Source organism: Paramixta manurensis (assembly GCF_013285385.1).
GTDB lineage: Bacteria > Pseudomonadota > Gammaproteobacteria > Enterobacterales > Enterobacteriaceae > Paramixta > Paramixta manurensis.
In genome coordinates, this window is record NZ_CP054212.1 from 2,866,450 (window position 1) to 2,924,120 (window position 57,671).

A 57,671-nucleotide genomic window follows, 5' to 3' on the forward strand; every position below is an offset into this window, starting at 1 on the left:
GTGACTGAGAATCAAAGCCAAACTTATCCCCTTGGTAAGGAGAGTGTTTAAGACTGTCATTCATATCTCTGGCCCACTGCCCAAGAATGCTCGTATGCTGCTCTAATAAATCCTGCTCCGCCTTCAGCATTTTTGGCTTTATCTTACTTACCTGAGATTTGAGTTTATCGTAATCAATCTTTTCCCGTGTTTTTATCTTGCCTTCACTATCAGTATACGATTCTGATATAACAAAACTCTTACCGCCGGATTTTTTATCACCATCTTCAAGCGGATAACGTCGCCATTTGCTGTCAATCTGATCTGAGCGAGCATAGATATAACGAACGCCTTTCATATTCCCGCGGACTTCGATTAGTTCCATCAAACCCACAGCACTTTTGCTGCTGTCAAGGAATGTGGCCTTCGGAAGTTCTTCTGTCGCTGAAAGTGTCGTCAATTTAACTTTCAATTTTTTATTCAGGTCATCAAGCCGCTGGGATTCCTGCTGTATCTGAGTTTGCAGCGCCTTTTGTTCCCCGACCTGCGTCCAGCTCAATTTAGTACATTGCAACGTCAAATCATCAATACGCATTTGCGTATCAACCTGAGCACCTAACAGCTTATTTAATGCATTACTTTCCTGCTCCAGCACATCACCGTCAACAGCCAGAAAGGTTTCGCTATCTGCATGAAAATATAAACGGGTACCAGAGACATGACTGGCTTTGATGCCATTCGCCTGCATCCCTGTTTTACCACTACCATGAACGGTTTCTGTCGTATTACCCATGGAGGCAACTCCTGTTAAATTTGTTCTGATATATTCCGGCTAACTATCCGAGTTCAATTTTTATCTTGTCTGATAATGCTGTGAATATTTCAGCGGTTTTGCCCTCAGAATCTGTCACCCCTGAATAAACCCCCCCCTTACCAGTCGTAATCCGATAGCGAGTGTTTGGTGTGATTTGTCCGGTTTTATCATCGTGCGCCACAAAAAACTCACTATACCCACCAGGAAAATCAGGTACGGAGGATGCATAGCTGGTTGCACTCATTTTCTGCACATTGGCACATTTCAACAGGATATTACCTTCACAGCCCAGAAGAATATTTTTCCCCTGCAACTGGATAAACGATCCATCCAGGTTTTTCAGCACGACATCTTTCGCCGCCGTAATTTCAACCCGTCCTTCCGTACTGGTCACGGTGACATCTTTTTTGGCAATTGCATCCAGCGCATCATCCTGCGCCTGGATTTCTACTTTGCCCTTAGCGGCAAAAAGTTTCATTCCGGCCTTACGCGCCAGCATGCTCACGGCTTCACCCGCCGCCACCGTAAAACGCTTCAGTGCACTGATGTCAGTGTTTTGTTGAGACATAATCCCGACACTGGCACTCCCCGAGGCTATTCGAACCGCCTGAGGGCTGGTGATGCTTACTCCTTCAGGTGCATTCAATACCATTCCTGGCTGGGCCAGGCCTTTAAGAGCCTCTGTCAGCTTCACCTGACTCTGGATATCAGAGGGTAGCGCCTGCGCCGTTTCAGCAGCATCAGACAAACTTCTGGCAATACTCAGGGCATTTTCCAGCTGGGCAATCGCCTCCTGCATGGATAACATCTTATCGCTGGCAAGCGCTTGCTTATCGGCGGTTATAAACACCCCGGCACCACCGCGAATAGAAACATGCCTGTCAGTGCGCAGTTCTGCACCTTCACCCCGCAGTTTACGAGAAACATCCACGTTGTGACCTAAATTCAGCTGCGTCTTGCCGCCGTACTCCGTACTGAGCTTGATATGCTCTTCACCGCGTTTGTCCTCCATCCGTAACTTGTTCAGGCCGGCGGTACGGATAACGTTGCGCGTGCTGTTGGCTTCAGTAACGTGGTCTACATGGCGCGAGTCGTGCAGGGCATGGGCGATATATGGACGATCTGGATCGCCTTCATGGAACGCAATCGCCACTTCAGTGCCCTGTATCAGCGGGAAGTGGAAGCCGTATTTGTCGCCGCCGTAGGGTTTGGCAAAACGCACTGGCATACTTTCCATGCCCTGACGCTTGTCGTCGCGGTCAGCATCGAATTTCACCCGGTACATCCCGGAGGCATCCTGCCAGGCGTAGATATCGTTATCTTTGGCACTGGTAACGCGGGCCATCAGAGTACCGCTGACCACCGGGCGCTTTTTCGCGGCAGGACGCCAGCAGCGGTTCTCGTAGTACGGCATTGCCGCCCATCCCACCTTCAGCGCGTTCTGACGGCTGGCCGAGTAACCAGCGCTGATGATGACGAGGCCATTTTCGGTTTCACGCGGTAGTGTCGGCGGGATAGCCGTTTCGGTGATGGTCAGCACTTGGGCCGGACCGAGGGTATGGTCGGTACTGCTGCCGGTCACTGTTGTCTGGCTGGACAGGAAGCGTTCATGTTCCAGACGTGCCCAGAAGTTACCGGTTTCTGCCGTCGGCGTGATTTTATCGCCACGTTCAAGGTGACGTGGGCGGTAGTGATACACATCCCCGTAGGTATTCCCCTCCCCGTCGCCGCGGGTCATGTCCGCCGGAACAGAGGTCAGGATATTCTGCGCTTCGCGGTGGTTATAGTCGCTGGCGGTGACAGAACGTTCCACCACGTTCTGTCGGACGTTAACCCCCCATACCGAGTCGGCCGCATTATCATTCATCCCCGACGGGCTGCTGAGCGGGAGCGACTTACCGAACGTCCAGGCACTTTGCTTGTCCGCGAAATTGACCACCTCAGTCTGGGTGTCCGGCTGGAGAGTGAAAAAGTAAAATATCCCCACTTCGGCCAGCAAGCGTTCAATGAACGCAAGGTCACTTTCCTGGTACTGGTTTATCTGTTCCCGTTTTGGGTAGGTTTGTTTAAGCTTGAATTCATATTCCCATCCCTTCAAACCATGCTCGCCAAGAATTTGCGCTACCACTTCCGGCACTGATTTGTTGACGAAGAAACGGTGAGTACGAAACTGCTTATCCAGTAAGGATATAAAAGGTTCCAGAATAATTTCATACGTGATCTGATCGCGTGAACCGGTCAGGCGTCGGAAATTTGTCACCACACCATGAACAATTTTACCGACAACAGAATTAAAGAGTTCCCCCACCCCCATGCTCAGAGTAGCGGTTTTACTTAACATCATTTCAGCCGTAAGGTCCGGGTGTGAACTGGTAAAACGAATGGTATAATGATAGAGAGTACTCATTTGTTCTAAACCATCAAAACGCTCCACATCCAATGGATAAGGACAGGAAGGAATATCTAGTTTATAGCGATTAAGGACACCCTCTTTCATTTTAAATATATTTTCCATTTATATAATCCCTATCCCTAGTCAGAATGATATTGAATAAAATTAAACTCAACAGATATGATAAAAAATATCTATAATGATCCCACTCATCATAAATATATTTCAGGGCGAATTTATAAAGCCCATAGCCTATGAGCAAGGCTACTATACCTGCCCCCCCCAGAATAAAGCGGTAAGGATTGGCAGAAAAGAAGAAGCAGTAGACAGAGTAAACCATACTGATAGTTCCTAGCATCATCCCGATACTGGCTACAATCCGTGAAACAATGATAAGTATAAAGTCTTTTGTGCTCATAACCATCCATTCAGCCACGTTGCAAGATGAGATTAATAGCGATCAGTCCATTTTTTATGGATCCTTGGGAACATATAACGATAGATTACATAGCCAATGAATGCAGCAACAAGAGAAATCCCCCCCCTATAGAAGCGTCCCTCTTGCTCTGATGCAAAAAAGAACCAACAGGCAAGAATAAGCCCTAAAAGCACCAGCGTCGCACCAACAGCACAAATAATATTGAAGGCCATAGAAATGCTAATTTTTTTCAAATTCATAACTCACCAAAGAAGTATTTACAAATCCTACCAAACTCTTCTGGATTGTGCTCACCAACACTACATGCAGTTTCAAAAGGCCTCACAGTATCTTCAACAAGGAAATATAATAAATCTAAATCACCCATATTTTTCAATTTATAATAAACATTAAAATTTCTTTCCCGCAAATATCGTGAAGTATAAATAGCACGTGACGCTTCTGCACCAATTGAAAGCAACGATCCAATAACTGTTCCCGCAAACAGTGCTGTTGTTGCTCGCTCTGAAATCACATACCCTAACTTTATACCTGTCAACTGTGAAAAAAGTGTTTTACCCGCAACACTGCCAGCAATTTGGAGTCCGACAGAAGGTATATCAACCCGAGAAACAAAATCATCAATAAATGGTTTAATGACCTTATAAATAGTTTCATCATTGAAAGTGACTTTTTTTATCAGCTTTGCCAGCCGAAATTTATCATCCAGATTTTCCCTACGGTGTTCAGTGTCCATAAAATCATACCCAAGATATGCCACGCTGACGGGAAATGAAATTACCCCTTTCGCCACCGCCCCTAAAAAGCCAGTTCCATCGACATTAATGGCCTCAAGCATATCTCTGGCAATCTCTTTTGCGCTGTCCATAATTGTTACCTTTAGATAAGCCTGTTAATCAAACGCCAGCCCTATGCCCTCTTCCTCACTCCATCCCAGAGTCAGGGAAGCGGGTTTCTGTTTTGCCGCCATAAGGACAGGAAGGAATATTTAGACTGTAGCGATTAAGCGCAGCACCTGTTATTTCAGATATACTATTCATTTTTTATCTTCTGTCAGGTTGAACAGTACGACTATTGAAGGATGGTTAATTCAAAAAAAGAATATTGCGTTCAGTAATAGTTATCCCATTTCCTTTGGATATGAGGGAATGCAAAGCGATAAATTAAGTAACCAATATAGATTATTAAAATACCACCTCCTCCCCAGTAAAATCTGTCATCATCACTTGAAACAAAAAATGACCATGCAGAAAAAAAATGCCAAACATCGCCAACGTGGATCCTGTTGCACAGATGATATAAGCTGACGTGACTATAAAAATTTTCTTCATATTCATAAGCCACCAAAGAAATACTCACAGATCTTATTAAACTCAGTAGATATAATGAATGGCTATCGATAAAGATCCTACTCATCATAAACGTATGTATATGCAAAACGATACATAAAATACCCGACTATATATTCGACTATGGAGAACATACCCCACAGATATTTTGACTCACTATTTGAAAGAAAAAAGAACCAGATAGAAAATGCAATACCTGAAGCCCCCAATCCCATCCCTGTACCACGTACCAATCGGGCAAGAATGATAAGCACTGTTCGTTTAATGCTCATAAACCACCAAAGAAATATTCACATATTTTATCAAATTCAGCAGGGTTTCTGTCACCAACATCACAAGCCGCTTCAAAGGGCCTGACGATATCTTCAACAAAAAAATACAGGAGATCCAAGTCCCCCATCCGCTGAAGCTTATCATGCAATGTAGGGTTTCTATTCTCCAGGGTTCTTGATGTGTATATCGCTCTGGACGCTTCAGCACCCACAGAAAGTAACAGTCCAGCCAGACTACCTGCAAAAAATGCAGTGGTACCTCTGGATGCAATGACCTCTCCGAGTTTCACACCAGTTAATTCAGTGAATGCCATTTTCCCTACCAATGAACCAGATATATTTTTTACCAGAGATACTGTTTTTTCAAAGTTAATACGAGAAGCAAAATCTTCTATTCCAGCTTTAATGATCTCTTCGATAATATCCCGCCGAAAGACACCTTTTTTCACCAGCTTTGCCAGCCGAAATTTATCATCCAGATTTTCCCTACGGTGTTCAGTGTCCATAAAATCATACCCAAGATATGCCACGCTGACGGGAAATGAAATTACCCCTTTCGCCACCGCCCCTAAAAAGCCAGTACCATCGACATTAATGGCCTCAAGCATATCTCTGGCAATCTCTTTTGCACTGTCCATAATTGTTACCTTTTAGATAAGCCTGTTAATCAAACGCCAGCCCTATGCCCTCTTCCTCACCCCATCCCAGAGTCAGGGAAGCGGGTTTCTGTTTCGCAGCCATATGGGTCAGCAACTGCTGGCTCAGCACCGGCAGAATTTGCTGATTCAGCAGGCTGTCAACGTTGCGCGCGCCGGTGTCCGGCAGCAGGCAGGCGCTGGTCAGTGCGTCATACAGACTTTCGTCGATATGGGTGGTCAGGCCGTAATGGCGATGCAGGCGCTGGCTGACCTGAGCAAGCTTCATTTCCACAATGGTGCGCATCGCACTTTCTGCCAGCGGGCGGTAGATGACAGTCTGGAAGCGGGCCAGCAGGGCTGGCTGGAAGTGGTCCCGCAGTATCGGGCGCAGCAGCTCGTGCAGGTCGCCGTCAGTGGCTTCTGGCTGCTCCTCCAGCAACTGCATAATGTGGTCGCTGCCGAGGTTGGAAGTCATCAGAATGACCGTGTTGCGGAAGTCGATTTCACGCCCTTCGCCGTCGCGCATAAAGCCGCGGTCGAACACCTGGTAGAACAGGTTCATCACATCGCGATGGGCTTTCTCCACTTCATCGAGCAGTACCACGCTGTACGGACGCTTACGCACGGCTTCGGTGAGGATACCGCCCTGGCCGTAACCGACGTAGCCCGGAGGCGAACCCTTCAGCTGGGAAACGGTGTGCGGCTCCTGGTATTCTGACAGGTTGATGGTAATCAGTGATTTCTCGCCGCCGTACATCACATCCGCCAGCGCCAGCGCGGTTTCGGTTTTCCCCACCCCGCTCGGGCCAACCAGCAGGAATACGCCCTGCGGGCCGTTTTCAGACGTCAGCCCGGTTTTCGCCGCACGCAGGCGCTGTGCGATGGCATTAAGCGAAACGTCCTGGCCCACCACCCGCCTGCCGATTTCATGCTCCAGGCTCAGCAGTTCGGTCTGCTCGTCTTTCATCAATGAGGAGAGCGGCACGCCGGTCCAGTCGGCAATCACGTTGGCAACGGTGCGCGTATCGACATCCACCTGAATCAGCGCATCGCCCTGCTGTTCACTTGCCAGTTGCTGTTGAAGCTTCAGAATTTCTGCCTGCTGACTGATATCCTGACGGCTGGCCATCAGCTGCTGCGCAATGTCCTTTTCAGCATCAAAACGGGTTTCCTGCTGTTGCAGGGTGGCTTCCAGTTCCGCACGCTGTTTTTCAATCACACTCAGGCGGTCACCGTGGCTGCAACTGCCGACCGCAATATCTTCCAGCAGCGCCTGTCCCTCCAGTTCCAGTGCGGTCAGTTGCGCTTTCAGACGCACAATTTGTTCAGGTACTGTATCGAGGCTCATACGCACACGCGCGGCAGCGGTATCCAGCAGGTCAACCGCTTTATCCGGTAACTGGCGGCCGGTAAGGTAGCGACGGGACAGCGTGACGGCAGCACGTACCGCATCGTCGGTGATGTGTACGCCATGGTGTTCCGCGTAGCGGGATTTCAGGCCACGTAACATCAGGCAGGCAGTGTCGTCGTCCGGCTCGTCCACTTTCACCATCTGGAAGCGGCGTTCCAGCGCGGCATCGCGTTCGAAGTACTGCTTGTATTCGGACCAGGTCGTCGCGGCAATTGTGCGCAGCTCGCCACGGGCGAGTGCGGGTTTCAGCAGGTTGGCCGCATCTGCGCCACCCGCCTGATTGCCCGCGCCAATGATGGTGTGCGCTTCGTCGATAAACAGCAGGATCGGAGTGGGTGACTGTTGCACGGCATCGATGACATTTTTCAGACGCTGCTCAAATTCGCCTTTCACGCCCGCGCCCGCCTGCAGCATGCCGAGGTCAAGCGTGCGCAAAATGACCGGTTTGAGGGATTCAGGGACGTTACCTTCAGCAATACGCAGCGCGAGGCCTTCAACCAGCGCCGTTTTGCCGACACCCGGCTCGCCGACCAGGATCGGGTTGTTCTTGCGTCGACGTGAAAGAATATCCACCATCTGGCGAATTTCCGTGTCACGGCCGAACACCGGATCAATCTTGCCCTCTTTGGCTTTGGCGGTGACATCGAGGGTAAATTTATCCAGCGCGTTCTGCAGAGCCGGATTGAGTTCACCTTCTTTTAGTACTTCCCCGACCGGGCGACCAACAAACTCCACCTCACCACCGTGGCTCTGCGCCAGTTCCGCTTCCTGCTGCATCTCCGGGCGTTCGTCCGACTGTGCATCGAGCAGTGGACGCAGACGTTCCAGCTGACTCTGGCCGAGGGTCAGCAGTGGCCACAGCCCGTCGCAACGCACCAAGTTCTGTTTTTCCACCAGTGCCATCAACAGGTGCTGGCTTCGAATTTGCTCTTCACCGTTAAGCGAGGCAATCAGCCAGGCTTCCTGCATCAGCGTCTGAATATTTTCCGAGAGCTGCGGTCGGTTGCGCACTGAGCGCGGTTGTTTGTCCAGCCAGCCGAGCAAATCCTGCCAGATGCTGTCCATATCCCATTCGTAGCGACGGGCCAGCACGGTGAGGTCACCCTCCCCTTGCTCCAGCAGTTTCAACAGCCAGTGCTCCGGCAGAATTTCTGCATGGGCGCGGGTCTGGCACAGAGAGGCAGCCCCTTCCATCGCGCGGGCGCAGTAAGGGTTAAGACGACGCAGCAGAATGGCTGGATTTTCCATGTTGTATTCTCTCCTGAATGGGGCCTGGACACGCTACCGCCCATCGCTGTTTCCTGTGGTACAGGAGACCAAAGCGCACAAGGTCGGGCCGGCAGATTGTGGGTTTCTTTGCTCAACGCCCGCCACGCAGACGTTCAGCAAAACAGCGGAAAGGTCATCCCCCCTCCGCTTAAAAACAAGGATTACGCGTAATCAGGCGGTAGCGCGTTCGTTCCAGCTATCGGAATGAATGATGTTGCCGTCTTTGTAAGTCCAGGTGATTTTCTCGTAGCGCAGCTCTACGCGCTCAAGGTGGTTGTGTTTCTCTTTCGACGGGTCTTTCACGTCATACATCTCAGGGTTAACCTTCACCACTTTTACGTTTTCCAGTTTGGTGTTGAAGTACTCCACTTCCTGGCCCGCGTCGTTGATTTTGTACCACTTGAATTCCGCAGATTTGAGCGTCTGGCCAGTCGTCACCGCTTTGTAGAGGTACGGGCTGGACGAGTCGATTTCCTTGGTGAACAGGAATGGCGTGTGGATACGGGTGCCGGTCAGCTTGCCGGTATTGTTGTCGGTCGGGATGTACAGGTTATGCTCCTGCGCCACCACTTCGATGCTGCCGTCACGATCCTGAACATCCACAGACCCTTTGATGTCCGCGCCGCCGTCGTCTTTCAGCCAAAGATAAACAGGTATTGCCATGAGAATTTCTCCATTTATACACTTCATCCTTCAGACTGCCTCTTTGTTGGCTGTCTTCATTCGCCCCGGTTACAGAGCCGTCTCTGCTCCCGGGACTCACTCAGTTGCCGCCGCAATGCGGCCCGAATGATTTTGTGTATCCTTTTTACGAAGCATCATCCTGCGATGACGCTGAGGGTTTGCCCGGTATCTGGCAGGCATTCGCCTGCGGTACCAGGCTGATTTCGACACGACGGTTGAGCGATCGCCCTTCCGGAGTGTCATTGGTTGCGATCGGGCGGCTTTCGCCATAGCCCTGCACCGCAAAACAGCTTTCCGGTACATCGCCGGTATCACGCATCCAGTCGCGTACTGCTTCAGCACGTTTTAGAGAAAGCGTCTGATTCAGTTTCGGGTTGCCGGTGTTGTCCGTGTGACCCGCCACCACGATCAGCCAGCCAGGCTTCGCTTTAATGCCCACCAGCGAGTTGACCAGCATTTTGGTGGAGCCCGCTTTCAGCTCAGATTTGCCCGAATCGAACAACGACATGCTGTCGAGGCGAATGGTTTTCGGACCCTGAACGATTTTCTTAATGACAGGTGGAGGCGGTGGCGGAGGGGCCCAGTCACTTATGGCGGCCTCAACGGGCGGCACCAGGCGCAGTCCCTGGTACAGACCCAGGCGATAGCGCAGTGGCTCCCCGCGACGCGCCCAGTCGTCCAGCAATGCGCCATCGGCCCGCAGGCGCTGCTGCGCCCGCAGTTTAGGCGCAACCGGCGTGCCGGTAAGAGCGTGGTACAGGGCAAGATGGTCGCCGACATTGCGGATGAGGCGCTGGTTATTCATCCAGGATGCCAGCATGGCGAGTGCCAGGAAAATCCCGCCCAGTAATCCGGCGTAACGCCAGAACACCATTCTGCGGCTCACGCCACGTCGGCGCGGTAACGCCGGCAGCAGCAGTTCAGGCAGCGGCAGTGACTCTGTCGTCACAACGGCATCCGGCGGCAGCGCAGTAACGGAAGCAATGTGCTGCTGCCAGAGATTGCCCGCGATACCGTTCACCGGCACCATGCACATGCCCTGCACGCAGGGCTTCATCCCCGGCAGCTCGCCCTGCCGCACCGACAGCAGGTCATTGACAGTGTTGTTCTGCCAGGCAAGCAGACTGTCCAGCCACAGGCCCTGACTCAGGCGCGAAAGACGCCCGTCTGAGCCGGTCCCCCGGGTCCACTCCATCAGTGACACATTGCCCTGACCAGGCTGATATACCTGAATACCGTCCCGTTGACCTGCAACGGTAAACCAGACCGGCTCCGCATCCGAGCAGGCAGTTGGCGGCGATACCCAGGTCACGGTCCACAGCGGGGGGAGCGTGCCAAATGCTGCACGGCACTGAACAACAGCCCGCTGCCAGCCGCGCAGAGATGGGGTAAAGTCATCACCGGAAGTGTGCTGCTCAGGCACCACCGCCAGCATGACGGAGATTTGCGACACCAGGGCCGGGCGCACCAGGCTCAGGTGCTGTGCAAAGAGTGGCAGCTGTTCCGCATCCTTCACCCACAGGTACCAGCCCTGCCGGGTTTCCCGGTGACAGGTCCCGGACACAAAGAGTGGGGCATTGTCGCCACACACCAGAATAACCGCCCCCTGGAAATCTTCCGGCGGCAGCTTTTCATCCACCATCTCTTGGACCGCAGTTATCCGTGCCTGAGAGGCCCGACGCTGACGCCAGAGCATCACCCCACACACCAGCATGACCAGTAGGCTGAGCGCCACACGGCTGCCCGTGGACAGCGGCCAGAAGCTCAGGATAAGCCACAGCGCCAAGACGCCCGTCAGGGCAGTTAACAGACTCCGGTAAACATCACGCATCCTTTACCCCGGTCTGACCGTCTGACTCACCAGTTCGGTGAGAGAGGAAGAGAGGAAGAACCAGAGCGCCGCCAGTACCGCCGCCCCGATAACCCAGGAGAGCCAGTACAGATGACGGCCGCTGCGCAGGCGGGTTGCCCTGACGACAATCGGCGCATCCTGGGCAAGCGTAAAGGCAGGCACCCGTTCACTCAGCGCACGCACCACGTCTTCACGGCGCTCGTCATCCTGCGCCCGGTACTGACCGACAAATCCCAGTTGCAGGGTCCGGTACATACAGGTCAGGACAGCGGCGTCAGGGGCGCTTTCTTTCAGCAGGCTGCGAATACGCTCCCACAGCGCCTCCCCCGCGTTCAGGGTACCGAAGAAATGGGCCTGAAGCGGGTCACGGCGCCAGGTCAGGTAACCCTCATCGGCGGTTCCCCGGTTCATCACGCTCTCATCAAGCAGGGCACACAGGGCATACACCATATGGTCACGACTGACGTCACTGTAACCGGCCTCCGTGAGCGCCGCTTTTGCCTCCTGCACCAGACGGCAGGCCCGGCGATAAAGCCCTTCCCCGTCACGGACTTCCTGTCCACCACGTAACTGACTGGCCATCAGCCAGCCCGGATAAAAAATCTGTTCTATCTGACTCAGCTCGGATGTATTCATGTGCGCAGCACCGCAAAGAGTTCAAGTTTCACCTCCCCCAGTGAGCGCGGGGTGTAGAAGGTGCAGCTCCCCATCTCAAGCATGGTCCGTGCCGCCTCCGTACTCAGATCCAGCGAGAAATACTGGTTCTCAAGACGTAACGGGATAGCGGCCGGAACATGGCTGACCGGTTTGATGGTCATCCCGCTCAGGGCAACATTCACCACCTCCGAGACATCCTCAAAGCTGCCCGCCTTGCACAACATCGGGAATTTCGTCTGAAGTTCATGGTTCGGCATGGAGGAGCGTACGGAAAGGTAGAAGTCCGCCCCTTCGCGCAGACGCGCATCGTGCAGGGCACCTTTCCAGATCTGAGCCTGATGATCCAGGTGGATACTCACCACCCGCGACGGCAGGCTCGCTTCCAGCAGCTTGTCGAGCAGTGCCAGCAGCGGCGGGAATACCCGCTCCGGTGCATCGTGCTGATAAGCAGGAATATCGCCGGCGTCATGCTCCAGTGAGAAGGTCAGCAGGCTGCCGGCCAGACGGGTCAGCTCGCGGTACAGCAGTTCCGGGTGACGATCAGGCGTCTGCAGCAGTTCCGTCAGCACCGGCTCGGCGCTGTTGAGGGCATTGAGCAGCCAGAACAGGGAGACATCCGCGACGGCAAAGTCGGCCATCCGCTCATTGCTCTCACGGCGCATCGCCATCAGGCGGCGGCGGCGGGCCTGCAGGCGTACCAGCAGGTCACCCAGCCCGGTGGTCAACAACGGGCTGGCAGAAAGGGAAAGCATCGGGGGAATAAAAGCCGGGTCACGGCTCCACTGCCCCTGAGCATTACGCACCAGGCGGGCCACCGGGCAGGTCAGGTACGCGGTATTTTCCTGCGTGGATAACCGCAGCGTCACGGCATGACGCAGAATAGCGAGTTCACCGCTTTCGTGCCCGGCCAGTTCCTGCACCACCACACGCTCAGCTTTCCAGCGACGCGGGCGCTCGCTGTCCTGCCCGTTATCGAGATTGCCACCACTCACGCTCAACAGCGGCAGCGCGGCAACCACCTCAACAACCTCGCTACCGGCAGCAGCAGACAAATCACAGACCGGCGGAAGATTATCTGCCCGGTCCGTATCGACAAGGGTGCCGTCCTGAAAACGCACCACCAGACGGGTGGCATTCAGGCGTGACAGCGCCAGCGCGGCATCATCAAACTCTGCCGCCATCACGCCCCAGGGATGAGAAACTCCCATCCGGGCGACCATGTCGGCAACGTGCTCACTCCAGCGGGCCTGCTGCTGGAACTGTTGCGGGGCCAGTGCGGCCCCGTCCTCCCAAAGTGGGCGGTAAATTTTCATCCCTGATTTCCCCTCGCCTTACGATTTGGCTTTCGGCATCCGGGAAACCAGTGACAGGTTGACGTCCATCCCTTCCACCTGGAAGTGCGGTACGGCATAGAGTTTCACGCGGAAGAAGCCCGGGTTGTCCTCGATATCTTCCACCACCACCTTCGCGTCGCGCAGCGGGTGGGAAGCCTGCAGCGAGTCGCCCGGGTCGGTCATCTCGGTCACCAGGCTCTTCACCCAGGTGTTAAGCTCCAGCTCCAGCAGACGGCGGTCTTTGGTGGTCCCGATGTTTTCACGCTGAATCAGCTTCAGGTAGTGCGCGATACGCGACAGCAGGAAGATATACGGCAGACGGGCGTTAATACGGCTGTTGGCCGTCGCATCTGCGGTGTCATACAGCGCCGGTTTCTGGGTGGAGTTGGCGGAGAAGAAGCAGGCATAATCGCGATTCTTGTAGTAACTCAGCGGAATGAAGCCCAGGTTGGCAAATTCAAATTCGCGGGTTTCCGGGATCATCACCTCAGATGGGATTTTCACCTGGTTGCCGGTGCCGAGGTCATACAGATGGATAGGCAGGTCCTGCACCGCGCCGCCCGCCTGCGGGCCACGGATTTGCACGCACCAGCCGTTGTTGATAAAGCTTTTCACCATGTTGGCAGCAAAGGCAAACGAGGCGTTGGTCCACAGGTACTTATCGTGGTCCGGGCCTTTCACCTCTTCCACGTAGTTGAAGCTGCGCACCGGGACAGTGTCCGGGCCGTACGGCAGGCGGCCCAGTACGCGCGGCATCACAAGACCCAGGTAACGCGAATCGTCGGTATCACGGAAGGATTTCCATTTGATGTATTCAGCGCGGTCAAAGTAGTTACCGATATCTTTAATCGCGGCCACCTCTTCCATGGAATCTTTCAGGAAGAACTGCGGGCCGGCAGAGCCGATAAACGGCATATGCGCCGCAGCGGAGACTTTAGAGATATTACGCATCAGCGCCACGTCCTGCGCGGACGCATCAAACTCGTACGCCGAAATCACCGCAGCAACAGGCTCTCCACCCGGGGTGTCGTATTCCGCAATATACGTCTGACGGTACAGCCCGCTCTGGATGATTTCCGGCGCATCTTCGAAATCCTGGCGTAAATCTTCTTTGGAGAGGTCCAGCAGCTCGATTTTCACGTTCTGGCGGAAATCGGTTTTATCCACTAACCCCTTCAGCCCCCGCCAGACGGATTCCACTTTCTGGAAGGCTTCATGGTGCATGATTTCGTCAAGCTGACGGCTAATCTGAAAATCCAGTTCAGCGATATGGTGATCCAGCAGATTTTTATCGAGCCTTTCCACTTTCTGCCCGGATTTTTGCAGGCACTGCATAAAAACCTGAACGGCGGCGGTCACGCGCGCACTCGCCGAAGTTTCGGCCATCACGGTATTATCTTCAAACCCGTTCAGGTCACCCATTTCCGCAACCGGGGCCAAATTAATTTTATCAAACAGTGAAGCATAGACCCCGCCCTGCGGCAGCGTTTTTTCAATAGTTGCGCCTGTGTTCTGACTCTGAGATTCATTATTGACTGACATGAGCATTTTCTCGATATTATTCCGTTAATACTTCCAGTAATTACCAGTTAGCTTCTGGTAATTACTCCCGAGACAGGGAAATCGCATTAAGTTCATTACGCAGTTCATCGCTTAACGCCGGGTCTTTGAGAATGTTTTCCAGCTCTTTCTTAAACGTGACGTTATCAAGGAGATTCGATTTGAGGTCGCGCAATAAATTACGCATGGCGAGCATCGCTTTCAGCTGTGGAATTTGACGAGCGACGGCTTCCGGCTCGAAATCTTTCATATCCTGGAAGCTCAGACGGACATTTTCTTCAGAGCCGTCATCGGCGAGGGTATTTTTTACAGTGAGATTGACTTCCGGGTTCAGTTCAGAGAGAACAGAATTAAAATTGCTCTTATTAACATTTACTTTACTTCTTTCGGACAGTGTACCGGTCGCCTTTCCATTACTGAAGTCACCAATACTCAGTAACTTAAGAGGAAGCTCCACCTTTTTTTGCGCGCCTCCCGTATGTAAATCTAACGAAATATTAACGCGCGCCTTCGGTATTTCATTTTGAAAACTCTGGGACATTCGCTCTCTCTCCATTTCATGTTTTATTAGGCATCCTGCCAATTCAGGGGCATGCATCAGATATAACGGCAGGCCGTTTATTATTGCGCCACTTATTCATGATGTAAACAGGATAATACCGATTTTTGTGCGTTGTTATATATTTCCTCAGGAAAACCGCACTATGTCCCATTTAAGTAAAAATTTTCCAAAAGATTCAGATTGATTTATTAAGACTTTTTGTATCAGTAACAGGAAATATCCTAAATGCAGCGCCAGACAGCTTGCCTTCAAAACAATTGCATCATTCCCGCCGTGCAAATATTTTGTGCGGTAATTACGTGTTTCGATAACTGAATTTAATTCAGCCACGTAATTATTAATTAAAAAATAATTATTCAGCCAGAGCTGATTATCATTTAATAGGTGTACTCGCAGTCCTTCTCAAGCATTGCCCTATAACCTGCAAGACCAAGCGGCCTACCGTTATGCTGAACCTTTTCATGCACGAATTGACCAAGGCGATCCCAATCGCGCCGGTTAAGACAGTCAATATAATCATGGTATATCGCTTCGATATTGGCTTCGTGAGTCATCGTTGCCCTTCGATTTTCAGTCTACGGTTGCGCTATAAGCATAGCGGCTTTTAGCACCGCACACTTTTTGAGACTTGCAGGCGGGAGTTGTCGGATGCTAGCTAACAAAACGCCCTGATTGTTATCAAAAATGGAATTATCAAATCTAAAAATGCCTCTTTATACGAATTCATAACAGATTACTATGAATGCTATACCGCCTTGATACGGGCAGAGACTAATCAGACAAGTGGAGAAAACCATGAGCGTAAACCATAAAACAGCCCTGGTGACCGGTGCCTCACGCGGGATTGGGCGCGCAATTGCCGAACGCCTGGCACAGGATGGATTCTCGGTCATTGTAAATTACGCCGGTAATGCCAGCGCGGCGCAAGAAACCGTACAGACCATCATCGCGAAAGGAGGTAAAGCCGTTGCCATTCAGGCGGACGTTGCCAGCGAAACCGATGTCAGCCGCCTATTCCGTGAAGCACAGGGTGTAACCGGCAGCCTGGATGTGGTGGTACATAGCGCCGGGATGATGCCGATGGCGAAAATCACCCCGGCGGGCCTAGCCGACTTCGATAAAGTGATTCACACCAACCTGCGCGGCGCATTCCTGGTGCTGGCGCATGCCGCAGAAACCGTCAATGAAGGCGGTCGCATCATTGCTCTCTCCACCAGCGTGATCGCGAAATCCTTCCCGGCATACGGCCCATATATTGCTTCCAAAGCGGGCGTGGAAGGCTTAGTGCACGTTCTGGCGAATGAACTGCGTGGCCGCAATATCACGGTAAATGCGGTCGCTCCGGGGCCAACCGGCACCGAGTTATTCTTCAACGGTAAGAATGAAGAACAAATCGCCACTATCGCTAAACTGGCGCCGCTGGAGCGTATTGGTAAACCGGAAGAGATAGCCAGCGCGGTAGCAACCTTAGCAGGCCCGGATGGTAGTTGGATTAACGCCCAGGTCATTCGCGTTAACGGGGGTTTCGCTTAACGTCAGCAGCACGCGGGTAGCCTCGCTATCCGCTCCACCACCCTATTTTTGGCCCGGCGGAAAAAACGCTAAGGAGAAGCCTGACCAATTCGGCCTGAAGCAGTGAGTATTTGGCGACACTTTTCCATATCGTTAATCCTGTACACGTTGGCATGCTTCTGAATATACCTCTCTTCAATTAACTGATTAATCACCCGGCGATAAGCCCGTTCTGAACAACCGAAACGCTCTGCTTCACGATACACCTGTGAGAAATCGACCAACGGCTTGCCTTGCAAATAGCGTTCATAAATATCGGCCAAAATAGTAAACAGCAGCGGCTGCAAAAAACGCTCCATGGTTTTTGACATACCGCGCTGGTAACTGATTGATAACAATTGACTTAGCCAAATACCGACTTCCGCATGACTCGCCAGAATCTCATCCATCATTGCCCGCGGAATAATGTTCACCGTCATACCGTCATGAGCAACCACTGAAAATTGGCTGGGTGTATTGGTCAGGTATTCAATCTCACCAATAAGGGTATCGCTAACAAAACGCTGCCCAAGGCTAAACACCTTCCCGTTTTCTGCGTGGTAATGCATGGTATATTCGCCGAGCGTGATCCAGTACAACGCCTTGATCTCCTCGCCCTGCCGAAGAATAAATTCGCCAGGGCCGATCTCTTTTTTTTTAACGACGCCGTAAGGACCGCTTCGCGGAGGATCTGGTATCCCTGCTGAGCGAGTTGCTGAAGAGTATTCATATCTGGCCGCCCTCCGACCGGTTTGATGGCGCATTAATGTGGTAACGCGTGATAATCATGGTCTCAAACGCCAGGATACGACCTGAGCCGCGTTAATAGCAAGCCTTGAAGGCTCTCCTTACCCACCGATACAGGAAAAATCCATTTTGTGATCGCCGTCGGTCAGGGGCGGACATTTGCCTTTTTCTTCGCGTAACGAACTTCCTATGGTGATGGCCTGAACGAAGCCACGAGGTCATCTAATGACGCCACATATTAATGCCAATCCGGGCGACTTTGCCGATACGGTGATTATGCCAGGCGATCCCCTGCGCGCGCAGTATCTTGCGCGTACCTATTTGACCAATGCCCAATGTGTCTGCGATACCCGCAATATGTTCGGTTTTACCGGTTATTACCAAGGCGAACGGTTATCCGTTATGGCTCACGGAATGGGGATCCCTTCCATCTCGATTTATGTCTATGAGCTGATTAATGCTTTCGCGGTGAAAAAACTCATCCGCATCGGTACCTGCGGCGCCGTTGATGAGCATTCCAGGCTGTACGAGGTGATCGTCGCGACCGGAGCCGGAACTTCCTCTTCGGTTAATCGAGACCGCTTTGGCGGCTACGATTACGCCGCCGTGCCGGATTTTGATCTGCTACGCCATTGCTGGACTGTGGCGCAACAGCGGCAAATCCCCACCCGATTCGGCAACACCTTTACCAATGACCTGCTGTATGACAAACCCGAAGGGCTACTGCCCGCGCTAAAAAAGATGAACATTCTGGCAGTAGAAATGGAAACCTCGGCGCTGTACACCCTTGCCGCTCAGTATCGCGCCAGCGCGTTGAGTTTGCTGACGCCTTGCGTTAATAGCAGCAACGGCGCAGAACCCGATGCAGAAGGATTACAAACCACGTTAGACCAGATGATTGAGCTCGCTTTAGAAACCGCCATTTTCAGCGATTAATCAACTTTACGAGAATTCTCCAATGAAAAACTCCACCCACCAGGCTGCATCCGGCGCGATAAAAGTTGAAGTAAATGGGGTCAACGCCGTCCCCGAATCAGAGCGTTATGGGAAACCCTCCGGATTATTTCCCATCTGGTTCTCCTGGAACGTCTCAATACTCGGCATCACTTACGGGATTTATGTTTACTCGTTAGGTTTGAATCTCTGGCAGTCGATTAGCGCTGGCATTATTGGCTACCTGCTGTCGTGTTTCCTGGTGGGCATACTCGCCGTCGGCGGCCCAAGAACCGGGTTACCGACATTGACTCAAACCCGCTTTTGTTTTGGCTATCAGGGCAATAAATTTCCCACGCTGTTTGCTTATATTTCCAATATGGGCTGGAAAATAACCCTGATTACTCTGGCTTCCACTACCGGCGCCGCTTTATTAGCCAAATTATGGCCTTCTGCATTTGCCCTTGCCAATGGCAACCCCACACTGATGTGTATTCTCGGCTGGTTTATTTTGAGCCTGGCGTTAACCATGTTGGTCGCGATTTATGGTCACCAGTTGATTATGAAAGTCGAAAAGTACATCGCCTGGTTAACCGGTTTTATGAGTATTATTTTTATCTTTCTGATGCTGCCGCATATTCACTGGGATCGCCTCGAACAAGGCGCTGCACACGGCGATTTATTTACCTATATCGGCGGCGTGGTAATGGCGATGACGATGGTGGGTTTGGGTTTCCTTAACTATGGCGGTGACTTCGCGCGTTATCTGCCCAAAAAGACTCCGGCTGTCGGCGTTGTCTTCTGGACCACTACCGGCATCGCATTACCGGTTAGCATTTTGCTCATTCTTGGCGTCTTCCTGGCTGACAGTAATCCGGACCTAAGCGCAGCGGCGGCGCAAGCGCCTATCGCCTCGCTCACTAATCTATTACCGCTGTGGTTCTATGTACCTTTCTCGATAGTGATTATTATTTCCCTGCTGGCGGCAGCGATCACCGGCGTTTACAGCTCTGGTCTGGCTCTGCTGGCATTGGGGATCCCCGCCAGTCGCGCCGCGACGACCACACTCAACGCCGTGCTGATTGGCTTTGGCGCCTTTTACCTGATGTTTATTTCCGATTCTTTTCTGGCGACCTTCCAATCATTTTTGGCGTCAATTTCAGTGGTGATTGGCTCTGCCGGGGCGATAGAACTGATTGATTTCCTGCGCCAGAAGCGTTTGGGTTGGGATATTACACTGGCGAATAAAGCAGGATTCGGCGGCAGAAATGGCCGTTGGACCGCGCTGCTGGCGCTGGCGATCGCAACCGTGGTAGGTCTCGGTACGATTACTTCTAACGATCGCTATATTGCACATCTGGTGGGTTTTTTACTAACGGAACAGACCCGGCACAGCGTGTTCGCCACCGCCAATCTCGGCGTTATCGTTTCAATGTTAGTGGGCGGCAGTGTCTATGCTGTGCTGACTTTTGGCCTAAAAATTACCTTGCCAGGCATTGTTTCGCCCCAGCCAGCCACCGACGCGGTGGAACCAATGGAACGGCAACAGGCTCTTTAATCACCCAATACGCCTTCTCCACAAGCTCGCGATAAAGCGAGCTTTAAGCAACTCCGGCGACATCTTTAATGATCAGCAATTAAGCCAACAGCCCACGCGTTAAAATTGCCGTGGGCTGTTTAATTTCACTGCGCTTTCAGGTACTGAGAAATCGCCGCCAAATCTTGTTCGCCGTAACCAGCATCAACTGCCTGTTGCCAGAGCGCGCTAATATTTTCCAGCGCCGGTAATTTAGCGTCGCCAGCGGCTTCTAGCGCCAGGCGGGCATCCTTCAGCGCCAGCACCAGGTGCATTTGCGGTGTGAAATCCCCGCTGGCAATCATATCCAGCTTCACCTTGGCATAGGGCGCCGCCAATGGCCCGCCTTCCAGCACTTTCCATACATCATCACTACTAAAACCAAAGGTCTCCGCCAGCCGTTCACTTTCTGCCAGGCTCTGCATCAGGCCAATTAGCCAACTGTTTACCACCAGTTTCATGCGCGTACTGGCACCCGCTGCGCCTAACCATTGTTGGCCTTTGCTGATCGCGGCAAATACCGGCTCCGCCGCCGAGGCACGCGCACGATCACCGCTGGCCATCACCAGGATTTGCGCATTTTCAGCCGGTGCTTTGGTGCCGGACACCGGCGCATCAATAAACACCACGTCCGGGCGTGCTTGCGCAAATTGGGCGATCAAGGCATCGGTTGCTTCCACCCCAATGGTGCCCATTTGACACAGCGTGGCGCCTGATTTTAATTCTGCTTGAACATCGCTTAATACTTGCTGAGTCGTCGCGCCATCCGCCAGCATCACCAGCACCACATCAGCGCTTTTAACCGCTTGTGCCGCGCTATCGCTTAAGTGCAGGCCAGCGTCCAGCAAATCTTCGCCACGCGCACGTGTACGGTTCCAGCCGTGTACCGAAAAACCTTTTTTTAACAGATTCGCGGCAAATGCATGCCCCATGGCACCTAATCCCAATACCGCTACTACGGGTTGTTGACTCATATCTACGCCTTTTATCACTCCACACCAATCCCTCAGTCTGACTGGAAACCGCTAACACAGCCAGGCCTGAGGTGTAACCGAATATACGAGACTGAAATGAACGCCGTCTCTGCTACCCGTGGCGGAAGACTAACCAGGACGCGCCTCAGCGGGAAGGGGAAAAAATGGAAAACAGTTCTGCGTTGATACTGCACATCGCTGCCGCTACAGCGTGTGATCGACCGCAGCGGCCGCCCTTTTCTCTTTTAATAAAGCGATCAGCAGCGCACAGACTAGCGTCAGCGCGCCAAGTACCATCAGCCCGGCTTTATCGCTACTGAATAACTGTTCAGCCTCGACGCGAATCAGCGGCGCCAGAAAACTACAAAACGCGCCCATGGTGGTACAAAATCCAATACCAGCCGCTAATGCCGTACCGGACAGCGCCTGGGCCGGAAAAGTCCAGAAAATCGGCTGTACCGCCAAAAACCCTACCGCACAGACGCATAACGCCGCGATCGCTATCACCGGCGCGGCCCATGCGGAAACCATCAACCCGATCGCCGCAGCCAGCATGCAGGCGACGGAAATAGCGATGCGACTGGCAGGATTTCGGTCGGCATAACGTGGGATGTAATAGACGCCAAAAGCGGAAAATGCCCACGGGATCGCCGCCACTAAGGAAGCCTTAAAGCCAATGGTTTCCCCCATCAACGAAGCAATTTGCGACGGCAGGAAGAAGAGTAACCCATACACGCTGATCTGAATCGTTCCGTAAACCAGCGCCAAATGCCAAACCCGCATACTACGAAAAGCACGCCCGACAGTTTGGGTTTCCGTTTGCTGGCGTTCGCTAGCCAACTGCGCAATCAGCGCCCGTTTCTCTTCCGCAGACAGGAAGCGGGCTTTTTCTGGCGTGTCATCCAGATAAAAATACCCGAATAGACCAATCGCGACGGCCGGTAACCCTTCCAGCATAAACATCCAGAACCAGCCCGGTTGGCCCATAAAACCATGCATTTCCAGCAGCGCGCCGGAAATGGGGGAGCCAAGCGTCAGGGCAAATGGCACACCTAACACGAAGATCCCCACCACAGAAGCTCGCGCCTTATTAGGAAAGTAGATCGACGCCAGCAACAAGATGCCGGGATAGAAACCCGCTTCACCCAACCCTAATAAAAAACGGAGGATGACAAATTGTGTTTCATTGGTCACCAACGCAATCGCGGCAGATAACAGCCCCCAAATCGCAGTAGTGATGCTTAACCATTTTTGCGCGCCAATCTTATTCATCAGCAGATTAGCGGGGATGCCAAAGATGGCATAGGCGGCAAAAAAGATCCCGGCGCCCAGCGCAAAGGCCGACTCGGAAAGGCCAATATCCGCCGCCATCGCCTGTTTTGCGAAGCCAATGTTGACTCGGTCAATAAAAGCAACGAAATAAAGGATAAACATGAAAGGAATCAGCCGCCTCCATGTTTTATTTATGGCAGAATTTAGCACATCATCGGTATAAAAATTATTTTTTGCCATCATTGAGACCTTCTGAATTTTAATTTATTAAGCACAACGGGCGAATAAAAATAATTCGCGTCACCACAGACTGACGAACTAAATAGCCAATGACATTCCTTTCCGGCGAGAAAGTATTAAACGCTATTCACGTTTTCCGGCTGGCGTTTTTCAACTAATAACAGATGTTGTGTCGCCATAACACACTCATTGCGTTGATTGACCACCTCTAACTGCTCGGTCACGACCCCGTAACCGGGCCGACGAGGATGATCTTTTTTCTCACTAATATGAACACAAACCCGCAGCGTATCGCCAATAAACACCGGCGCAGGAAAACGCAGTTTTTCATAGCCATAGGTCATAGCACGTGAGTTAATCTCCCCCGCCGTCATGCCAACGGCGATGGCAAAGGTGAGAGTACCGTGCGCAATTCGCTGCCCGAAAGGTTGTGTTTTGCACCATTCCGCATCCATATGATGAGGATAAAAATCCCCGGTTTGACCAGCATGAATAACAATATCGCTCTCGGTAATGGTACGGCCAATGGTGGTACGACTTTCATCCACGATAAAATCTTCAAAATATTTCTCAATGAACATGGCAGGCTCCTGATGGCATTAAATTAAAACTAAAGATAATGCTGAAAATAGTCATCTCTGGCAGAGAGTAATTCTTACAGGTATTTCCTTATTAACCACATGGCTTATTAATTTATTCCAGTGAATAACACTTTTTTATGAACCTCTTTGGAAGCTAATCTCAGTTTTAGAGCGGGTCAAATAAAAGTTTTTCTCACCGACTATTTTTCAGCACCGATCACATTTTCACCAGCGCTCGGTATATCCGCCCAGCGGTTTGTGACTAAATGGTATCGTGGTAGTACCAATTTTATGTGATAAACATCTCAAAAGGGGTTTTTATGGTGCGGTTAAAGGGGATTACCTGGGGACACAGTCGAGGTTTTACTTCGGTGGTGGCAACGGCGCAGCGTTTTGTAGAACGCCATCCTGAGGTGGATATTCAATGGGAAAAGCGCTCATTACAAACCTTTGCCGATGGCGATCTCGCCACGCTGGCTCAGCGTTACGATTTGCTGGTTATCGATCATCCCTGGGCTGGTTTCGCCGCTGAGAAAGCTATTTTGCTGCCGTTACAACAGCATTTACCACCGGAATTTCTTGCCGACCAGGCCGCGCATTCAGTGGGTGGCTCACACGAAAGTTATCTGTTCAACGGCGTACAAACCGCGCTGGCGATAGATGCCGCTACACCGATTGCCGTTTATCGCCCCGATCACTTGGCAGAAGAGCGCTTTCGCCTGCCGGAGAGTTGGGACGATTTGGTCTTGCTCGCGAAACAGGGACGAGTGATTTATGCCGGTATCCCGATCAATGCGCTAATGGATTTTCTGATGCTCTGCGCGACGCGCGGCGGCACGTGGTTCAATGGTGAGCAGATTGCCGATCGTGAAACAGCGATTGAGGCGCTGGAGGCACAGCGCGAACTGGCAAGCCATTGTTCAGAATCGATTTTTAACGCTGACCCCATCGCCATCCACGAAAAACTGTCTAGCGAAGATCGCTGGAGCTACTGCCCTTTCGCCTACGGCTACTCCAACTATTCTCGTCCCGGCTATGCCCGTTATTTGCTCAAAGCCACCGATGTCGTGAGCTATCACGGTAATCCGCTCAAAACAGTACTGGGCGGCACCGGCTTGGCGATTTCCGCCCGCTGCCCGCATCGCGATATTGCACTGGAATACGCGCGTTTTACCGCCTCGGCAGAGGTTCAGAAAAGGTTATTTTTTGAAAATGGCGGACAGCCCGGTCACCGTGCGGCATGGCTGGATGAAGAAGTAAACCGGCGCAGTCAGCACTTCTTCGCCGACACCCTCGCTACCCTTGACCGCTCGGCTAAGCGCCCGCGCTACAACGGTTTCCTCAACTTTCAAGATCATGCCGGCGACCTGGTGCGTGACTATGTGATGCACGGCGGCAGCGCACAAACCACCTTTGAGAAAATGAATCAGTTGTACCAAAAATCATTAAACATCGCGGAGTAAACCATGCAGCCATTGTCAGGTTTAATCGTGCTGGATTTCAGCCAGTTTCTGGCCGGGCCATCGGCGGCGCTGCGGCTAGCGGATATGGGTGCACGGGTGATTAAAATTGAGCGCCCCGGCAGCGGTGACGCCTGTCGACAGTTGAGCTTAAGAAATCAAATGGTTGGTGGCGACAGTCTGCTGTTTCATACCATTAATCGTGGCAAACAGAGTTTTACCGCAAATCTGAAGGATCCACACGATCTGGCCGAGGTGAAAAAACTTATCGCCCAGGCCGATGTGCTGATTGAAAACTTTCGTCCGGGGGTGATGGAAAAAATGGGTCTCGATTTCTCAACCGTCAGCGCGCTAAACCCACGGCTGGTTTACGCCTCGGTGACCGGTTATGGCACGCGTGGCCCGTGGGCGAAGAAGCCCGGTCAGGATCTATTAATTCAGGCGATGTCGGGGTTAGCCTGGCTTAACGGCAACGCCGATCAACCCCCTACTCCATTCGCCCTCTCGGTCGCCGATTCACTGGCGGGCGCGCATCTGGTTGAAGGCATTCTGGCGTGTCTGCTGCGCAGAGGTAAAACGCAGCGTGGCGGTCGGGTGGAAATCAGCCTCATGGAGTCATTGCTCAGCATGCAGTTTGAAGTGCTAACTACGTGGCTCAATGACGGGCATCAACCCCCACGCCGCTGCGCGAAGAATAATGCGCACGCTTGGCTGAGCGCGCCTTACGGTATTTACCAAACACAAGATGGCTATCTTGCGTTGGCAATGGGCTCGATAAGCCAACTGGCAGACATTTTTGCCTCAGAGAGGTTAGCCGCCTGGCCCGACCCGAACAGTTGGTTTCATGACCGCGATGCCATTAAAGCCGTTATTGCTGACATTTTAATTAATCAGCCAACCTCTCACTGGCTCAGGCTGCTGGAGCAACATGGTTACTGGTGTGCCGATGTCTATGACTGGCAGACGCTAACCGCCAGCGAAGGTTTTCAGGCGCTGGCAATGACACAGTGCGTTCCGCTTGGCGCTGACCGCGAGATCACCTTGCTGAAAAGTCCGTTGCGCTTTAACGGGGTACGCCCCGCAATTACCCACTGCGCGCCCGGTTTGGGGGCAGACACCAGCCAGATAAGGGCAGACTTTCATCTGGAGGAGCACGATCAATGAAACCGCTTGAAGGAATAAAAGTCCTCGATTTTAGCCAGTTCCTGTCCGGGCCATCGGCGGCGCTGCGGCTGGCTGATTTGGGGGCTGAAGTGACCAAAATAGAGAACCCGGATGGCGGCGACATTTGCCGCCGGTTGTATATTTCCGAGCTACAAATTGATGGCGACAGTTCGCTGTTTCATGCGATTAACCGCAATAAAAAAAGCCTGACTGTCGATCTCAAAGCCTCCTCTGCGTATCACGTGTTACAGCCGTTGATCAAGGAGGCGGATGTCGCCATTTTTAATTTCCGGCCAGGAGTGGCGCAACGTTTGGGGCTGGATTACCCCGCGCTGAAGGCGATTAATCCCGGGCTGGTTTACGGTGAAATTTCAGGCTATGGCGATAGCGGGCCGTGGGTATCGCGCCCTGGGCAAGATTTGCTGGTGCAGGCGCTGTCAGGTATCTGCTATCTAAATGGCAATGCCGACCAGCCGCCCTTACCTTTCGGGCTTTCGGTATCCGACCTGTTTGCCGGCGAATATTTGGTACAGGGTATTCTGGCCGGTCTGGTGCAGCGCCTCTCCTCGGCTGAAGGCTGTCGGGTACAGGTCAGCCTATTGGAAACCATCCTTGATTTGCAATTTGAGGTATTAACCACATGGTTAAATGACGGGCAACAGCCGCCAACGCGCAGTGCAGTCAATAACGCTAACGCCTATCTCGCTGCGCCCTACGGCATCTACCCGACGGCTGACGGATTTATTGCGCTGGCGATGGCGTCGATTCCCCGTCTCGGCATATTGCTGGATTGCCCGGCGTTAGCCGAGTTTACCGACCCACATAGCGCGTTCACCCGCCGCGACGAGATCAAAGCGTTGTTGCTGAACCATTTACGCCAGCAGCCTGGCGATGTCTGGCTGGCGCGGCTAGAGCAAGAGGATATTTGGTGCGCGAAAGTGATGAACTGGGAACAACTGGTGGCTAGCGAAGGTTTCAAAGCGCTGAATATGGTGCAATCACTGACGCTTAACAGCGGGAAATCGCTGCTGACCACGCGCTGCCCAATCAAAATTGACGGCGAGGTTTTTACCAGCCCGCTCGGCGCGCCGCCACTCGGCGCCGATAATCCAATATAAAGAGGGAAGCAGCTAAGCGATCAGTTGACCAGCGACTCGTAGAACTGGCGCGATGAACGGTAAAATAGCCGCAAGTTTTTGCGTAACTGAACTTTATCGCGCTGTATAAATGCCTCATGAATTTTCATGCGTAATTTCAGGCTATGCTCAATAGCGCCTTCGGTGTTGAGTAGCTTGCGTGAAAAGTCTTTACGCAGCATCACAATAGTCTGCATCAGCTTATCGTAGATCTGATTCCCGCAGATCCGGCCCATCAGCAAGTCATATTCGTCAAGGAGCCGATGATACGTTTCTGGTTTCTCTTCTTGCAACGGCACCGCTTTCATCTGTTCAGCCAGCGATTGTAAACGAATCACGTCATCGTCACTGGCGGTGCTGACTGCGGTCAAATAGACCTCTTCTTCAATCAGCTTACGGGCGGCATACACTTCATCGAAATTGTGAATTTCCCGATGGAAAATCCAACTGATGGTCTCTTCAGGCAGTTGTGGCTTATTTTCACAAACGTAGCTGCCATCGCCGGGTTTGATTTCAATTAAGCCAATCAAGGATAACGCACGTAACGCTTCACGCACCCGGCTACGGGTAACATCAAACATTTCGCCCATCGCCCGCTCATTAGGTAACCGCTCGCCAGGTTTGAGTTTGCCGGAGACAATTTGTGAGGCGATTTGCTCCATAATCTGTTCAGTCAGGGTGGTCTTTTTTAATGCCAAAACATCCACAACGCTTCTCCGCTCAGGTGCCTGGTTATGAATTTATGTCATCCCCCTCTGATACGCAACGCGCATGCACTGCCCGCAGTGACGGTTGCAGGTCGTTAACATCATAACGGCGGTGTTTGGCGCTAAGGCATCATCACCATCAAAAGCTTTCGGCTAAGCGCGCTCACTCTCTGCAGCCCTGATTTGGCCGCTATTCGATATTTTTTGTCTTTTTTTTCGCAGAAGACATCATCCGGCAGTGGCAGAATCAGCACACTAACGATAAGGAGCCGATAATGACGCCAAACACTGCCATGCCCTGGATAATGCTGGTTCTCGGAGGCATCTGCCTGCGGGCCGGTATTTCGTCCATTGCGCCGATGTTGGATGCCATTCAAGCCCGCTTTCACGTTTCGGTGGGTTGGCTAGGGTTGCTGACCGCCATACCGGTTATTTGCATGGGTGCGCTCTCAACCATTGGTCACCGACTGGAAGGGCGGTTTGGCATCAAGAAAACCATGGTCGTGTCCTTTCTTCTGCTTACCATTGGGTTACTGCTGCGGCTGGACATTAATCACTTTGGTCTTTTGCTGATTACCGCAGGTTGCGTCGGCGTGGCGGATGCCGTGATTCGTCCATTACTGTCTGGCTTTATTAAAGATAAATTTCCAGAACGTATTGCGCTGGCGATGAGTGTTTACTCCGCAAGTATGGGGCTGGGCTCTGCCTCCGCCGCCTGGCTGACGCCCTATGTTAGCGAGTTTGCCGACCATCACTGGGGAAGCGGGCTGGCGGTGTGGTCGCTCCCGGCATTAATCGCGCTGGTTATCTGGTTCATTGGCGATGTCAGACCCACGCAGGTTGCGCCTGCCGCCGCCACGCAGCCTTTCAGTGTGACCCGCGCTCACATTCTCTGTTTCACGCTATTTTTTGGTCTTCAGGCGGGTATCAACTACGTTACCCTCGCCTGGTTACCGCTGTTTTATATTCATATGGGAATGGCGGTAGGTAGCGCAGGGATGTTGGTGGCTGTCTGCGTTATTGTCCAGATGATAACCAGCCTATTGTTAAGCACGGTGACACGTCTCACTGGCCTGACTCATCCCCACGCGGTGGTCGCGTTCTCGCTGCTCACGCTGGTTGGGATTGTGTTACTGTTTATTCCCGGCGCCCCCTTTTGGTTAGCCCCTGCTATTATTGGGCTGGCGACCGGCGGTTTGTTCCCACTGGCCTTAATTATTCCATTGGATTTCACCCATAACCGTCAACAAGCGACACGATTATCGGGAATGACTCAGTCCGGCGGCTATATTCTTGGTGGCTTGGCCCCCTGGCTGACCGGTTTGTTAAGCCAATGGCTGGGGATTAATCTCGGTTTCCGGGCGTTTTTGCTGTTTTGCGCGCTGGCGGTGATCGTCATTAGTTTACTGGTGGCAAAGGCTTATCAAACGCGGGATGCAGAACGTAGCGCAACAAAAGATGGCGTGTAAGGGTTAAAGGTGAGGTATGGCGCACAAAAAAACGCGCACGCCGGTTGAACCGGAATCGGCGCTGATGGTGCCGAGCGATACGGAAAGTGATTTTTGGGTAACTGAAAAGCAGCATCCGGGCGGAACACATATCATCCCACACCAGCACGCGCATTTTGCACAACTCATTTTTGTGATTAGCGGATGCGCAACCTTCTATTTTCGCGATCGGGTCATTATTGCTTCTCAGGATCAGGCGGTTTTTATTCCCTGTAATCAGGAACACAGTATTGATATTACCCGCCATACCGCATTGCGTACCCTCAGCATTTTTTCACCAGACGATTATCATGACCACGGCGATCAACCTTACCGTTTTCAGGTCGGCGCCCTGCTTAAAGCACTCAGCGATGCAGTCTGTTTGATGACACGCGGCAAACCGAGTAATGAGAAAGAGCAACGGCTTTACCACGTCCTAATCGACCAGCTTAATCAGCCTCATCATCCAGAGATCGCTCTCCCTTTACCTGCCGATCCACGGGTTAAAAAAGCGATTTATCTCTTGGCAAACCCCGACTATTTATCTTGCCGAATGCGCCAGTTGTGCCAGCAAATTGGCGTGGGCGAAAGAACCCTGACGCGGCTTTTCATTGTCTCTACCGGCATGACGTTTACCGAATATAAACGCAAAATTCAGATAGAGCAGGCCATTTCGTTACTTAAAGAGGGCCACTCTGTGGTGGATGTCGCGCTAAAAGTGGGTTACGAAACGCAATCCGGTTTTATTTATGCGTTTAAAAACCACACCGGCGTTTCACCGCTTAAATTCAAAAAGAGCGATCGCCATCACGCCAACTGACAAAAGGCCGCTAATCGACATTAAACGGCTGAAAATGCACAGAGCATGGTCGCCAGATGGCATAGCATGAAGCGCATCGAACGATAGCCAAGAGGTTAGAAATGGGTAAAAAAATTATTCTTGATTGCGATCCCGGTTACGATGACGCGGTTGCGCTGTTTTTAGCGCACGGTCACCCTGATATTGAGTTGCTGGCCGTCACTACCGTAGTGGGTAATCAAACGCTGGAGAAAGTGACGCGTAATGCGCTTTCCGTTGCCCGCATTATAAAAATGGAGAACGTCACCTTTGCCGCTGGTTGCACGCAACCGTTAGTAAAACCGATTCATACCGCAGCGGAAATCCACGGCGAATCTGGCCTGGATGGCCCGGTGTTACCTGAGCCTCATTTGCGGTTATCGCTCCGGCATGCGGTTGATGTCATTATCGAAACCATTTTGTCGCAACCGAAAGATAGCGTCACATTGGTACCAACCGGCGGCTTAACCAATATCGCAATGGCGTTAAGAAAAGAGCCGAAAATCATCGATCGGGTGCGCGAGGTGGTATTGATGGGCGGCGCTATACGTGGCGGAAACGCAACGCCATGCGCCGAATTTAATATTTATATCGATCCGGAAGCCGCAGAGATAGTGTTTAATGCCGGCTGGAAAGTCACCATGATTGGCCTTGATGTCACGCATAAGGCGTTGGCGACGCTGCCAATTCGCAACCAGATTCGGCAAATAGATACCGGTCCGGCCCGTTTCTTAAGCGATTTGCTGGGCTTTTTCAGCGAAAAATATCAAAAAGTGCATGGCTTTGATGCCCCAGCAATACACGACCCCTGCGCGGTGGCCTATGTGATTAATCCGGACCTGTTTACCGTGCAGCAGGCGCCAATCTCTATCGAAACCCAGGGGAAACACACCACCGGTATGACAGTGGTGGATTTACGTCACCGCCCGCCAGCTACCTGCCAAACCTATGTCGCTACCGATATTAATAGCGAAGCATTTTGGGCGCTGATCGTTGAAGCCATGCAACATATTGGCGAAGGTGACGCAGAAGCCTGTAAAATTTATTAGCCCACGCTACACGATGGAAACATCTCCTTGCAGTTTCCATCGTCCCGTTTTGTTCCGGACACCGTTCGTTGAGCCTCAGTTTCACTTGCCCTCTTTATGATTGCCTTTATCAGGTTGCGGTCCTGAAGCCGAACAAAGGAACCTTGTTTTCCCCTGGCTGGCCGCGTCGGGAAAGCAGCAAAAAGGCAGGAAATGCAGATGGGCATGTTAAAAAAATGGCGCCAACAAAATAGCGCGTGGCAGACGATGGTGCGTGGCTATAACGTGATCAAGTATGGCGCGCGGATGGCCGCAATGCCCCCTTTCACTCTGTTTAGCTACAGTGTCAAATGCCACCACTATCGTAGCGCCCGGCTCCTGCGTTCGGTGGGTAATTTGCCGTCATTTAGCGAACGACCGTTTAATAAATATTTAAGCCGCCAGTGGTCGGGTAAGAAAAAATTACGCGCCGCTAACGCGATGCTGGACTTTGTTGAACACAGTTTTTCCGATGAGGGCATACTGGCGCTGTATGCGCCGCAGGGCGAAGGCATTTTACTGGCGACCATCCCGTTAAAATCGGAAGGCGTCGCCCGCTTGAAGTTAATGCGCTCCCGTTTTCCGCGTGAAGGTGACCTGGGCCTGTATCTGTTCGATGACAGTGATGAGTTGGTTTATGCGCTAACGTTCTCCATCGGCGAAAATAACCGGCTCTACCTCGGCGGCCTGCAAGGGCCGAAACCGGAGCATGGCGCAGAACGGGTTAAGCTGATGACTAAGCAGCTTTATGGCCTACGTCCGAAAAATCTGCTTATCTCTATGGTGTATGGGCTGGCGCAGCATTTCGCGGTGACGCAGATTAACGGTGTGTCGGATAAGGCACACATTAAGTCTCACCATCTGAAATCAAGCTACGAATCATTCTGGCTCGAATGTGGCGCCATCGCCAGCCAGCAAGGATGGTTCAGGTTCCCTGACGAAGAGCCGATACGCGATATCGAAACGGTTAAAAGCCAGCATCGCTCAGAATTTCGCAAACGTGAAGCGTTACGCGCCGAAACGCTGCTGGCGGTGAGCCGAACCTTGTGCCTGTACGATGGCGCATGTCCATTAGTGCCTGGCGTATCCTGGCAGCAATCACTTCCGCATTAATCGAACCTTGCACATCAAAAGGTGGTCTTTCCCGGCTGCCTTTTGCCAATGGTCTACCCTTTGGTATACGGCGAACAAAATGACGCCGCCAGTTACTGATTCGCCAAAAGGAAAGCCGTAATGGATCAAGACTCGACGCTATTCCCTCTCAGAAAAACGCAGGACAGTGAAAACGATACCCAAGTGTGGAACTGGGCGAAAAATGCGCCACTCGGCGATCATAAAAATCTCTGCCGACCGGAAAGCGAAGCCGAGTTGCAACTGTTAGTTGCGCGCCACACCGGGAAAATTCGGGTACTCGGCAGCCGCTTATCCGCAGGCAGGATGCTGAGTATTAACCAGCCAGATGACATGCTGCTCGACCTCAGCGCACTGAGTGGTTTACTGAATTCGACCGATGACACCATCACCTTTGCTGGCGCAACGCCGCTGCACCAGGTGTATGCCACGTTAACGGAGATGGGCCGGATGCTGGGCTCTTCTCCGGGCGTGATTTCAATGCAAACGCTGGCTGGCGCGCTGGCAACCGGTACCCACGGGCAGGGGCTTAATCAAAGTTCACTGGCGGATGAAGTTATCTCCTTTCGTCTGGTTCTGGCAGATGGTTCCATTGCCGAATATAACCACACGCAACCGGAGTTTGGCGCCATCCAGGTTGCGCTTGGCGCATTAGGCGTGGTTACCGCCGTTACCTTAAAGACCCACCCCTCGCGCATTTATACCTGCTTCAAGCAGGCGACCGATGCCACAACGCTTGCGCACGATTTATATCAGTGGAATGAAAATTTCGCATTAAGCAAAGCCTGGTGGTTTGTTGATGAAGAGAAGTTACATGTCTGGTCGGCGCGTGAAGCCACGCCAGAAGAAGAAAATCACTATCGCCTGAATTATGGCGACGTGGTGAAACAGGAAGGAAGTAACAACACGCTGAATCACACCATTGAGCAGACATTGGAGCAGATGCATCAGGACACGCAAGTGCAGGGTAAAGGCGGTAAACAGTTTAAAACCGTCACGCGGTTTAAGGATTTTACCGATCTTACCGGCGATATTTATCAAATTTTCTGCCGCGGCATCGCCGTGCCGCAAATTAATGTCGAGATTGGTATTCCGCTGGCGCGCGCGGCGGAGGTGATTGGCAAAATTAAGCGCTGGTATGCGGAAAATCATCCGCATATGCATTACCCCATTATCCTCCGTTGCACCGGCCCCTCTTCTGCCTGGCTGAGCCCTGCTTCGCAACAGGCCACCTGCTTCTTTGGCTTTGTTGTCTACTATGCGGATGACGGTTCTCTTTCCGAAGATGGGCTGCATTTTTTACGCGAAGTAGAGAAGTTGTTGGCGCAAGAAGGCGGCAGACCACACTGGGGAAAATACTATACGCCGTCGCTGTATCAGTGGCGTGAGATCTATCCGCAGTGGGATGCCTTCCGTGCGGTACGTACCGCCCTCGATCCCGGACATAAATTCAGCAATGACTACCTAACCGCACTGTTAGATTGATGAAAGGGATATAAGGAGACAAGTATGAAAGCATGGGTGACCTTATTAACCAAGGCCAACTATTTACCCGGTGTGGAAACGTTACATGCTTCATTACAAGCCAGCGGCACGCGTTGGCCGCTGGTCGTGATGGTGACCGAAGAGATCGCGCCTGCAGAGTGTCAGCGCCTACGCGAACAAGGCTGCCTGATCCGCGCGGTAATGCCGCTGAATCCCGGTAATCAGTCGGCTGAACACTATGTTGCCGAACGCTTTACCGATGTCTGGACCAAGTTACGCAGTTGGGAGCTCACCGAGTTTGAGCGGGTGGTCTTTCTCGATGCCGATATGCTGGTGATGCAAAATATGGATGAGTTGTTAGAGATGCCGCTACCGGAACAAGGCATCGCCGCCTGCCACGCCTGCCGCTGCAATCCCAATCATATTGCTAATTATCCACGCAGTTGGACGCCGGAAAATTGCGCTTATAGCTGGCAAGAACGCAACCAGCCAACTCCGGACAGGTTAGATAATTATCTCAATAGTGGTTTGCTGGTACTGACGCCTGATGAACAGGTTTTTCAACAACTGGAAGCGGCAATCGCCGCCATTACCGATCTCTCAGCCTACCCTTTCCCCGAGCAGGATTTGCTGAATGAATTTTTTGCCAAGCGCTGGACACCCCTTCCCTGGATCTATAACGCGCTTAAAACATTGGCTTTTCAGCATCCCAAACTGTGGCGTCTTGAAGAAGCGAAGAATATCCACTACATCCTCGACAAACCCTGGACCCGCGATTGGCGCCAACCTGAAAATGAGCGCGATAATTATTATGCGCTGGATAGCTTATGGCGTGAACGCGCGCCCGCTTCCGCGCTGGCTGACGCCTCCGGTAGCGGTTCGGACTAACGATATACGCCGCTGAAAAAGAGGATTGCTGCTTTATTCAGCAGTCGATCCACTTTGTAGCAAACAGGCTTTGACAAGGCTGCGGGGCGTGGTTAATATGCGCCCCGTTCACACGATTCCTCTGTAGTTCAGTCGGTAGAACGGCGGACTGTTAATCCGTATGTCACTGGTTCGAGTCCAGTCAGAGGAGCCATATTTAGAGAAGCCCGCTTAAGGAAACTTAAGAGGGCTTTTTGTTTTTTAGAAGTCGGCTATGAGCGAGGAGCGGACATTACTAACATCGCGGAGCAGGTCAATATTAATGTCCACAAATAGCCCACTATCGTATAAGCATCCGTACCTGCTTACCATGGTAGTTAACATACCCTTGAAACTGGAAACCAAAACGCTCAGCGAGATAATTTGAGCGTTTATTTTCTTCGTCAATGATACAGCACACTGAAGAGGAAAATGTCTGATCGGCCCATAGTAAAATAGCTGTCAGTGCTTCAGACGCATAACCTTTTCCTCTAACCTCGGGAATCAACGTCCATCCAGCTTCAGGGTATTTTAACGCAGGGGTGATATCACGATGGGCATCCTGAAAACCAAATGCACCAATATAACGATTTGTTGTTTTTTCAATAACTGCCCAGTAGCCATAACTTAACGCATGCCAGTGCCCGATATAGCGTAATAAGCGGGACCAAACGATTTCTGTCGTTGGATTTTCACCGCCATTATTAGCCATTTCAGGAATATCCCAGCTCGCCATAAGTTCTGGAAAATCGCCGAGCGCAAATTGCCTTAAAATCAGTCGGTCTGTTTCAAGTTGAGGCGCTTTCTGAGCAGTCATCACTTCTCCTAATCGTAGCTATTTAATACGGCTGCTTTACCACCATGCACGGTTCCTCTCTGCCGAGCAACTACTACAATGTCCGCTCCTGGCACGAAACGGACGATCCTACGGCCTGCCAGGTCCGCTGTAAGCGAAGTGCGGAAGTTTAGCTCCTAACGATATTCGAGCCAGAATCCGTTGTACTTTTGTTATGAAGCAACAAGATGTTGATCGGGTTGGCAACAGAGTGAATGTCGCTTAGTATTTACAGCATATGGATATTAACCTTCTGGGTTTCATACCTGCTTTACTGCCTGTAGCGCTCTCTCCTGGCGCAAGTTTCACGCTTGTCATGAGCAGCGCGCTGGCTGGCGGACGCGATGGCCTTTTAAGGGCTCTCGCCGGAACAGCATTAGGTATTTACACCCATGCTCTCCTCATTGGATTCGGCATAACTGCCATTGTTGCTTCATCGCCATCGGTTTACAGCGTCCTTAAAATTGTTGGGATAGCTTATCTCCTTTGGTTGGGAGCCATGCTTATCCGAAGTGGCTTGCATGCAACGAGTAATGGCGTCAAAAACAATGTAACCCCAGTTACCCTAACAGGAGCATGGCTGGCTAACATACTGAACCCTAAAGCGATTATTTTTTATCTCACTGTTGTTTCTCAGTTTAGTGGAAGCCATGGTGGGGTAGGAAACTACCTAGCCTTAGCATCCGTTCACGTAGCGGTAATGAGTATCTGGCTTATTGCTGTTAGTCGTACCTTGGTTTTCTCTGCCAAAAACACCGATCCTGTGATTCTTAAAAAATATGTGAATATAGCTGGGGGAGCTCTACTTATTATTTTTTCACTACACAGTCTCACCCATTAAGTTCCAACAGCCACTCGATTTATTCCCATCCATGGCAGAAACGGCCGCTCCTGGCACTTAGCTGCCTAGCAGTTCAGATGGCAGCTATGAGCGAAGACCGGACATTTGAACACCCCTATAACCATAGTAAAAAACCAGAGTATATAACGCATTAAAAAAAGAGGCTGTTGCAGCCTGGCGGCCTTAAAACGTTTACGCAGGCGTAATAAAAAAATCCTATGGCTAACCATATTGTAAACCTCGCTCAGTAAAGCTAAGGTCTTTTCGTGAGCGCGTTTTATTATCCGTTCCTGAGCGGTTGATAAACTAATGGGTTGGCGTGCCCGTCCACAGTGAGGTTATCGCAATGCGCGAAAATCCGTTTGGGCAGGCAGATGCATTTACGCATGCTGACCAAAATGCCCACGATCAACAAACGCTTATTCGCCGTGCGCGAATCTTCAATATGGGCAACCCCTCCAGTAATCACGATTGCGCCGATATCCTGATCAAAGACGGTATCATCCAGGCAATTGATAGCGATCTTTCCTACTGTATTGATGATGCGACGCAGATAATTGAAGCGGAGGGAAATCTTATTATCCCCGGGCTTATTAATGCCCATTTTCACTCCCCAACCAATTTTCTAAAAGGTACGCTCAATAGCATGCCGCTTGAACTGTTCATGTTATATGAGGTTCCGGACGGTAAAGACGCCGCGGTCGATGCAAGAACCGCCTACATACGCACGTTGTTAGGCGCTGCGGAAATGCTAAAGCTGGGCGTTACATCCGTTCAGGATGATGCTTTCTTTTTACCCTATCCTACCGCCGACGAGTACGATGCCGTGATGTCAGCCTACCGTGACAGCGGTATCCGGGCAACGGTGGCACTGGATCAACCGGAAATACCGGAATTAGATAAATTCCCCTTTTTAGCCGATTTGGTTCCACCGGTACTGAAAACACAGCTTAGCGCGGCGCCAGAAATGACCGCAGAAGCATTAATCGCGTGTTATCACGACTTTATTCAGCGTTGGCACCGGCAGGAAAATGGGCGTTTACGCGTTGCCGTATCTTGTTCCGCTCCCCAGCGCGTCACGCCAGCTTATCTGGCTGAGCTGGATAAGTTGAGCAAACTTTATAACCTACCGTTCTATATCCATATGCTGGAAACGCGTCTGCAGCGTGTTTTTGGTGAAGTCTGCCTGGATAAACGTTCCTTGATTCATTACGTCGATGACCTTGGTTTGCTATCTGAGCGCATGAACGTGATCCACGCGGTCTGGATTGACGACGATGATATCGCCCGCCTGGCGCGTTCCGGGGCAAAAGTGATTCATAATCCCATCAGTAATCTACGGCTTGGCAGCGGCGTTATGCCTATCCATCGGCTCGCCGAGGCGGGCGTGACGATCGCGCTGGGTTCAGACGAAATCATTGCCGATGATGCCGTAAACATGTGGTCGGTCATGAAAACAGCCGCCCTTATTCATACCTTAAGTAGCCCTAACCCCGATCATTGGCCGGATGCCACCAGCATTCTGAACTGTATGTTCACTGGCGGCGCCGAGGCCATGCTGCAAAAAGAAGAATTGGGCCGCCTGGAAGTGGGTTACGCCGCCGACCTGGTGATGTTAGATCTGGATACCCTTCCTTTTACCCCGCTAAACCATCTGCCGCGTCAGTTGGTTTATGCAGATGTCAGCCGCTCTGTCGTCATGACCATGGTTGCCGGAAAAGTCGTAGTGAAAAACGGGCAACTGTTAACCATTAACGAGGCGGCATTACGCCAGGCCGCGCGCGAATGCTATGCCCTGCTCGCGCCTAAGCGCGATGCGCTAATGCAACAAGCGGCGGAGAGGTTGCCTTTTTATCGCGCGATGTACGATAAGTCTTTAACCGTCGAAGTCGGCATGAATCGCTGGGTAGGCGATATTCCAGCCAAGAATGGAAAACCGTAGTTCACGAAAATAAAAGTAAAGGCCCTTATTTATAAATTAATTCAGTCACAAGGTTAATTCTCAATATAACATCATGAGGTTTATGCCATGTTTAACACCAGAAAATTATCAAAAGTCGGCTGCTTTACTTCAGGTATTATTCTCTGCAGCGCATTCGCCTCGCCTGGTTTTGCCGCAGAAAAAGAGATCAGGGTAATATGTAATAACTGGTCTGGTTTTGCCCCGGTATTTGTCGCCAGCGATCTGGGTTATTTTAAAGCGCACGGACTGAATGTTAAGGTAAAATTCGACGATTCTCAGTCAGATGCCATGGCTGCAATTACATCTGGCGATGTCGAAGTTGATATGCGTACCATTGATGATTATCAGCGCCGACCAAGAACCGCCTCAACGCCGGGAGTGATTATTGGCACGATTGATGAGTCAACGGGCGGAGATGGCGTAGTTGCCGATAATACGGTAAACAGCATTAGCGATTTAAAAGGGAAAACTGTCGCGATTGAGAATGATATCCCTGCTTATTTACTGCTGGAGATGGCACTCAAAAAAGCCGGGCTCAATTATAGCGACCTCAAAATAAAGCAAACATCCGGTTCTGATGCGCTTTCCGTTTTCTCAGACCCTAATGTCGCCGCGATTGGTACTTTCCAGCCGTTTATGAACAAAGCCGTCGAATTGCAGAAGAAACGCGGCGCACATGTTATTGTTTCATCGGCTGCTTATCCGGGTACGATTGTTGACGTTATTATCGTTAACCAGAAAAGGCTTAAAGCCGATCCCGCCGCATATCATGACTTTCTCGCCGGAGTTTATAAAGCCGTTGAGTTTTATAAAACAGATCCAGAAAAATTCATTCACCTTTCCGCTCCACACTTCGGGCTGAGCGATAAAGATTTTGCCGAAAGTATTAAGGGTAGTTTGTCTTATAGCGACCTGGCAAACGTGAAGAAATACTTTGGTTCAGAGCAATCACCCGGGAGTATTTATACTGTCTTTGACACGCTCATGGGCCTGAATATGGAGAATAAAGCCTCCGACAATGTATTATCCGCCAAACAATCGATAGACAGTTCAGTGGTTAACTCAATTTCACTGTCGGATATTCGATAATGCTCTTAACACCAATCGACCTCTCGATGAGGGGTAAATTGACCCAAGCACAAAAGTTAGCGATTGGCACGGCGGCAAGCATGACGTTGCTTGCCGTCTGGCAGGCTGCATCATGGCTAGGGTGGCTCGACCCGGTTTTTCTGCCCTCGCCGCTGGCTATTCTCCGCAGCCTTGTGGATATGTTTTTACATCAGGATCTACTGACTAACATCGGAATTTCTTGTGAACGTATCCTGCTGGCTTTCCTGCTGTCCGTTATCATGGCGGTACCTTTAGGGCTACTGATGAGTTGCTATCCGGTAATTAATGCCGCGCTGGAACCGGTGAACGACTTTATTCGTTATCTCCCCACGCCAGCCTTGGTGCCGATAAGTATCATTTGGTTTGGGATTGGTGAAGAAACCAAAGTCTTCCTGCTGTGGCTGGGCACCTTTTTCCAGTTGATCTTGCTGGTGGTTGAAGATGCCAACCGCGTCCCCAATGAATTTATTGAGATGGCGAAAACCCTGGGGGCCAAGCCCAGACAAATTATCGTCGATATCATCTGGAAAAAGATGTTGCCATCGCTATTTAATAACCTCCGCGTGATGCTTGGCTGGTGCTGGACCTATTTGATACTGGCCGAAATTGTCGCCTCTGACAGCGGCCTGGGCTACGTTATCTGGAATGCCCGCCGCTATATGCAGACCGACCAAATGATGGCGGGTGTGTTCATCATTGGCGTTATCGGGATGTTCAGCGACCAGTTGATGCGTGCTTTGCATCGCCGTATTTTTCACTACCAATGATGGCGGGGCTGTCGAATGTCTGACGAATATTTAGTGTTTGATAAAGTCACCAAATACTTTGGCGACTTGCCCGTAGTCGCCGAGCCGTTCAATTTGGTTATCCCGAAAGGTCAGTTTATGGTGTTTTTGGGCCCTTCCGGCTGTGGTAAAACCACGCTGATGCGCATGTCCGGCGGCCTTGATTCCGCCAGCACAGGAGAAATCCGCCTTGAAGGGGAAAAAATAAGCCAGCCGGATGCCAGGCGGGGCATGGTTTTCCAGTCCTACTCCTCTTTTCCGTGGATGACGGTTGAGGAAAATGTCGCGTTTGGCATGCGCTATCATCCCACCTTCACCAAGAGCACCGTTAAGCAGCGCACCGCGCATTACTTAGCGTTAGTTGGGTTAAGCGATTTTGCCAGCTCCTATCCCTCAAGAATTTCTGGCGGTATGCGGCAAAGGGTGGCGATCGCCAGGACGTTAGCCGCCGGCTCTGAAGTTTTACTGATGGATGAACCGTTCGGAGCGCTGGATGCGCAACGACGAGAGCAGCTTCAACTGGAGCTAAGGCGAATACAGAGCGAAGAATCAAGAACCATTATTTTTGTGACGCATGATGTTGAAGAAGCCATCTTTCTCGCCGACAGGATTATTATTTTTTCCGCCAGGCCTGCTTATATACTTGAGGATATCAATGTCACTCAAATACTCGGGTCTCAGCGATCACTCGCAGTACGGGATAGCCATGAATTTTTCGCATTAAAATCCACGCTACTGAAGACGGTTCGCGCCAGCCACAGATCCGACAGGCAAGAAGAGCGATGAGATCCCTATCATTAACCATGATTTCAGGTATGCGCGCCGGGCGTGACAAAACTGCGCCCTTTTCCGGGCGCAGCGCTGAACAAATAACCTGCCTAACCCACTCGGTTAGAAACGATAATTTGCCGACACAGTAACATTACGCGGCTCGCCATATTCAACCGACCGGTCCACGTAAGTATCATAGGATTTATCGAACAGATTGTTGAGATTCGCCTGTACCGACAGATTTTTTGTGACCTCATAGCGAGCGAAGAGATCAACTAACGCATAGCTGCCCTGCCGTGCGCGCCAAGTACCGTTTGGCGTATCCGCATCTTTATACACTTGGTTCTGCCAATTTGCGCCGCCGCCAACTGTTAGGGCAGGCAGCATCGGCAAACGGTAACGGGTAAACAGTTTTACCGTGGTGCGCGGCAATTCAGGGCTAAATGCTTTCCCCTCCCCGTCTTCAGCCACGTAACGCGTCGCGCCAAACGTCATCTGCCAGTTGTCAGTTAATGCGCCGTTAAGCTCAAACTCAATACCTTTACTCACCGTGCCGTTCACGCTGCGATAAGCGGTTTCCGTGGTGCCGGGAATATAGGTTCCGGTACTCTCTCCAACGTTATCCTGCTCAATACGGAAGAGGGCCAGTGAGGTGGTCAAACGGCTATTCATCCAATCGGATTTCAGCCCCAGTTCGTAGTTTTTACCTTTAATCGGTGACAAATAGTTCCCACTACGATCGCGATAGGTTTGCGGCTGGAAGATTGAGGTATAGCTGGCGTAGGTTGACCAGTTATCGTTGATATCATAAATCAGCCCGGCATACGGCGTGGTGTTGTTCTTGGCGATATGCTGATTTAACGTATCGGTGTTCCATTGGGTGTAACGTGCGCCAATAATCAGGTGCAGCGGATCGGCCAGTGAAATACGCGTGGCAGTATAGGCCGACTTCATGTGCGTCTTGTCATCCTGAATCAGGCTAAGATCGCCCCAATCGGTTTCCGGAAAACCTCCGTTGTAGTGGTTAAAATTACCCAGTTCAGTATCGGAAATATTCGCCCAAGTGTTCCGGTAACGGTTGGTCTGCTTGCTGTAACTCACGCCCGCCATCAGTTCATGCTGACGACCAAAGAGTTGATAAGGGCCATTGGCGAACAGGTCGAGCGCATCCACCTTGCGCGTACCGGTGTTATACCCGGTCCCGCCCACGTAGGGATAGGAAGGGCCGTACGGGCTCACCATCGCGCCGGTGGTTTTATCGACCAACCCGTCAAGATACATCAGGCGGCTATCGATTTTCGTTTCGGTATGGGTACCATTAAAGGTCAGTTCCCAGTTATTATTGAAGCGTTGTTTGAGGGTTGCGAAGACTTTATTGGAATTTTTATCGTTATAAGCCCAGTCCGGCGCCGTACTGCGGCTCCGGTCAAAATGGGTTCTGCTGCCATCGGTGTACCAGCGCGGTAAGCCGCCCCAGGTTGCCCCATTTTCATTATTTTCCTGATATTCATAACCGACCGAGAGCGTGCTGTAATCACTCAGGTCTGCATCCACCACGCCGTAAAAGAATTTTCTTTCCCGACTATACCGATCCAGCCAACTGTCATTGTGTTGGTAACCGGTCACCATACGCGCGCGAACATTACCGTCCTGCGTTAATGGCGTGGAAATATCGGCAACATAACGCTGTTTGTTCCAACTACCATATTCCACCGAGAGATCGCCGGTAAACTCTCGGCTATCGGCGTGTTTCCGTACCATATTAATCGCCGCCGAGGGATTACCTGTGCCGGTCATCAAACCGGTCGCGCCGCGTACCACTTCGACGCGATCGTAAAGCGCGCTGTCAGAAAGCGCGTCGCCAAGGTTCCATTGCGACTGAAAATAGGTTGGGATTCCATCGACCATGTAATTATCGATCTGGAAACCGCGGGAATAGTAGAGAACCCGGCTGGAACCGGAACTGGAAGAACTGATGCCGGTGGTATTGTCCATCACCTCTCCCAACGACTGAAGATTTTGATCCTCCATACGCTGTTTGCCGATCACACTCACTGATTGGGGAATATCGCGTTGGATCATCGGCATTTTGGTGCCAACCGTCGTGGCGGGTACGCTGTAGTCAGCGCCTGGTGGCGGCGCATCGTTATCTGCCGCTTCCACCACCATGGTTTCATTGGGTTGAGGCGCGGCGGCAAAAGCCGTCACAGGGAGTAAAGCCAAGGCGATGCAAGCAGCCAATAGCGAGGGCACTGGCGCCGTTTTTTGAGCAGCGCCACGCGATAGTGTCGCGAGAGACATAGTTATTCCTTGAGGTGTTAAAAAATAAACACTCCTGACTCATTGAATTAGAAAATTTTTGCGCATGATTTCAGGAGGAATGCATTTACGAGAAATGAAAATGGTGATTATACTCATTCTCATTTACGTGTAAATAACTGTAACAAGGATTAAGTGAGAGAGAGGCGCCGTAAGGTGAGAAGTGACAGAAAGAAGGCGTGAGAAACACCCGAAAGGTGAAATCGCAATACAGCAATAAGAGCGTTTAACGGCGTGGCACACCACGCCATAACACACGCAACGGTCAGGCTTCTGTTAGCGCCATCCGAGGGCGGGGGCGATATGGGTCAGAATCGCCTCAACGACATGCGCATTATATTCAACGCCCAGTTGGTTCGGCACCGTTAACAGCAAGGTATCCGCTTGTGCAATGGCCTCATCCTGCGCCAGTTGTTTGATCAATGTCTCCGGCTCGGCGGCATAACTACGGCCAAATATCGCCCGGGTTTGTGCATCAAGATAGCCAACGCTGTCGCTGTCCTGCGCGCTATTGCCAAACCACATATGGTCGCGCCGATCGATTAACGGGAAAATACTGCGGCTTACCGAGACTCGCGGCTCAAAGCGGTGCCCCGCGGTTTTCCACGCGGCTCGGTAAGCGCGAATCTGTGCGGCCTGCTGAACGTGGAACGGCTCGCCGGTCTCATCCACTTTCAGCGTTGAACTTTGCAGGTGCATCCCTTGTTGCGCCGCCCAAATCGCGGTGGCATTGGTGCTGGCGCCCCACCAGATCCGCTCACGCAAGCCAGCGGAAAAAGGCTCCAGACGCAGTAATCCCGGCGGATTAGGAAACATCGGTTGTGGGTTAGGTTCAGCGAACCCTTCACCACGTAACGCCTCAAGGAAAACCTCAGTATGGCGCCGTGCCATTTCGGTATCCGTCTCCCCCTCCGCCGGGGTATAGCCAAAATACCGCCACCCCTCAATTACCTGCTCAGGCGATCCCCGGCTAATGCCAAGCTGTAGTCGCCCGCCGGAAATCAGATCGGCGGCCCCGGCTTCTTCCGCCATATACAGTGGGTTCTCATAACGCATATCAATCACGCCAGTGCCGATCTCGATCCGCTTGGTTCGTGCGGCAACGGCAGACAGTAGCGGAAACGGAGAACTTAGCTGCCGCGCAAAATGGTGTACGCGAAAATAAGCGCCATCCGCTCCCAACGCCTCCACCGCTTCCGCCAGCTCGATGGATTGCAGCAACACATCCGCGGCGGAACGGGCATTCGATTGTGATGAAGGTGTCCAGTGGCCAAAAGAGAGAAAACCGATCTTTTTCATCGCAAACAATCTCCGGTTCGAAATAGTTAGGCTAACAGTGACAAAAAAGCCTTGCCTCAGGCCAGCAGAATCTTTTGCGACCGCACATAAACGCCTCGCCAGACCGTGGCGCGGGCATTGTAATCAAAAAATAAATATCGTATAACAAGCTCCTCCGAGGGGTGTCCTGTCATGGGCTGAGATGGCGTAAGCCGAACCCTTTGAACCTGATCTGGGTCATGCCAGCGAAGGGACGGGTCGGCAATTTTGCTTTCAGCCATTGCCTGTTCATACCTCAGCACGCCCGGATCTCCATGAACTGAAGGAGGTCCCATGTCTACCCCACGTTTTGATTCTGGCCTTTATGGGCAGCTACGCCAACAGGCGGGCAGCGCCTGGCAAGACTACGTTGCGCATCCTTTCGTCCGCCAGTTAGGCGCCGGAACCCTGCCGGCTCCGGCGTTTCATCGCTATCTAACCCAGGATTACCTGTTTTTAATTCACTTCGCTCGCGCCTGGGCGCTGCTGGTCAGCAAATTACAGACGCTACCGGAAATGCGCACCGCCACCGCCGCCCTTAACGCAATCGTCAATGAACTGCCGCTCCATGTGGGTTATTGCGCGAGCTGGGGATTAAGCGAGTCTGAAATCGCACACCAGCCTGAGGCGGCAGAAACCATGAACTATACCCGCTACGTGCTGGATATTGGTCACACCGGCGATGCCCTCGAACTGCTGGTTGCGCTTATGCCCTGCGTCGCCGGGTATGCCGAAATCGGTCTACATTTGCTGCACGACGCCGCCACGGTACTGGAGAATAATCCCTACGCCTCATGGATACGTAATTATGGCGATCGCGACTATTTAGCCAGCGTTCAGGCCGCGCTCAATTTACTGGAAACGGTTGGACAACAAAGCGGGGCGGAAAGTCGTTTGACGCGTTTAAGTACAATTTTCACCACCGCCACGCGGCTGGAAAGCGCCTTTTGGCAAATGGGGCTAAATGCGGTAACGGCAGGTGCGCAGTGAATTCTGACCCGTTAGGCCACCAGCAAATAATGCCGACTATCCAGGTGCGGGAGTTAACCCTGCGCTTTGGTCAAAAGGTGGTTTTCGAGCGGCTCAACTTCGACATTCCCGGCGGCCAAATCGTTGCTTTGCTAGGCGCCAGCGGCGTGGGGAAAAGTAGTCTGTTAAAGATTATTGCCGGACTAGCGCCCGCCTCCGCCGGTCAGGTCACCGCCAGTGACGGCTTACCGGTCGCCTCGCGTATTGCCTGGATGGGGCAAAAGGATCTGTTATATCCGTGGCTGACCATTGAAGAAAACGTCATGCTCGGCCCACGCCTGCGTGGTGAGAAGCCCGACCGTGCGTGGGCCACGCATCTGATTGAACGCGTTGGCCTTAGCGGATATGGGCAGGCGCTCCCCGCGACGCTTTCCGGTGGCATGCGCCAGCGCGCGGCTATCGCTCGCACCCTGTATGAGCGCCAGCCAATCGTGCTGATGGATGAGCCTTTTTCAGCGTTGGATGCCATTACCCGCGCCACTATTCAGACGCTGGCAGCAGAACTCCTGGCACAGCACACGGTGCTGCTAATAACGCATGATCCGCTGGAGGCTTGCCGCCTTAGCCACCGCCTGTTGGTTCTCTCCGGCCACCCCGCCCGCATTGACGATACCCATATCGTGGCCGGGCTACCGCCACGCGCGCCGGACGATCTCCATTTACTGAAAAGCCAGGGCGAGCTTTTACAGCAACTAATGAGGGCAGCCGGATGAAGAGGCTAGCAAAAGGCGGCATCGCCAGCCTGCGCCGCGCGTTGACGGTGTTTGTCGGGTTGCTGCTGCTGTGGTGGCTGGTCACGCAAAGTTCGATTCCGGCCTTCTTACTCCCCTCACCCACGGCGGTTGCCGAGGCCTTATGGGATAACCGCGCTTACCTCGCCGGACAGACGGCCGTCACCGCGCTGGAAATTGCCAGCGGGCTGGCGATCGGCGTGCTGCTCGGCGTCGTCCTGGCGTTAAGTATGATGTTTTCACCGCGCCTCCAGCGCTGGCTAATGCCGCTGGTGCTCACCAGCCAGGCGATTCCGGTGTTTGCCCTCGCCCCGCTACTGGTGCTGTGGTTCGGTTTTGGCATCAGCGCCAAAGTGTTTATGGCGGTATTGGTGATCTTCTTCCCGGTCACCTCGGCCTTCTTCGACGGGCTGCGACGCGTCAATACCGATTACCTCGATCTGGCGCGTACCCTGCGCGCGTCTCCGTGGGCGCAATTGCGCCACGTCCGCTTAATGGCCGCGCTGCCGGCCTTCGGTTCCGGGCTACGCATGGCCGCCACCGTCGCGCCTATCGGCGCCATTATCGGCGAATGGGTTGGCTCGGCGGAGGGGCTCGGCTACGTGATGCTGAATGCGAATGCGCGTATGCAGACCGATATTTGCTTTGCCGCACTGTTTATTTTGGTACTGATGACCGTTTTGCTGCGAGCCGCAGTAGAGGCTCTGATGCGGCGTCTGATCATCTGGACGCCGGAGCATGACGAATAATGATCACTTTTCAAGGACATTTCCGATGATTAAAAAAGCCGCCGCTTTAATGATAAGCACGTTGCTTGTCGCCCACGCCAGCGCCGCTGAAAAACTGACGCTGGTGCTTGACTGGTATATCAATCCCGACCATGCGCCGATTATGGTGGCTGAACAGATCGGCGCTTTTAAGGCCGAAGGGCTTGACGTGAAGATCGTTCCGCCCTCCGATCCGGCGATCCCGCCACGGCTGGTCGCGGCCGGACAAGCCGATCTGGCGGTGACCTATCAGCCACAAATTCATTTTTTTGCCGACCAAGGGTTGCCGCTGGTGCGCGTTGGCACCTTGATTAACTCGCCGTTGAATACCGTGATGACGCTGGATAAAAACATTACTTCTCCGGCGGGCCTAAAGGGCAAAAAAATTGGCTTCTCCGTGAGCGGCATTGAGCAAGCCACGCTGGCAACCATGCTGGCTCATGATCATCTGAGTATTAATGATGTAAAAATGGTCAACGTGAACTTCCAGCTCACCAGTGCCTTACTGGCGGGCCAGGTCGATGCGGTGATCGGCGGTTATCGCAATATTGAAGCGCTTGAGTTGAAGTTGCAGGGGAAAACGCCAACGGTATTCAACGTGGAAGATTACGGCGTACCGGCCTATGACGAGCTGATTTTGGTGGCGAACCGTAATGAAGCGCAGCAACCTAAAATTAAAAAGTTTCTCGCCGCGTTAAAAAAAGGCAGCGACTATCTGCACGCACACCCGCAGGAAACCTGGCAGGCTTTCGCCAGCGCCCATCCTGAGTTGAATACCGAACTGAATAAGCAAGCATGGATGAAAACCTTACCGCTATTCACCCGCGATCCGGCACACCTCGATCGGCAGCGTTACCAAGCCTACGAACAATTCCTGTTCGACAATAAGCTGATCAAGAAAATGACGCCGGTAGAAAACTACGCGGTGGAATAACGCGGGCTGCCAGACGGCAGGTTTGTATTTTTATGTAGTGTTCCTCCCGCCAGCCGCGCCGCGCGCGGCTTTCTGCCAAAGGCATGCGGGAGGTTTGGCAAGTTTACCGGATACAGTACGATACAAAGCGCGCGCATTTTTTCTCCGCCGCTCAGGGTAAACTGTGGAGGTCTTACCCCTGGGCCTGTAATAAGAGAGAAACCACCATGGAACACACCGACCATGTGTTAATTGTCGATGATGACCGCGAAATTCGTACGCTAATTGCCGATTATTTAAAGAAAAACGGTTTACGTACTACCGAGGCGGCCGATGGCCGGCAAATGCGTGCTTTTCTTGAAACCACGCCGGTTGATTTGATTGTATTAGATATCATGATGCCCGGTGATGATGGGCTCACGCTGTGCCGGGAATTACGTAGCGGTAAACACAAAGGCACACCGATTTTAATGCTCACCGCTCGCAACGAAGATACCGATCGGATTTTAGGGCTGGAAATGGGCGCGGATGACTATCTGGTGAAACCGTTTGTCGCCCGCGAATTATTGGCGCGCATTAAAGCGGTGCTGCGCCGAACACGCATGATGCCGCCCAATTTGCAGGTCACTGAAGCGGCACGCATGTTGGCATTTGGCGAATGGTTACTCGACACCACCGCACGCAGCCTGACCGATCGCGATGGGGTAATGGTCGCGCTCAGCGGCGCCGAATACCGTCTGCTACGGGTATTTCTTGACCATCCACAACGTGTACTCAATCGGGATCAATTGCTGAACCTTACCCAAGGCCGCGACGCTGAGTTGTTTGAACGCTCTATCGACCTGCTGGTTAGCCGCCTAAGGCAACGGTTAAATGACGACGCGCGTGAACCGTTTTACATTAAAACAGTGCGCAGCGAAGGGTATGTCTTTGCGATGCCGATCGAGATTCGCGAGGAGAACGCGTGAGCCGCGCGTTGCGCGTATGGCCGCAGACGCTGGTTTCACGGCTGCTGCTGATTTTGTTGTTAGGGTTACTGCTGGCGAATGGTTTGACGCTCGGTTTGCTGATGACCGAGCGTACACAAAGCGCGAAAGCCATGATGCTCGGTAACCTGGAGTATGACGTCGCCACCAGCGTCGCGATCCTCGATCACTTACCCGCCGCCGAACGTCCGGCCTGGACCACACGCCTCGATCGCCCGAACTATCACTATTTACTCAATCAAGGGATGACCGGCGGCGAGCCAATGGATAAACACCAACAAGAAACCGCGCGTTCGCTAACTGCCGCGCTGGGAGCGCGGTATCCGCTGAAAATAAATACCCTTCCTGACAGCGAAGGGCATCTACAGGCGCATCTTCAGCTTAGCGACGGCAGCCCGCTCACGCTCGACTTAACGCCACGGATTATGCCGTTTGCCCGTTGGTTGCCGATTGTGCTGGCCGGTCAGTTTATTTTATTGCTCTGCTGCACTTGGTTTGCAGTACGCAATGCGGTGCGTCCGCTGACCGCGCTCACCCGTGCGGCGGAATCACTGCATCCGAACACCACCAGCGCCGTGCGTATGCCAGAAGATGGGCCGCTTGAAGTCCGTAATGCCGCCAGAGCGTTTAATGCGATGCAAGATCGCATTGCCGCCTACCTAAAAGAGCGGATGCATATCTTGGCGGCCATTTCTCACGACCTGCAAACGCCAATTACGCGTATTCGGCTGCGTTCTGAACTGATGGAAGAGAATGAGATCAAAACCAAGCTCTTGCAGGATCTCACCGAAATGACGCATTTGGTACGCGAAGGCGTGGCTTATGCCCGCACCCATGAAAGTAGCAGTGAAACACCATGCCGCATCCAGCCGCACGCGTTTATCGACAGTCTGGTGTGTGATTATCAGGACACCGGCCAGGCGGTTACCTTAAGCGGGCAGCTTAGCGGTTCGTGGTTCACCAAGCCGCATGCCTTACGCCGCACGCTGAGTAACCTTATCGATAATGCGCTGAAGTTTTCCGGCAGCGCCGAGGTTCGCATGGCGCAGGAAAACGACACCCTCATTCTGGAAGTGCTTGATCGCGGGCCGGGCATTCCGCCGGATGAGCTTTATGCCGTTATGCAGCCCTTTTATCGTGTGGAGAGTTCACGTAATCGGCAGACCGGCGGCACCGGTTTGGGGCTGGCGATTGCCTGGCAGTTAGTCGCCTCGCTGAATGGCAGCCTGACCCTGGCTAACCGTGAAGGCGGCGGATTGGCAGTCACCATTATCCTTAAGGAGAGCAGCGTTTAACCGGAATTGTATCGCAGTGTATTTCAACGGTGAAAAGCTATACCACCTTACATTAACGCGCTTTGTTGATATTTCGCCGATACATGGCGGTGATGTAATGCAGTGGTCGGGCGGAGAGACTCCGCCACTTAACCCCCTATCTCACCGAGGTGAAATAATGAAAACTGTAAAAATGATTCTGAGCGCTGTGATCCTGAGCACTGTTTCTCTCTCTTCTTTCGCCGCAATGGAAACCAATATGCCGCAGGGCTTGACCCGGATCGGTAGCGTTTCTGATAGCAGCGGCGCAACCACCCTTTCCGAATTAAACGCGAATTTGGCGGCGAAAGCCGATGCCGCGGGCGCCAAGAGCTACCACATCATCGCCGCTGGCGGACGGAACAGCTATTACGGTTTTGCTGATATTTATAAATAACCGCTGTGCCGCTGCAGATTACCCTCTGCCCATCCGATACCGTGACCGACGCCCTCGGCACGGTGTCCGGGCGCTTAACGCGATGCCAATTTTTGACATGCCGGATTCGTCATTAACTGTTGCCAGGCCGCCTCAATCTCAAGGGGCATATCGACATGCTCAATGAAGCCCTTTCCGCACGGCCCATACCCTTGCGCATCATCACGCAGCCGGGGGATCTCACCGAGAAGTAAACTGATAAAACGCTCCAGCGACCACAACCCCTGCGGCGCCGCGCCGGCGATACGCGTCATACCCTGCTGGTGTTTTAGATAGGGGGTGAAAACCGGCCAACTGATAAATTGCGGCGCTTGCGTTACGGTGCGCCATTCATGACGAAAGGTTGCCAGCGTACGCCGTTGCATTAGCGGATCCTGAACCAGCAAGATACGCGCGGGCGTGGCCTCGGCGGCTAACAGGCGTCGACTGAACGCCGCATTTTGCCCACAGTTGGTCGAGGCGGTTTCCAGCATAATGTTGCCCGGCGCAATACCGCAGAACTCAACGGCAAGCGCGCCCAGTATCTCCGCCTCTGACAAACCCGCACAAGGTAAAGTGTGATACAACGGATGCGCCGCAATCGCTTCACGCAATAAATCCGTTGAATGCCCCACGCCGCCGCTCAACAGTAACCGAAGTGAATGACGGCGCGCTAACGCAAAGGCGCCCTCAATATTCGGCAGCACGGCGTGCCCGGCAAGGATCATCAATGGCGCTTCCGGCCATTGTGAACAACTGGCGAGTTCATCGCACGCCAGCCACGCGGCAATCTGATTGACGGCAGCGATTTCTTGCGCGTTAAACTTCATTATTTTCCCTTTTTCCGGCGTCTCAGGCTGCTTAGTGTAAAGCAGTCGGAGTAACGATGGTTCCGAAAAATTTGTTACACTCGCCTGATCTCATTCAGGAGTTCGCCATGACATCGCGTCCGGTAACCCTTGCTGACGTCGCCAGGCTGGCTGGCGTTTCCTATCAGACTGTTTCGCGTGTGCTTAATCACTCGACGCAGGTGACGGCGGAGACCCAACAGCGGGTGACAGCGGCCATTCAACAGTTGAATTACGTTCCTAACCGGGTAGCACAACAGTTAGCCGGTAAAGCCACCCGCACTATTGGGTTAGCCACCAGCGAATTATCGCTACTGGCACCGGCGCAGATCGCCTCAGCCATTCAGCATCGCGCGGCGGCGCTGGGCTACCATGTAGTGATTGCCATGGCAAATCAGCCTGGGTTTGATGCGGCGCAGGCGGCGGTTAATGAACTGCTGGCGCAGCGGGTAGATGGCCTGTTGATTAACCTGCCGCTACAAAATGCGCAGGCACAAGCGTTAGAAGGGCTAGCCGCACATCTGCCGTTTCTGTTTATGGATGTCGCACAACACGCCACGGTGCATCAGTGCCAGTACGATGCGGCGCACGGCGCACGGCTTGGCGTCGAACATTTGGTGGCGCTCGGTCATCGGCGTATTGCGCTACTGAATGGCCCGGCGCATTCGGTCGCCGCCACGCAACGTTTTGCCGCCTGGCAGGCCGCGCTGGCGCACCACCAATTACAACCTCACGCAGTGCTAACCGGCGACTGGAGCGCAGCTTCCGGTTATCAGGCGGCACTTACCTTGTTGCCGAATAAACTGCCCGAGGCCATGTTGATTGCCAATGATCAAATGGCGCTCGGCGTACTGCGCGCGCTGCATCAGTATGGAGTAAGTATTCCACAAACTGTTTCGCTGGTAGGTTATGACGATACCGAAGAGAGCGCCTGGTATCAGCCGCCGCTCACCACCATTCGCCAGGATTTACGCCATTTAGGCGCCCTCAGCGTCGACCGCTTGTTACAGTTGATCGGTAAAGAAATGCTGGCGACAACCTGCCCTTTGGAAACCGAACTGGTGATACGTGAAACGACGGCACCACGCGCGGATCACGCGGTTGATCATGCAGCAATTGCACAACAGCTTAGAATATTGGCGCAACGCCTGGAGGAAGGGAAATAACAAACCGAAGCCGTGGCTTCGGTTTGCGTAAGCGTGTTACTGCGCTTTGGGTTCGCCCATCGCTTTAATCTTTTTCGACAGCTCACGACGCTCTTTCGACAGATCGGCATTTTTGATGATGTAGTCATCTACGCGGTCTTCGTAGTCGCTACGCATGGAAGCGATAATTTCCTGAATGGCCTCCACGCTCATGCCCGGTTTGATGTACTCGCTCAGGTTATCAAGCAGCAGCACGCGTTTTTGGTTATCGCGGATTTTCTTTTCGTTATCAATAATTTCACGTTGAAGTTTGTTTTTACGACGGAACATACGCACGAACTCCAGCACGTCCTGAAAAGATTGCTTAGCATTTTCCATGATGACACCTTTCATTGGGCCTGCACAAACAGGCGTAATTATCTTCGCCTTCAGCTTAGCGGTTGGCTAAGGCTGATGGCAATTTTCACATTCAAATTCAGACTGGCGCTTATCTTAGCGCGAAAAGACCTCTTTCCGCAGTAAGTTGTTGTCTCACTGATTATTTACGCATCGCCAGGCGGATTAAATCCGTCATTTTCTCCAACTGCCTGGTCAACTCCAGGCTTAGCCAGACATAGCCGTGAATCGGCGTTTCCACCTCGCTATCGCTCTTGTACTCCACCATCAAATAGCGTAATTCATGGGAAATTTCCGCCAACTCCGCGCTGTTGGCCGCCACTTTATCGCCATTGCCGCTAATCAGCATTTCCGCCAACGCACGGAAGGTGTTTTCCGTCATCTGTTGTGTACGGCGCAACGTCGCAGCATTGAGCAAAATAAGATGGCTTTCGCGTGATGACCACCAGGCGTTAATTTGCAGTTCCAACGTACAGAGCATATTACGATTGATGGTTTGAATCGCCTCCAGCACCGATTTCGGTATCCGCGTCTCTTTGCTGGCGGGCTCCAGTAATGCGCGCATTTTTACCACATCGGTCAACACCTGCTGTAGCGGCTTATTCAGCCTCGGCTGCTCCACCAGGTTGGGGGAAAAACCGGCGTGATAAATTTTCGCCATCGCTAATAACGAGTCAGACAATTTGATGCGCCAGTGGGTATAGGCCTTTTGCGGCCAGATACTGGTAAGCAACAGCGCCAGTAATGACCCTAAAATCACATCCCCGCCGCGCCATAATGCGGTATGCATATCGCCGGCTGGCGCGCCGCATACCACACCTAAGGTGATCCCGATAAGCAGCGCCATATACGGGCGTTTACCCAAGGTTAAATACCCGCAGGCAAACATCACCACCGCGCACCAAACCAACATTAGCGGCAGTGAAAATAACTCTAATCGCAGCGCTACCAAGCCGGAAAGCGAGCCAAAAATCGTCCCGCCAATCCGCTGAATCGCCCGTGGGAAAACGTTGCCCCAAACTGAAATCGGCCCCATGACTACCACCAGAGTAATCAGCGGCCAACTGCCTTCCGGGATGTGGCTGAGCCGCACCAGCATAAAGGTCAGCACAAAACCGAGGGCAATACGAATCCCATGCACCACGCGATAATGGCGATAAGCGCTGAATTCAAGGGTTGAAAGAGTTTTGTCCGGGCGCAACGCTTAACTCCAAAGGCTAACGGGCTTTTCGTGCGATATCATACGCTATGCATCAGGATAGCGTAGTTTGCCAGATCAATTTCGCGGCGGATTGAGAACTAGAGAAAATAGGTCGGTGTGGCGCGGCGAGGCATGTCTCGCCACTGCGTTGCATTACTTCGCGGCTTGCGTGGACGAACGCATCCGTCCACGCCATGCCGTTACAACTTCAGTTTAATGTAATCCTTAATCCGGGTAACCAGCCCGCCCTGCTCAACCTTCCCCAGCGTGATCAGCGGCCAGGTCGCCAGCGATTTATCCTTATCCATCACCTGGATGGTTCCCACCTGCTCATTGGCCTTCAGCGGTGCTTCCAGCTCCTGGCTGTCAATAACATATTTCGCTTTGATGTTATTGATTTCACTGCGCGGTAATGACAAGTAGAAATCCTGTGCGGCCCCGACATCGACCTGATGCGGGTTACCATACCAAACGGTTTCACTGCCGATTTTTTTACCGGCGTGGAACAGTTGTACGGTATCAAAATTACTGTTTCCCCAAATCAATAACTTACGCGCCTGATCTTCACGCCCTTTGGCGCTTTTCCCGCCCATGATGACCGCAATCAAGCGATGCCGCCCTTCGAGACTGGAAGCGATGAGGTTAAAGCCAGCGGTTTCCGTATGGCCGGTTTTTAAGCCATCGACATGCAAGTTTTTATCCCACAGCAATCCATTACGGTTCTGCTGCGTGATACCGTTCCAGCTCAGCGACTTTTCGCTATACATTTGATAAAAATCGGGTTCGCCATTAATGATCGCGCGCGAAAGCGTCGCCAAATCGCGTGCGGTGGTGTATTGACCCGGCGCATCCAGGCCGTGCACAGTTTCAAAATGGGTGTTGCTCAGCCCCAGCTTTGTCACATAGTCATTCATCAGCTTAACAAAGGGTTCCTGACCACCAGCAATATAATCCGCTAACGCCACACAGGCATCGTTACCGGAATCAATAATCACGCCGCGGCTTAAGTCGCGCACGGTTAACTTATCGCCGGGTTTAAGGAACATCAGGGAAGAACCTTTAAACACCGGGTTCCCCGCCGCCCAGGCATCTTTCCCCACCGTCACCACGTCATCGCGCGAAATGCGATGCTGATCAATCGCCCGGTCGACCACATAACCGGTCATTAATTTAGTCAGGCTGGCGGGATTACGTCGTTGGTCGGCGTTGCCTTCGGTCAGAATCTGCCCGGTAGTGGCATCCATCAGCACCCATGAAGCGGCGTCAATCGGCGGTGGCGTCATCGGGAAAGGCAGAGCGCCATTCTCAGCCTGGGCCTGGCAAGCGAAAAAAATAACAGCGGAAATTGTGACAAACTGACGCCTTTTCAACAGCTAATCCTCAATCAATCTAACAGAAAATTTTAGGCGCCAGTTTTACGGGATTGTTGGAGAATTTGCGTCAATAAATTGCAAGCAAGTATTAATTACCCGGCGCTGATAAAGCCGGACAGGTTGCGGAAAAATCAGGCAATCGTCTCTCTGACGGCACCGCTTTGATACCAGGGTAAATCTGATAAATTTCCTTTTAGGAATGATTAACGTTCTTACTGGAAATGACTCTTTTACTCTTGGTTGATAAAGATAAGCTGATTCGAGGGTAAAACATGTCAACAACCAAGGGCTGGTCCACCGAACTGGAGGGGCTGCGTGGGTTTGCGTCACTCTGGGTATTGCTGGGCCATGCCAGCCTACTGGTGCATTGCGCCATTCCCATCATCTCGTTACCCAGTATCGGCGTTGATCTGTTTATTTTGCTGTCGGGTTACCTGATGGCGAAAAACTATATTGAACGTCAAGAAAAAGAGCCCTGGACCAGCGCCAATACCGTGAAGAAGTTCTGGATCCGTCGCTTTTTCCGTATTGCGCCGCTGTACTATTTATTATTGATTGTGGCGGTGATCAATGGCCCCTGGTTTGGTGAAATGCGCGATACTATCGCCCACTTCTATCCCTCAACGGCAACCGCCACCTCACGTTATTCCGACCAGTCGCTGAGTAATATTTTTGCGCATTTGAGTTTTACCTTCGGTTTCCTGCCTAAGTACGGTTTTAATACGGTTCTGCCTGACTGGAGTATTGGCCTGGAGATGCAGTTCTATCTGCTGTTCCCGTTTATTATGCTGCTCACGCTGCGTCTCGGCTATGCGGCAACGCTGATCAGTCTGATGGTGCTGTGCGCGCTCGGTCGTTTTGCGCTGGCGGACTATTATCAGGCGTTTGAAATGCCCTCGCTGATCCTGATTAAACTGCATATGTTTATCGCCGGGATGCTGCTGGCAGAGGCGGTGCGGCGCAAGAATATCGGCTTTGTATTATTGGCGTTAATCGCGCCGGTATTCAGCGCCATCATCGCAATTGGCGTCAGCAAATTGCAGATTATCTTTGAAGCCGCGATGATTATCGGAATGGCTGCGGTGCTGTGGCAGTACAAACCTGGCGCGTTGCTGGCAAAAGTGGTTTACCTGCCGCGTGCTATTTTAACCCACCGTATCAGTACCTGGCTGGGTGATGTTTCCTACTCGGTTTATCTGCTGCATCTGTTAATTGTGGTGCCTGCCATCGCGATTTTACTGCGCGACTATCATCTGGATGCGCTCTCCGCACCGCTGCGTTTTGCCGCTATTTGTGCGGTGGTGTTGCCGATCACTTACGGCCTCGCGACATTACTGTATCGCTATGTCGAGAAACCGGGCATTTTGTTGGGCAAACGGGTACTGGCCCCGCGCCCGGCGGAACGTGATTTGGTTGGTTAACGAAAAGAAACCTGATCGACCCGGCGCAGCCTCTTCGCCGGGTTTTTTATTGCCTGTCAATCAGGTCAAATGCAACGTGACCGCAGAATCAGCCAGTTGCTGGGTAAGCTCGGCGGGCGCACGGCTATCAGTAATCACATCGGTCAGCCGCGTTAACGGCTCCACGCAATACAGAGAATACGCGCCATATTTACTGCTATCAGCCAACAGCACACGCCGACGCGCATTCGCCAGCAATGCCTGCTTTAACGTGGCCTTCTCTTCGGTTGGCGTAGTAATCCCTTTCTCTGTGCTCCAGGAGTTGCAACTTACGAAAGCAATATCGGGCCATACCGCGTGGAGTAACCGCAAACTATGATCGCCAATACAGGACTGGCTGCTGTCATCAATCCGCCCTCCTGCGACCGTCACTTCAATCTGCTTAAACTCCGACAAAAACAGGGCGATGTGCAAATCCACCGTGATCACCCGTAGCGGTAAGTGCGTAAGCTGACGCGCCAATTCCAGCATGGTGGTGCCCGCATCAAGCACCACCGAATCGCCGGGTTTAATCAGCGAAAGCGCCTGTTGCGCAATCGCGCGTTTTTCCGCCTGATTACGCAGTTGCTTTTCATTGGTGGTGGGCTGGCTGGGGATAAAACGATTGAGCGCCACGCCGCCGTGACTGCGGTTAATCACACCTTGCTCATCCAGCTTAATCAAATCACGCCGGATGGTGGCGGGCG

General features: G+C 52.3%; 53 protein-coding genes, 1 tRNA gene and 1 riboswitch (2 of these 55 only partly in view). Of the genes, 27 read left to right on the plus strand and 27 right to left on the minus strand.

The window, feature by feature from the left end; genetic code table 11:
- The 14 genes from PMPD1_RS13935 to PMPD1_RS14000 all read right to left on the minus strand — a co-directional run.
- Positions 1–772 carry the 5' end (the start) of a hypothetical protein gene (locus PMPD1_RS13935; protein ID WP_173634613.1) on the minus strand. It extends 1,457 nt beyond the left edge of the window, so 772 of the gene's 2,229 nt are visible here — the first part of the coding sequence; the start codon lies at positions 770–772; the stop codon falls past the left edge of the window.
- A gap of 43 nt (positions 773–815) precedes the next feature.
- Complete coding sequence (locus PMPD1_RS13940) at positions 816–3,308, minus strand: type VI secretion system Vgr family protein (protein WP_173634614.1); 2,493 nt, start codon at positions 3,306–3,308, stop codon at positions 816–818.
- The gene (locus PMPD1_RS13945) at positions 3,292–3,603 is read right to left on the minus strand and encodes a hypothetical protein (protein ID WP_173634615.1); all 312 of its coding nucleotides are present in this window, start codon (positions 3,601–3,603) and stop codon (positions 3,292–3,294) included. The genes PMPD1_RS13940 and PMPD1_RS13945 overlap by 17 nt, the downstream gene beginning before the upstream one ends.
- Before the next feature lie 32 nt (positions 3,604–3,635).
- On the minus strand, positions 3,636–3,863 hold the full coding sequence (locus tag PMPD1_RS13950; protein ID WP_173634616.1) for a hypothetical protein: 228 nt from the start codon (positions 3,861–3,863) through the stop codon (positions 3,636–3,638).
- The gene (locus PMPD1_RS13955; RefSeq protein WP_173634617.1) at positions 3,860–4,492 is read right to left on the minus strand and encodes a hypothetical protein; all 633 of its coding nucleotides are present in this window, start codon (positions 4,490–4,492) and stop codon (positions 3,860–3,862) included. The genes PMPD1_RS13950 and PMPD1_RS13955 overlap by 4 nt, the downstream gene beginning before the upstream one ends.
- A 749-nt stretch (positions 4,493–5,241) precedes the next feature.
- Complete coding sequence (locus tag PMPD1_RS13960) at positions 5,242–5,883, minus strand: hypothetical protein (RefSeq protein ID WP_173634618.1); 642 nt, start codon at positions 5,881–5,883, stop codon at positions 5,242–5,244.
- Between the two features lie 25 nt (positions 5,884–5,908).
- Positions 5,909–8,542: a type VI secretion system ATPase TssH gene (gene tssH / locus PMPD1_RS13965; RefSeq protein WP_173634619.1), complete on the minus strand. Its 2,634-nt coding sequence runs from the start codon at positions 8,540–8,542 to the stop codon at positions 5,909–5,911.
- 192 nt (positions 8,543–8,734) lie between these two features.
- Positions 8,735–9,226, minus strand: a complete 492-nt coding sequence (locus PMPD1_RS13970) for an Hcp family type VI secretion system effector (protein WP_173634620.1) — start codon at positions 9,224–9,226, stop codon at positions 8,735–8,737.
- Positions 9,227–9,371: 145 nt separating this feature from the next.
- A complete protein-coding gene (locus PMPD1_RS13975) occupies positions 9,372–11,078 on the minus strand; it encodes an OmpA family protein (RefSeq protein ID WP_173634621.1) in 1,707 nt (568 codons plus the stop codon).
- Between the two features lie 3 nt (positions 11,079–11,081).
- The gene (gene tssL, locus PMPD1_RS13980) at positions 11,082–11,735 is read right to left on the minus strand and encodes a type VI secretion system protein TssL, short form (protein WP_173634622.1); all 654 of its coding nucleotides are present in this window, start codon (positions 11,733–11,735) and stop codon (positions 11,082–11,084) included.
- The gene (tssK, locus tag PMPD1_RS13985) at positions 11,732–13,069 is read right to left on the minus strand and encodes a type VI secretion system baseplate subunit TssK (RefSeq protein ID WP_173634623.1); all 1,338 of its coding nucleotides are present in this window, start codon (positions 13,067–13,069) and stop codon (positions 11,732–11,734) included. The genes tssL and tssK overlap by 4 nt, the downstream gene beginning before the upstream one ends.
- Positions 13,070–13,087: 18 nt before the next feature.
- The gene (gene tssC / locus PMPD1_RS13990) at positions 13,088–14,638 is read right to left on the minus strand and encodes a type VI secretion system contractile sheath large subunit (protein WP_173634624.1); all 1,551 of its coding nucleotides are present in this window, start codon (positions 14,636–14,638) and stop codon (positions 13,088–13,090) included.
- Between the two features lie 55 nt (positions 14,639–14,693).
- The gene (gene tssB, locus PMPD1_RS13995) at positions 14,694–15,191 is read right to left on the minus strand and encodes a type VI secretion system contractile sheath small subunit (RefSeq protein WP_173634625.1); all 498 of its coding nucleotides are present in this window, start codon (positions 15,189–15,191) and stop codon (positions 14,694–14,696) included.
- A gap of 398 nt (positions 15,192–15,589) precedes the next feature.
- The gene (locus PMPD1_RS14000) at positions 15,590–15,766 is read right to left on the minus strand and encodes an ester cyclase (RefSeq protein ID WP_173634626.1); all 177 of its coding nucleotides are present in this window, start codon (positions 15,764–15,766) and stop codon (positions 15,590–15,592) included.
- Between the two features lie 241 nt (positions 15,767–16,007).
- Here PMPD1_RS14000 and PMPD1_RS14005 point away from each other — a divergent pair, with 241 nt between their 5' ends.
- Entirely contained in the window at positions 16,008–16,745 is a 738-nt protein-coding gene (locus PMPD1_RS14005) for an SDR family oxidoreductase (RefSeq protein WP_173634627.1), read from the plus strand.
- A 68-nt stretch (positions 16,746–16,813) separates the two neighbouring features.
- Here the strand turns inward: PMPD1_RS14005 and PMPD1_RS14010 are convergent, their stop codons facing one another.
- Positions 16,814–17,362: a Crp/Fnr family transcriptional regulator gene (locus tag PMPD1_RS14010; RefSeq protein ID WP_354292630.1), complete on the minus strand. Its 549-nt coding sequence runs from the start codon at positions 17,360–17,362 to the stop codon at positions 16,814–16,816.
- Between the two features lie 373 nt (positions 17,363–17,735).
- On the opposite strand from PMPD1_RS14010, the gene deoD reads away from it, so the two are divergent.
- The gene (gene deoD, locus PMPD1_RS14015) at positions 17,736–18,446 is read left to right on the plus strand and encodes a purine-nucleoside phosphorylase (RefSeq protein WP_173634628.1); all 711 of its coding nucleotides are present in this window, start codon (positions 17,736–17,738) and stop codon (positions 18,444–18,446) included.
- 22 nt (positions 18,447–18,468) lie between these two features.
- A complete protein-coding gene (locus tag PMPD1_RS14020; protein WP_173634629.1) occupies positions 18,469–20,001 on the plus strand; it encodes a purine-cytosine permease family protein in 1,533 nt (510 codons plus the stop codon).
- Between the two features lie 125 nt (positions 20,002–20,126).
- Here PMPD1_RS14020 and PMPD1_RS14025 read toward each other — a convergent pair whose 3' ends face one another.
- The 3 genes from PMPD1_RS14025 to PMPD1_RS14035 all read right to left on the minus strand — a co-directional run bounded on the left by PMPD1_RS14025 (position 20,127) and on the right by PMPD1_RS14035 (position 23,086).
- On the minus strand, positions 20,127–20,993 hold the full coding sequence (locus PMPD1_RS14025; protein ID WP_173634630.1) for an NAD(P)-dependent oxidoreductase: 867 nt from the start codon (positions 20,991–20,993) through the stop codon (positions 20,127–20,129).
- A gap of 204 nt (positions 20,994–21,197) precedes the next feature.
- Positions 21,198–22,505: an MFS transporter gene (locus PMPD1_RS14030; protein ID WP_354292914.1), complete on the minus strand. Its 1,308-nt coding sequence runs from the start codon at positions 22,503–22,505 to the stop codon at positions 21,198–21,200.
- A 116-nt stretch (positions 22,506–22,621) separates the two neighbouring features.
- Entirely contained in the window at positions 22,622–23,086 is a 465-nt protein-coding gene (locus PMPD1_RS14035; RefSeq protein WP_173634632.1) for a MaoC/PaaZ C-terminal domain-containing protein, read from the minus strand.
- 320 nt (positions 23,087–23,406) lie between these two features.
- Here PMPD1_RS14035 and PMPD1_RS14040 point away from each other — a divergent pair, with 320 nt between their 5' ends.
- Genes PMPD1_RS14040 through PMPD1_RS14050 form a run of 3 tightly spaced genes read left to right on the plus strand, consistent with a single transcriptional unit; the run spans position 23,407 to position 26,828 of the window.
- Positions 23,407–24,549, plus strand: coding sequence for an extracellular solute-binding protein (locus PMPD1_RS14040; protein WP_173634633.1), 1,143 nt, complete (start codon positions 23,407–23,409; stop codon positions 24,547–24,549).
- A gap of 3 nt (positions 24,550–24,552) precedes the next feature.
- Positions 24,553–25,710 carry a CaiB/BaiF CoA transferase family protein gene (locus tag PMPD1_RS14045; protein ID WP_173634634.1) on the plus strand — a complete coding sequence of 386 codons (1,158 nt, stop codon included), beginning with the start codon at positions 24,553–24,555 and terminating at the stop codon, positions 25,708–25,710.
- On the plus strand, positions 25,707–26,828 hold the full coding sequence (locus PMPD1_RS14050) for a CaiB/BaiF CoA transferase family protein (RefSeq protein ID WP_173634635.1): 1,122 nt from the start codon (positions 25,707–25,709) through the stop codon (positions 26,826–26,828). Before PMPD1_RS14045 ends, PMPD1_RS14050 begins: the two co-directional genes overlap by 4 nt.
- A gap of 20 nt (positions 26,829–26,848) precedes the next feature.
- Here the strand turns inward: PMPD1_RS14050 and PMPD1_RS14055 are convergent, their stop codons facing one another.
- Positions 26,849–27,553 carry a FadR/GntR family transcriptional regulator gene (locus PMPD1_RS14055; RefSeq protein WP_173634636.1) on the minus strand — a complete coding sequence of 235 codons (705 nt, stop codon included), beginning with the start codon at positions 27,551–27,553 and terminating at the stop codon, positions 26,849–26,851.
- A 275-nt stretch (positions 27,554–27,828) separates the two neighbouring features.
- Here PMPD1_RS14055 and PMPD1_RS14060 point away from each other — a divergent pair, with 275 nt between their 5' ends.
- From PMPD1_RS14060 to PMPD1_RS14090, 7 genes are all read left to right on the plus strand, one after another.
- The gene (locus tag PMPD1_RS14060; RefSeq protein WP_354292632.1) at positions 27,829–29,022 is read left to right on the plus strand and encodes an MFS transporter; all 1,194 of its coding nucleotides are present in this window, start codon (positions 27,829–27,831) and stop codon (positions 29,020–29,022) included.
- 16 nt (positions 29,023–29,038) lie between these two features.
- Positions 29,039–29,860, plus strand: coding sequence for a helix-turn-helix transcriptional regulator (locus PMPD1_RS14065; RefSeq protein WP_173634637.1), 822 nt, complete (start codon positions 29,039–29,041; stop codon positions 29,858–29,860).
- Positions 29,861–29,961: 101 nt separating this feature from the next.
- The gene (locus PMPD1_RS14070; protein ID WP_173634638.1) at positions 29,962–30,927 is read left to right on the plus strand and encodes a nucleoside hydrolase; all 966 of its coding nucleotides are present in this window, start codon (positions 29,962–29,964) and stop codon (positions 30,925–30,927) included.
- Positions 30,928–31,131: 204 nt separating this feature from the next.
- Positions 31,132–32,058, plus strand: a complete 927-nt coding sequence (locus PMPD1_RS14075) for a VirK/YbjX family protein (RefSeq protein ID WP_173634639.1) — start codon at positions 31,132–31,134, stop codon at positions 32,056–32,058.
- A 120-nt stretch (positions 32,059–32,178) separates the two neighbouring features.
- Positions 32,179–33,561, plus strand: a complete 1,383-nt coding sequence (locus tag PMPD1_RS14080; protein ID WP_173634640.1) for a D-arabinono-1,4-lactone oxidase — start codon at positions 32,179–32,181, stop codon at positions 33,559–33,561.
- A gap of 24 nt (positions 33,562–33,585) precedes the next feature.
- Positions 33,586–34,449 (plus strand): glycosyltransferase family 8 protein, encoded by an 864-nt coding sequence (locus PMPD1_RS14085; RefSeq protein ID WP_173634641.1) that lies wholly within the window; start codon positions 33,586–33,588, stop codon positions 34,447–34,449.
- 117 nt (positions 34,450–34,566) lie between these two features.
- Positions 34,567–34,642 (plus strand) — tRNA-Asn (locus tag PMPD1_RS14090).
- 126 nt (positions 34,643–34,768) lie between these two features.
- On the opposite strand, the gene PMPD1_RS14095 is transcribed toward PMPD1_RS14090, so the two are convergent.
- On the minus strand, positions 34,769–35,284 hold the full coding sequence (locus tag PMPD1_RS14095) for a GNAT family N-acetyltransferase (RefSeq protein WP_173634642.1): 516 nt from the start codon (positions 35,282–35,284) through the stop codon (positions 34,769–34,771).
- Between the two features lie 256 nt (positions 35,285–35,540).
- On the opposite strand from PMPD1_RS14095, the gene PMPD1_RS14100 reads away from it, so the two are divergent.
- From PMPD1_RS14100 to PMPD1_RS14120, 5 genes are all read left to right on the plus strand, one after another.
- Positions 35,541–36,143 carry a LysE family translocator gene (locus tag PMPD1_RS14100; protein ID WP_173634643.1) on the plus strand — a complete coding sequence of 201 codons (603 nt, stop codon included), beginning with the start codon at positions 35,541–35,543 and terminating at the stop codon, positions 36,141–36,143.
- Between the two features lie 346 nt (positions 36,144–36,489).
- A complete protein-coding gene (locus PMPD1_RS14105) occupies positions 36,490–38,085 on the plus strand; it encodes an amidohydrolase family protein (RefSeq protein ID WP_354292634.1) in 1,596 nt (531 codons plus the stop codon).
- Between the two features lie 87 nt (positions 38,086–38,172).
- Complete coding sequence (locus PMPD1_RS14110; protein ID WP_173634644.1) at positions 38,173–39,195, plus strand: ABC transporter substrate-binding protein; 1,023 nt, start codon at positions 38,173–38,175, stop codon at positions 39,193–39,195.
- Positions 39,196–39,233: 38 nt separating this feature from the next.
- Positions 39,234–39,983 carry an ABC transporter permease gene (locus tag PMPD1_RS14115; RefSeq protein ID WP_173634645.1) on the plus strand — a complete coding sequence of 250 codons (750 nt, stop codon included), beginning with the start codon at positions 39,234–39,236 and terminating at the stop codon, positions 39,981–39,983.
- Between the two features lie 15 nt (positions 39,984–39,998).
- A complete protein-coding gene (locus PMPD1_RS14120) occupies positions 39,999–40,787 on the plus strand; it encodes an ABC transporter ATP-binding protein (protein WP_173634646.1) in 789 nt (262 codons plus the stop codon).
- A gap of 105 nt (positions 40,788–40,892) precedes the next feature.
- Here the strand turns inward: PMPD1_RS14120 and fhuE are convergent, their stop codons facing one another.
- Together fhuE and PMPD1_RS14130 are read right to left on the minus strand one after the other, a co-directional pair.
- Positions 40,893–43,073, minus strand: a complete 2,181-nt coding sequence (gene fhuE / locus PMPD1_RS14125) for a ferric-rhodotorulic acid/ferric-coprogen receptor FhuE (RefSeq protein WP_173634647.1) — start codon at positions 43,071–43,073, stop codon at positions 40,893–40,895.
- A 294-nt stretch (positions 43,074–43,367) separates the two neighbouring features.
- Positions 43,368–44,390: an LLM class flavin-dependent oxidoreductase gene (locus PMPD1_RS14130; protein ID WP_173634648.1), complete on the minus strand. Its 1,023-nt coding sequence runs from the start codon at positions 44,388–44,390 to the stop codon at positions 43,368–43,370.
- A 147-nt stretch (positions 44,391–44,537) separates the two neighbouring features.
- Positions 44,538–44,640: riboswitch (TPP riboswitch) on the plus strand.
- Positions 44,641–44,702: 62 nt separating this feature from the next.
- On the opposite strand from PMPD1_RS14130, the gene tenA reads away from it, so the two are divergent.
- The 7 genes from tenA to PMPD1_RS14165 all read left to right on the plus strand — a co-directional run bounded on the left by tenA (position 44,703) and on the right by PMPD1_RS14165 (position 50,544).
- The gene (gene tenA, locus PMPD1_RS14135; RefSeq protein ID WP_173634649.1) at positions 44,703–45,398 is read left to right on the plus strand and encodes a thiaminase II; all 696 of its coding nucleotides are present in this window, start codon (positions 44,703–44,705) and stop codon (positions 45,396–45,398) included.
- A 29-nt stretch (positions 45,399–45,427) separates the two neighbouring features.
- Positions 45,428–46,150, plus strand: a complete 723-nt coding sequence (locus PMPD1_RS14140) for an ABC transporter ATP-binding protein (RefSeq protein WP_173636230.1) — start codon at positions 45,428–45,430, stop codon at positions 46,148–46,150.
- Complete coding sequence (locus tag PMPD1_RS14145) at positions 46,147–46,917, plus strand: ABC transporter permease (RefSeq protein ID WP_173634650.1); 771 nt, start codon at positions 46,147–46,149, stop codon at positions 46,915–46,917. Before PMPD1_RS14140 ends, PMPD1_RS14145 begins: the two co-directional genes overlap by 4 nt.
- Before the next feature lie 25 nt (positions 46,918–46,942).
- Positions 46,943–47,869: an ABC transporter substrate-binding protein gene (locus PMPD1_RS14150; protein ID WP_173634651.1), complete on the plus strand. Its 927-nt coding sequence runs from the start codon at positions 46,943–46,945 to the stop codon at positions 47,867–47,869.
- A gap of 206 nt (positions 47,870–48,075) precedes the next feature.
- Positions 48,076–48,816, plus strand: coding sequence for a response regulator (locus PMPD1_RS14155; RefSeq protein WP_173634652.1), 741 nt, complete (start codon positions 48,076–48,078; stop codon positions 48,814–48,816).
- Complete coding sequence (locus PMPD1_RS14160) at positions 48,813–50,129, plus strand: ATP-binding protein (protein ID WP_173634653.1); 1,317 nt, start codon at positions 48,813–48,815, stop codon at positions 50,127–50,129. Before PMPD1_RS14155 ends, PMPD1_RS14160 begins: the two co-directional genes overlap by 4 nt.
- 157 nt (positions 50,130–50,286) lie before the next feature.
- Positions 50,287–50,544: a YdgH/BhsA/McbA-like domain containing protein gene (locus PMPD1_RS14165; protein WP_173634654.1), complete on the plus strand. Its 258-nt coding sequence runs from the start codon at positions 50,287–50,289 to the stop codon at positions 50,542–50,544.
- A gap of 74 nt (positions 50,545–50,618) precedes the next feature.
- Here the strand turns inward: PMPD1_RS14165 and PMPD1_RS14170 are convergent, their stop codons facing one another.
- On the minus strand, positions 50,619–51,392 hold the full coding sequence (locus PMPD1_RS14170; protein ID WP_173634655.1) for a YdcF family protein: 774 nt from the start codon (positions 51,390–51,392) through the stop codon (positions 50,619–50,621).
- A gap of 107 nt (positions 51,393–51,499) precedes the next feature.
- On the opposite strand from PMPD1_RS14170, the gene PMPD1_RS14175 reads away from it, so the two are divergent.
- Positions 51,500–52,576: a LacI family DNA-binding transcriptional regulator gene (locus PMPD1_RS14175; protein WP_173634656.1), complete on the plus strand. Its 1,077-nt coding sequence runs from the start codon at positions 51,500–51,502 to the stop codon at positions 52,574–52,576.
- A gap of 36 nt (positions 52,577–52,612) precedes the next feature.
- Here the strand turns inward: PMPD1_RS14175 and PMPD1_RS14180 are convergent, their stop codons facing one another.
- From PMPD1_RS14180 to dacD, 3 genes are all read right to left on the minus strand, one after another.
- Complete coding sequence (locus PMPD1_RS14180) at positions 52,613–52,933, minus strand: DUF496 family protein (RefSeq protein WP_173634657.1); 321 nt, start codon at positions 52,931–52,933, stop codon at positions 52,613–52,615.
- A 160-nt stretch (positions 52,934–53,093) separates the two neighbouring features.
- Positions 53,094–54,152: an FUSC family protein gene (locus PMPD1_RS14185; protein ID WP_173634658.1), complete on the minus strand. Its 1,059-nt coding sequence runs from the start codon at positions 54,150–54,152 to the stop codon at positions 53,094–53,096.
- Between the two features lie 200 nt (positions 54,153–54,352).
- Complete coding sequence (dacD, locus tag PMPD1_RS14190) at positions 54,353–55,525, minus strand: serine-type D-Ala-D-Ala carboxypeptidase DacD (protein ID WP_435529739.1); 1,173 nt, start codon at positions 55,523–55,525, stop codon at positions 54,353–54,355.
- A gap of 272 nt (positions 55,526–55,797) precedes the next feature.
- Between dacD and PMPD1_RS14195 the strand changes: the two genes are divergently transcribed.
- Entirely contained in the window at positions 55,798–56,946 is a 1,149-nt protein-coding gene (locus PMPD1_RS14195; protein WP_173634660.1) for an acyltransferase family protein, read from the plus strand.
- A gap of 60 nt (positions 56,947–57,006) precedes the next feature.
- Here PMPD1_RS14195 and PMPD1_RS14200 read toward each other — a convergent pair whose 3' ends face one another.
- A protein-coding gene (locus tag PMPD1_RS14200; protein ID WP_173634661.1) for a DeoR/GlpR family DNA-binding transcription regulator crosses the window boundary here: on the minus strand, positions 57,007–57,671 show its 3' portion. 94 nt of this gene lie beyond the right edge of the window; only the last 665 of its 759 coding nucleotides appear in the window; its start codon lies off the right edge, out of view; it ends in the stop codon at positions 57,007–57,009.

Bases quoted from the DNA above. Each gene is read 5' to 3' on its own strand.
- PMPD1_RS14175 (WP_173634656.1), top strand. From the start codon at position 51,500: ATGACATCGCGTCCGGTAACCCTTGCTGACGTCGCCAGGCTGGCTGGC.
- PMPD1_RS13955 (WP_173634617.1), bottom strand. From the start codon at position 4,492: ATGGACAGCGCAAAAGAGATTGCCAGAGATATGCTTGAGGCCATTAAT.
- tssH (WP_173634619.1), bottom strand. From the start codon at position 8,542: ATGGAAAATCCAGCCATTCTGCTGCGTCGTCTTAACCCTTACTGCGCC.
- PMPD1_RS14020 (WP_173634629.1), top strand. From the start codon at position 18,469: ATGAAAAACTCCACCCACCAGGCTGCATCCGGCGCGATAAAAGTTGAA.
- PMPD1_RS14105 (WP_354292634.1), top strand. From the start codon at position 36,490: ATGCGCGAAAATCCGTTTGGGCAGGCAGATGCATTTACGCATGCTGAC.
- PMPD1_RS14005 (WP_173634627.1), top strand. From the start codon at position 16,008: ATGAGCGTAAACCATAAAACAGCCCTGGTGACCGGTGCCTCACGCGGG.
- PMPD1_RS13960 (WP_173634618.1), bottom strand. From the start codon at position 5,883: ATGGACAGTGCAAAAGAGATTGCCAGAGATATGCTTGAGGCCATTAAT.
- deoD (WP_173634628.1), top strand. From the start codon at position 17,736: ATGACGCCACATATTAATGCCAATCCGGGCGACTTTGCCGATACGGTG.
- PMPD1_RS14030 (WP_354292914.1), bottom strand. From the start codon at position 22,505: ATGGCAAAAAATAATTTTTATACCGATGATGTGCTAAATTCTGCCATA.
- tssC (WP_173634624.1), bottom strand. From the start codon at position 14,638: ATGCTCATGTCAGTCAATAATGAATCTCAGAGTCAGAACACAGGCGCA.
- PMPD1_RS14065 (WP_173634637.1), top strand. From the start codon at position 29,039: ATGGCGCACAAAAAAACGCGCACGCCGGTTGAACCGGAATCGGCGCTG.
- PMPD1_RS14180 (WP_173634657.1), bottom strand. From the start codon at position 52,933: ATGGAAAATGCTAAGCAATCTTTTCAGGACGTGCTGGAGTTCGTGCGT.
- PMPD1_RS14075 (WP_173634639.1), top strand. From the start codon at position 31,132: ATGTTAAAAAAATGGCGCCAACAAAATAGCGCGTGGCAGACGATGGTG.
- PMPD1_RS14140 (WP_173636230.1), top strand. From the start codon at position 45,428: ATGCCGACTATCCAGGTGCGGGAGTTAACCCTGCGCTTTGGTCAAAAG.
- PMPD1_RS14145 (WP_173634650.1), top strand. From the start codon at position 46,147: ATGAAGAGGCTAGCAAAAGGCGGCATCGCCAGCCTGCGCCGCGCGTTG.
- PMPD1_RS14165 (WP_173634654.1), top strand. From the start codon at position 50,287: ATGAAAACTGTAAAAATGATTCTGAGCGCTGTGATCCTGAGCACTGTT.
- PMPD1_RS14110 (WP_173634644.1), top strand. From the start codon at position 38,173: ATGTTTAACACCAGAAAATTATCAAAAGTCGGCTGCTTTACTTCAGGT.
- PMPD1_RS14035 (WP_173634632.1), bottom strand. From the start codon at position 23,086: ATGTTCATTGAGAAATATTTTGAAGATTTTATCGTGGATGAAAGTCGT.
- PMPD1_RS13950 (WP_173634616.1), bottom strand. From the start codon at position 3,863: ATGAATTTGAAAAAAATTAGCATTTCTATGGCCTTCAATATTATTTGT.
- PMPD1_RS14040 (WP_173634633.1), top strand. From the start codon at position 23,407: ATGGTGCGGTTAAAGGGGATTACCTGGGGACACAGTCGAGGTTTTACT.
- tenA (WP_173634649.1), top strand. From the start codon at position 44,703: ATGTCTACCCCACGTTTTGATTCTGGCCTTTATGGGCAGCTACGCCAA.
- PMPD1_RS14070 (WP_173634638.1), top strand. From the start codon at position 29,962: ATGGGTAAAAAAATTATTCTTGATTGCGATCCCGGTTACGATGACGCG.
- PMPD1_RS14100 (WP_173634643.1), top strand. From the start codon at position 35,541: ATGGATATTAACCTTCTGGGTTTCATACCTGCTTTACTGCCTGTAGCG.
- PMPD1_RS14025 (WP_173634630.1), bottom strand. From the start codon at position 20,993: ATGAGTCAACAACCCGTAGTAGCGGTATTGGGATTAGGTGCCATGGGG.
- PMPD1_RS14000 (WP_173634626.1), bottom strand. From the start codon at position 15,766: ATGACTCACGAAGCCAATATCGAAGCGATATACCATGATTATATTGAC.
- tssL (WP_173634622.1), bottom strand. From the start codon at position 11,735: ATGAATACATCCGAGCTGAGTCAGATAGAACAGATTTTTTATCCGGGC.
- tssK (WP_173634623.1), bottom strand. From the start codon at position 13,069: ATGAAAATTTACCGCCCACTTTGGGAGGACGGGGCCGCACTGGCCCCG.
- PMPD1_RS13975 (WP_173634621.1), bottom strand. From the start codon at position 11,078: ATGCGTGATGTTTACCGGAGTCTGTTAACTGCCCTGACGGGCGTCTTG.
- PMPD1_RS13940 (WP_173634614.1), bottom strand. From the start codon at position 3,308: ATGGAAAATATATTTAAAATGAAAGAGGGTGTCCTTAATCGCTATAAA.
- PMPD1_RS14170 (WP_173634655.1), bottom strand. From the start codon at position 51,392: ATGAAGTTTAACGCGCAAGAAATCGCTGCCGTCAATCAGATTGCCGCG.
- PMPD1_RS14195 (WP_173634660.1), top strand. From the start codon at position 55,798: ATGTCAACAACCAAGGGCTGGTCCACCGAACTGGAGGGGCTGCGTGGG.
- tssB (WP_173634625.1), bottom strand. From the start codon at position 15,191: ATGTCCCAGAGTTTTCAAAATGAAATACCGAAGGCGCGCGTTAATATT.
- PMPD1_RS13970 (WP_173634620.1), bottom strand. From the start codon at position 9,226: ATGGCAATACCTGTTTATCTTTGGCTGAAAGACGACGGCGGCGCGGAC.
- PMPD1_RS14130 (WP_173634648.1), bottom strand. From the start codon at position 44,390: ATGAAAAAGATCGGTTTTCTCTCTTTTGGCCACTGGACACCTTCATCA.
- PMPD1_RS13945 (WP_173634615.1), bottom strand. From the start codon at position 3,603: ATGAGCACAAAAGACTTTATACTTATCATTGTTTCACGGATTGTAGCC.
- PMPD1_RS14080 (WP_173634640.1), top strand. From the start codon at position 32,179: ATGGATCAAGACTCGACGCTATTCCCTCTCAGAAAAACGCAGGACAGT.
- PMPD1_RS14050 (WP_173634635.1), top strand. From the start codon at position 25,707: ATGAAACCGCTTGAAGGAATAAAAGTCCTCGATTTTAGCCAGTTCCTG.
- PMPD1_RS14095 (WP_173634642.1), bottom strand. From the start codon at position 35,284: ATGACTGCTCAGAAAGCGCCTCAACTTGAAACAGACCGACTGATTTTA.
- PMPD1_RS14060 (WP_354292632.1), top strand. From the start codon at position 27,829: ATGACGCCAAACACTGCCATGCCCTGGATAATGCTGGTTCTCGGAGGC.
- PMPD1_RS14045 (WP_173634634.1), top strand. From the start codon at position 24,553: ATGCAGCCATTGTCAGGTTTAATCGTGCTGGATTTCAGCCAGTTTCTG.
- PMPD1_RS14150 (WP_173634651.1), top strand. From the start codon at position 46,943: ATGATTAAAAAAGCCGCCGCTTTAATGATAAGCACGTTGCTTGTCGCC.
- fhuE (WP_173634647.1), bottom strand. From the start codon at position 43,073: ATGTCTCTCGCGACACTATCGCGTGGCGCTGCTCAAAAAACGGCGCCA.
- PMPD1_RS14085 (WP_173634641.1), top strand. From the start codon at position 33,586: ATGAAAGCATGGGTGACCTTATTAACCAAGGCCAACTATTTACCCGGT.
- PMPD1_RS14155 (WP_173634652.1), top strand. From the start codon at position 48,076: ATGGAACACACCGACCATGTGTTAATTGTCGATGATGACCGCGAAATT.
- PMPD1_RS14120 (WP_173634646.1), top strand. From the start codon at position 39,999: ATGTCTGACGAATATTTAGTGTTTGATAAAGTCACCAAATACTTTGGC.